General features: G+C 69.2%; 38 protein-coding genes (1 of these 38 cut by a window edge). 18 read left to right on the top strand and 20 right to left on the bottom strand.

The features are described from left to right. The 7 genes from DXK32_RS09875 to DXK32_RS09845 all read right to left on the bottom strand — a co-directional run. On the bottom strand, nt 1–885 hold an 885-nt coding region (locus DXK32_RS09875), incomplete at its 3' end, for a Sua5/YciO/YrdC/YwlC family protein (RefSeq protein WP_162801127.1). Then, nucleotides 882–1,493 carry a LysE family translocator gene (locus tag DXK32_RS09870; RefSeq protein WP_114858347.1) on the bottom strand — a complete coding sequence of 204 codons (612 nt, stop codon included), beginning with the start codon at nt 1,491–1,493 and terminating at the stop codon, nt 882–884. The genes DXK32_RS09875 and DXK32_RS09870, both read right to left, overlap by 4 nt. Further along, a complete protein-coding gene (gene hypB, locus DXK32_RS09865; protein WP_114858346.1) occupies nt 1,490–2,458 on the bottom strand; it encodes a hydrogenase nickel incorporation protein HypB in 969 nt (322 codons plus the stop codon). The genes DXK32_RS09870 and hypB overlap by 4 nt, the downstream gene beginning before the upstream one ends. Then, on the bottom strand, nt 2,458–2,799 hold the full coding sequence (gene hypA, locus DXK32_RS09860; RefSeq protein WP_114858345.1) for a hydrogenase maturation nickel metallochaperone HypA: 342 nt from the start codon (nt 2,797–2,799) through the stop codon (nt 2,458–2,460). The genes hypB and hypA overlap by 1 nt, the downstream gene beginning before the upstream one ends. 3 nt (nt 2,800–2,802) lie before the next feature. Next, nucleotides 2,803–3,972, bottom strand: coding sequence for a nickel-dependent hydrogenase large subunit (locus tag DXK32_RS09855; protein ID WP_114858344.1), 1,170 nt, complete (start codon nt 3,970–3,972; stop codon nt 2,803–2,805). Further along, nucleotides 3,969–4,670: a [NiFe]-hydrogenase assembly chaperone HybE gene (gene hybE, locus DXK32_RS09850; protein ID WP_114858343.1), complete on the bottom strand. Its 702-nt coding sequence runs from the start codon at nt 4,668–4,670 to the stop codon at nt 3,969–3,971. The genes DXK32_RS09855 and hybE overlap by 4 nt, the downstream gene beginning before the upstream one ends. Then, nucleotides 4,667–4,939, bottom strand: coding sequence for a HypC/HybG/HupF family hydrogenase formation chaperone (locus DXK32_RS09845; protein ID WP_114858342.1), 273 nt, complete (start codon nt 4,937–4,939; stop codon nt 4,667–4,669). The genes hybE and DXK32_RS09845 overlap by 4 nt, the downstream gene beginning before the upstream one ends. A 249-nt stretch (nt 4,940–5,188) precedes the next feature. On the opposite strand from DXK32_RS09845, the gene DXK32_RS09835 reads away from it, so the two are divergent. The 3 genes from DXK32_RS09835 to DXK32_RS09825 all read left to right on the top strand — a co-directional run bounded on the left by DXK32_RS09835 (nt 5,189) and on the right by DXK32_RS09825 (nt 8,175). Then, the gene (locus DXK32_RS09835; RefSeq protein WP_114858341.1) at nt 5,189–5,791 is read left to right on the top strand and encodes a HupE/UreJ family protein; all 603 of its coding nucleotides are present in this window, start codon (nt 5,189–5,191) and stop codon (nt 5,789–5,791) included. A gap of 192 nt (nt 5,792–5,983) precedes the next feature. Further along, nucleotides 5,984–6,985 carry an MBL fold metallo-hydrolase gene (locus tag DXK32_RS09830; RefSeq protein ID WP_114858340.1) on the top strand — a complete coding sequence of 334 codons (1,002 nt, stop codon included), beginning with the start codon at nt 5,984–5,986 and terminating at the stop codon, nt 6,983–6,985. Between the two features lie 179 nt (nt 6,986–7,164). Continuing rightward, entirely contained in the window at nt 7,165–8,175 is a 1,011-nt protein-coding gene (locus tag DXK32_RS09825; protein ID WP_114858339.1) for an MBL fold metallo-hydrolase, read from the top strand. A gap of 25 nt (nt 8,176–8,200) precedes the next feature. On the opposite strand, the gene DXK32_RS09820 is transcribed toward DXK32_RS09825, so the two are convergent. From DXK32_RS09820 to DXK32_RS09795, 6 genes are all read right to left on the bottom strand, one after another. Then, nucleotides 8,201–8,704, bottom strand: coding sequence for a HyaD/HybD family hydrogenase maturation endopeptidase (locus DXK32_RS09820; protein WP_247877079.1), 504 nt, complete (start codon nt 8,702–8,704; stop codon nt 8,201–8,203). 153 nt (nt 8,705–8,857) lie between these two features. After that, entirely contained in the window at nt 8,858–10,561 is a 1,704-nt protein-coding gene (locus DXK32_RS09815) for a nickel-dependent hydrogenase large subunit (protein ID WP_114858338.1), read from the bottom strand. Nucleotides 10,562–10,579: 18 nt separating this feature from the next. After that, nucleotides 10,580–11,749 carry a Ni/Fe-hydrogenase cytochrome b subunit gene (gene hybB / locus DXK32_RS09810; RefSeq protein ID WP_114858337.1) on the bottom strand — a complete coding sequence of 390 codons (1,170 nt, stop codon included), beginning with the start codon at nt 11,747–11,749 and terminating at the stop codon, nt 10,580–10,582. A 12-nt stretch (nt 11,750–11,761) separates the two neighbouring features. Beyond that, a complete protein-coding gene (gene hybA / locus DXK32_RS09805; RefSeq protein ID WP_205215687.1) occupies nt 11,762–12,820 on the bottom strand; it encodes a hydrogenase 2 operon protein HybA in 1,059 nt (352 codons plus the stop codon). A gap of 4 nt (nt 12,821–12,824) precedes the next feature. Continuing rightward, nucleotides 12,825–13,988 (bottom strand): hydrogenase small subunit, encoded by a 1,164-nt coding sequence (locus DXK32_RS09800; RefSeq protein WP_205215686.1) that lies wholly within the window; start codon nt 13,986–13,988, stop codon nt 12,825–12,827. 320 nt (nt 13,989–14,308) lie between these two features. Continuing rightward, nucleotides 14,309–16,000, bottom strand: coding sequence for a methyl-accepting chemotaxis protein (locus DXK32_RS09795; RefSeq protein WP_114858352.1), 1,692 nt, complete (start codon nt 15,998–16,000; stop codon nt 14,309–14,311). Nucleotides 16,001–16,235: 235 nt separating this feature from the next. On the opposite strand from DXK32_RS09795, the gene DXK32_RS09790 reads away from it, so the two are divergent. The 4 genes from DXK32_RS09790 (at nt 16,236) to DXK32_RS09775 (ending at nt 20,050) form a co-directional block, all read left to right on the top strand. Beyond that, on the top strand, nt 16,236–16,505 hold the full coding sequence (locus DXK32_RS09790; protein WP_114858336.1) for a hypothetical protein: 270 nt from the start codon (nt 16,236–16,238) through the stop codon (nt 16,503–16,505). Between the two features lie 93 nt (nt 16,506–16,598). Next, nucleotides 16,599–18,308: an adenine deaminase gene (ade, locus tag DXK32_RS09785; RefSeq protein ID WP_114858335.1), complete on the top strand. Its 1,710-nt coding sequence runs from the start codon at nt 16,599–16,601 to the stop codon at nt 18,306–18,308. 155 nt (nt 18,309–18,463) lie between these two features. Next, nucleotides 18,464–19,177, top strand: coding sequence for a hypothetical protein (locus DXK32_RS09780; RefSeq protein WP_114858334.1), 714 nt, complete (start codon nt 18,464–18,466; stop codon nt 19,175–19,177). Nucleotides 19,178–19,234: 57 nt separating this feature from the next. Further along, nucleotides 19,235–20,050: an FkbM family methyltransferase gene (locus DXK32_RS09775; RefSeq protein ID WP_114858333.1), complete on the top strand. Its 816-nt coding sequence runs from the start codon at nt 19,235–19,237 to the stop codon at nt 20,048–20,050. Nucleotides 20,051–20,054: 4 nt separating this feature from the next. On the opposite strand, the gene DXK32_RS09770 is transcribed toward DXK32_RS09775, so the two are convergent. Further along, the gene (locus tag DXK32_RS09770) at nt 20,055–20,912 is read right to left on the bottom strand and encodes a DMT family transporter (protein ID WP_114858332.1); all 858 of its coding nucleotides are present in this window, start codon (nt 20,910–20,912) and stop codon (nt 20,055–20,057) included. 138 nt (nt 20,913–21,050) lie between these two features. On the opposite strand from DXK32_RS09770, the gene yddG reads away from it, so the two are divergent. Both yddG and DXK32_RS09760 read left to right on the top strand, forming a co-directional pair. Continuing rightward, nucleotides 21,051–21,986, top strand: coding sequence for an aromatic amino acid exporter YddG (gene yddG, locus DXK32_RS09765; protein ID WP_114858331.1), 936 nt, complete (start codon nt 21,051–21,053; stop codon nt 21,984–21,986). Nucleotides 21,987–22,090: 104 nt separating this feature from the next. Continuing rightward, nucleotides 22,091–22,642 (top strand): histidine phosphatase family protein, encoded by a 552-nt coding sequence (locus DXK32_RS09760; protein ID WP_247877078.1) that lies wholly within the window; start codon nt 22,091–22,093, stop codon nt 22,640–22,642. Nucleotides 22,643–22,760: 118 nt separating this feature from the next. Here the strand turns inward: DXK32_RS09760 and DXK32_RS09755 are convergent, their stop codons facing one another. Then, nucleotides 22,761–23,030, bottom strand: coding sequence for a ribbon-helix-helix domain-containing protein (locus DXK32_RS09755; protein ID WP_114858329.1), 270 nt, complete (start codon nt 23,028–23,030; stop codon nt 22,761–22,763). Between the two features lie 121 nt (nt 23,031–23,151). After that, nucleotides 23,152–24,558 carry a tetratricopeptide repeat protein gene (locus DXK32_RS09750; RefSeq protein ID WP_114858328.1) on the bottom strand — a complete coding sequence of 469 codons (1,407 nt, stop codon included), beginning with the start codon at nt 24,556–24,558 and terminating at the stop codon, nt 23,152–23,154. A 114-nt stretch (nt 24,559–24,672) separates the two neighbouring features. On the opposite strand from DXK32_RS09750, the gene DXK32_RS09745 reads away from it, so the two are divergent. Beyond that, nucleotides 24,673–25,947, top strand: a complete 1,275-nt coding sequence (locus tag DXK32_RS09745; RefSeq protein WP_114858327.1) for an ABC transporter substrate-binding protein — start codon at nt 24,673–24,675, stop codon at nt 25,945–25,947. A 198-nt stretch (nt 25,948–26,145) separates the two neighbouring features. Here DXK32_RS09745 and DXK32_RS09740 read toward each other — a convergent pair whose 3' ends face one another. Further along, nucleotides 26,146–27,951: a glycosyltransferase gene (locus DXK32_RS09740; RefSeq protein WP_114858326.1), complete on the bottom strand. Its 1,806-nt coding sequence runs from the start codon at nt 27,949–27,951 to the stop codon at nt 26,146–26,148. Nucleotides 27,952–28,025: 74 nt separating this feature from the next. Between DXK32_RS09740 and DXK32_RS09735 the strand changes: the two genes are divergently transcribed. The 8 genes from DXK32_RS09735 to DXK32_RS09700 all read left to right on the top strand — a co-directional run bounded on the left by DXK32_RS09735 (nt 28,026) and on the right by DXK32_RS09700 (nt 36,377). Then, nucleotides 28,026–29,000, top strand: a complete 975-nt coding sequence (locus tag DXK32_RS09735) for a L,D-transpeptidase (RefSeq protein WP_114858325.1) — start codon at nt 28,026–28,028, stop codon at nt 28,998–29,000. 99 nt (nt 29,001–29,099) lie between these two features. Further along, nucleotides 29,100–29,969 carry a branched-chain amino acid ABC transporter permease gene (locus DXK32_RS09730; RefSeq protein ID WP_040134463.1) on the top strand — a complete coding sequence of 290 codons (870 nt, stop codon included), beginning with the start codon at nt 29,100–29,102 and terminating at the stop codon, nt 29,967–29,969. Beyond that, nucleotides 29,966–30,955, top strand: coding sequence for a branched-chain amino acid ABC transporter permease (locus DXK32_RS09725; protein ID WP_114858324.1), 990 nt, complete (start codon nt 29,966–29,968; stop codon nt 30,953–30,955). The genes DXK32_RS09730 and DXK32_RS09725 overlap by 4 nt, the downstream gene beginning before the upstream one ends. Beyond that, complete coding sequence (locus DXK32_RS09720) at nt 30,955–31,680, top strand: ABC transporter ATP-binding protein (protein ID WP_114858323.1); 726 nt, start codon at nt 30,955–30,957, stop codon at nt 31,678–31,680. Before DXK32_RS09725 ends, DXK32_RS09720 begins: the two co-directional genes overlap by 1 nt. 151 nt (nt 31,681–31,831) lie before the next feature. Next, a complete protein-coding gene (locus tag DXK32_RS09715; protein WP_114858322.1) occupies nt 31,832–33,544 on the top strand; it encodes a methyl-accepting chemotaxis protein in 1,713 nt (570 codons plus the stop codon). Nucleotides 33,545–33,674: 130 nt separating this feature from the next. After that, nucleotides 33,675–34,796 carry an LPS export ABC transporter permease LptF gene (gene lptF / locus DXK32_RS09710; protein WP_114858350.1) on the top strand — a complete coding sequence of 374 codons (1,122 nt, stop codon included), beginning with the start codon at nt 33,675–33,677 and terminating at the stop codon, nt 34,794–34,796. A gap of 16 nt (nt 34,797–34,812) precedes the next feature. Next, a complete protein-coding gene (locus tag DXK32_RS09705; RefSeq protein ID WP_114858351.1) occupies nt 34,813–35,811 on the top strand; it encodes a glycosyltransferase family 9 protein in 999 nt (332 codons plus the stop codon). A 92-nt stretch (nt 35,812–35,903) separates the two neighbouring features. Further along, complete coding sequence (locus DXK32_RS09700; RefSeq protein WP_114858321.1) at nt 35,904–36,377, top strand: flagellar biosynthesis regulator FlaF; 474 nt, start codon at nt 35,904–35,906, stop codon at nt 36,375–36,377. Between the two features lie 106 nt (nt 36,378–36,483). Here the strand turns inward: DXK32_RS09700 and DXK32_RS09695 are convergent, their stop codons facing one another. The 3 genes from DXK32_RS09695 to DXK32_RS09685 all read right to left on the bottom strand — a co-directional run. Then, nucleotides 36,484–38,550 (bottom strand): hypothetical protein, encoded by a 2,067-nt coding sequence (locus DXK32_RS09695; protein ID WP_114858320.1) that lies wholly within the window; start codon nt 38,548–38,550, stop codon nt 36,484–36,486. Next, complete coding sequence (gene flgK, locus DXK32_RS09690; protein ID WP_114858319.1) at nt 38,547–39,953, bottom strand: flagellar hook-associated protein FlgK; 1,407 nt, start codon at nt 39,951–39,953, stop codon at nt 38,547–38,549. Before flgK ends, DXK32_RS09695 begins: the two co-directional genes overlap by 4 nt. Before the next feature lie 78 nt (nt 39,954–40,031). Continuing rightward, nucleotides 40,032–42,648: the 3' portion of a flagellar hook-basal body complex protein gene (locus tag DXK32_RS09685; RefSeq protein ID WP_114858318.1), read on the bottom strand. The gene runs 803 nt beyond the window's last position; 2,617 of the gene's 3,420 nt are visible here — the last part of the coding sequence; the start codon falls outside the window, past its right edge — the gene reads right to left on this strand; it ends in the stop codon at nt 40,032–40,034.

The following is a 42,648-nucleotide window of genomic DNA, read 5'->3' as shown; positions in this document are numbered from 1 at the left end:
AGATTCGAGTCCCCCTCCTGCGAAGCGGTGGAGGGAAGGGGCCCGCGAAGCGGGAAGGGTGGGGGCTTCACGCCGCCGCAACAGCACCACCGGCCGCGCCACACCCTCCAGCAATGCCCGCTCCGCCGCTTCCACCTCCACGAACCGCTCCGCGGAGGCAACGTTGGCGACCATCAGGGCGAAGGGTTTGCCGTTGCGCTGCTTGCGGGCGCGCAGCCGCTCCACCGCCGCCGCGTCGAACGCGTCGCAGGCGAGGTGGAAGCCGCCCAGCCCCTTGATGGCGACGATCCGGCCGCCGCGCAGCGCGGCCAGCACCTCCGCGATGGAATGGGACAGGCGGGGGCCGCAGGCCGGGCAGGCAGTCGGCTGGGCGTGGAAGCGGCGGTCGGCGGGGTCGGCGTATTCGGCGGCGCAGTCCGGGCAGAGGGGAAACCCCGCCATGGCGGTCTGCGGCCGGTCGTAGGGCAGGGCGCGCGTGATGGTGAAGCGCGGCCCGCAGTGGGTGCAGTTCAGGAAGGGATAACGGTAGCGCCGGTCCGCCGGGTCGAACAGCTCGGCCAGACAGGCCGGGCAGACGGCGGCGTCGGGAGCGATCCCGGTGCTGACCGCGCCGCGCTGCGAGGCCAGGATGGCGAAGCCCGTCTCATCGGGTTGAGCGGGAATCGCGTCCGTTTCGATCGCGTCGATCCGCGCCAGCGGCGGGGCGTCCTCCGCGAGCGCCGCCAAAAAGCGCTCCAGAGCATCGCCTTGCACCTCGGCCAACACCCCGGCCCCGTCGTTCAGCACCCAGCCGGTCAGGGCGAGGCGGTGCGCCAACCCATGCAGGAAGGGCCGGAAGCCGACCCCCTGCACCTGCCCGCGGACCCGGAGGCGAAGCCGTTTCACCGCGTGGCGACCGCCACGCCCGCGCCGATCATTAACGTACCGGCACCCTGGTTCAGCCTCTTCATGGCACGCTCGCTGCGGAACAGATGGCGGGCGCGCGACGCTGCCAGCGCGTAGGTCAACAAAACGGCGCTCAACACGCTCACCACGATGCCGGCCATCAGAACGGCGTCGGTGGCGGAGACGCGGGTCAGATCCACGAAGGCCGGGAGAAAGGCCATGTAGAACAGGATGGTCTTCGGGTTCGAGAGGGTCAGGGCCAGACCGCTCGCGAAGCCCCGCAACTGTGCGCCCTCGGCCTCCGGCGGGTCTCCACCGAGGGTGACGGGCGCGCGCCACGTGCGGATGCCCAGCCAGACCAGGTAACCGGCGGCGACGAAGCGCAGCAGGGTGAACAGCTCCTCTAAGGCGTGGGCGACGGCGGCCAGCCCGCCGAGGGCGAGCGCCAGCAGCACAAGGTCGCCCACCACTATTCCGGCGAGGAAGCCCAGATTGCGCCGCCATCCTACGGCGAGGGAACGGGCGACCACGGCGAAGATGCCGGGTCCGGGGGTGGCCATGAAGTACAGGCAGGCGCCGGCCATCAGGAGGAAATCGGCGGGGCTCATGCGCCGCGTCCCGCCACCGCCTTCGCAAGCCCCGCCGCGATCCAGCCGTACCAGTCCTCGAGCCCCTGGCCGGTGGTGGCGGACACCTCGATCACGCGCAGGTCGGGCTTGAGTTGCCGGGCGTAGGCGATCATGCGCGCCACGTCGAAGGTCAGATGCGGCAGCAGGTCGATCTTGTTGACCAGGAGCAGATCGGCGCCGGCGAACATCGCCGGGTATTTCAGGGGCTTGTCCTCCCCCTCCGTCACCGAGAGCACGACGACCTTGTGGGCCTCGCCGAGGTCGAAGCCCGCCGGGCAGACGAGGTTGCCGACATTCTCGATGAACAGGACGCTGCCCGTCTCCACCGGCAGGCGGCCCACCGCCTGGGTGACCATCTGGGCGTCGAGATGGCAGCCCCGGCCGGTGTTGACCTGGATGGCCGGCGTGCCGGTGGCGCGGATGCGGTCGGCGTCGAAGGAGGTCTGCTGGTCGCCCTCGATCACCGCCATCGGGAAGCGGCCCTTCAGGTCGGTCAGCGTGCGGGTCAGCAGGGTCGTCTTGCCCGAACCGGGGCTGGACATCAGATTCAGCACGAACACGCCCTTCGCCGCGAACAGCTGGCGGTTCACCGCGGCGAAGCTGTCGTTCTTGGCGAGGATGTCCTGTTCGATGGCGATCAGACGGGTCTGCGACATGCCCGGCACCTCCGTCCCCGCCGGACCGCGGCCGAGGTCGATGGTCCCGTGGTCATGCCCATGATCATGGGCATGATCGTGCTCATGTCCATGGTCGTCGCCGTGGGTGTGCCGGTAGACCTTGCCGTCCGGGCCGACATGCTCGTGGCTGTGGTCGTGATGATGATGGTGGTCATGATCATGATCGTGAGGATGGTCATGGTCATGGTGGTGATGATGATGATGGCCGTGCGCGTGGCCGGCCTCGATTTTCGTTTCGCCTTCGGCGCAGCCGCAGACCGTGCACATCACTCCACCTCCAATTCCTTGACGCGCATTTCCTCGCCGCCGGTCACCATGAGCTGGTGGCCGTCGCATTCGGGGCAGGGGGCCGACCGCTCGGGCAGCGGGACCGGCTTCTCACAGGACAGGCAGAAGGCCTGACCGGGCGGGCGCTCGATGTCCAGCACGGCGCCCTCCGCGATGGTGCCGCGGCTGACCGCGTCGAACCCGAAGGCGATGGCCTGCGGTTCGACGTGGGACAGGGCGCCGATGACCAGACGCACCGTTTTCACCCTTGCGAATCCCTGGGCCGCCGCCTGATCGCGGATCACGTCGATGATGCCCTGGCTGAGCGCCAGCTCGTGCATGGGTCAGTCCTCGTCCTGAATCGTGATCGCCGGGGCCACGCAGGGGTCGAGCGCCCCCACCAGCAGGGCAGCGCGCCCGGCCAGAGAGTCGTCCGCCACGGCGCCGGCCAAGCCCCGGGCCAGCGGCCCGTCCGCGGCGAAGTTCCATTCGGTCGGCGCGACGATGCGGCAATCGGCGATGCGGCCGTCCTCAAGCCGCAGCCAGTGGGCGAGGCGCCCGCGGGCGGTCTCGACGGCGCCGCTTCCCGCGCCGCAGCGCGCGTTGCCGGTGTCCGGAGCCGGTTCGGCGTCCTCCAGGCGGTTGGCCCACCCCGTCAGACGTTCCGCCAGCCCCGCCAGTTCCACGAGCCGCGCGGCGGCATGGGCGGCGAGACCGGAGCCGTGCCGCGCCAGCAGCGCGGCGACCAGCGGGTGCGTGCTCTGGCGGGCCAGCGGCCCGGTGTGGGCCGCGGCGCCATCCTGCCGGGGACGCTCGGAAAAGGCCGCGTCGGCGGACAGCCGTTCACCGAACCAGCGGGCCGGATGCGGCTCCAGCGCCGGTACGCCGCAGGCGCCGAAACCGGCCATGCCCGGCTCCAGCAGGCGCCGCATCAGCCGCGCCGCCGGGGTTGCGCCGGTGCCGGCCCATCGCACCAACTCCGCGTCGTCGGTCGGAACCGGGGCGGCGAAGACGGCGCGCTCCACTCCCTCGCGCAGAGCCGCGGTGGCGGCGGTCAGGGCGGCGCGGTCGGGCTTCAGCGAACCGCCGCCGAGGCGCAGCCCGTCGCGGGCCGGGTAGAGCGCGGGATGGATCGCCGCCGCAGCAGCGCGCAGGCCCGCCAACTCCCTGGGCTGCGGTGCCTCGTCCAGCCGGGCCGGCCAGTCCATCAGGACCTGCCACGCGTGGTTCGTCGCGGTTTCCGCCTCGGCCAGCAGGGCGCGGGCGGTGGTGTGCGCGCCCGCGTCGAGAGCGAGCGCATCCTCCAGAGCGTCCAGCGCGGCCAGCGACTGGGCGGTGCCGCACAGGCTGAACAGCAGCGGCACGAGGCGCATCGCCTCGTCGGGCGTGCGCCCGCACAGGGCGCGGGCGGCGGCGGGGCGGCGGACCTGCACCGACACGGCGCGCACCCGTCCGGCGGCGGTCTCCAGCCGCACCGACACGCTGCCCTCCAGCCCGGCGCCCGTCCCGCTCATCGCCGTCCACCTCCGAACAGGGAGCGGCGGGACAGGGCGGGCTTCGCGGCGTCCGCGTCGCTTGCCGGCGGAGGCTCGGCCCGTGGCGCCGGCTGCGGGGTCCGCATCAGATGATCGAGCGCCAGGACGGCGGCGCCGCGGGCGTCCTGCTGGTCGGTGAACACGTTCATGGCCGAGGCGAGCGGGATCACCGCCAGCGTTCCCAGAACGCCCACGCGCGCCGCGGTGAAGCGGTAGGCACCGGAGGGCAGGCCAACCTCCAGCTTGTCGCCGTCGCGCCGGTCCTCCCACAGGGCGGGATCGCGCGGGATCAGCACGGCGTTCAGGAACCAGGGGGCGATGACGCAGCCGATCCAGCCCGGCCCATGGGGACGGAAGCCCAGCGCCTCCACCGACAGCGCGGCGTTGCAGATGGGAACGCCGGCCATGTCGCGCTCCGCGATCAGGCGGTAGCTGGCGGTCAGGGCGGCGACGCGCAAGCTCATGGGATCGGCGCCCGGCGGGACCGCGGCGGTGAAGCCATGCTGCGGACCGCCGCAACCCGGGCAGCGCCAATAGTCCGGCAGCCCGCCGAAAGGCGTTCCAGGCGGCACCTCCCGCCCCGGATCGCCCGCCGCGGGGTCATAGACCGTGCCGCAGGACCCGCAGGCGGGACGCGCGTCGGCGGCGAAGCCCGCCTCGGGGCCGGCGGCGGTCATGCGGTTGCCTTTTCGATCAGGTCGGCGAACAGGTGGTCCACGTTCTCCCCCTGCGCCGCCAGCAGGATGGCGTCGAGCGCGCGGTTCAGCGGCTCCACCTCGTCGGCCTCCAGCGGGCGGACGGCGCGGTCGAGATGGACCAGGACCCAGCCGCCTTCCGGCACCTCCTCGATCAGCATGACGTTGACGCGCCGTTCCTCGCCCCGGCCGGCGCAGCGCGCGGTGAAGCCGTCGGTCTCCAGGACCCGCATCGGAATGCCCAGACACATGCGCGCGCCCTCACCCGGAGAACCCGGTCGTCGCGAGGCGGCCGGCGTGAAACGATCAGTGCAACTGCGTCATCTTGACCGGGGGGTGAAACCGCACATTGATATGCGTCAAACATGCGGTCCGGCGTAGTTTCATTGCGCTCCGCCATTTCCAATCGGAGCGGTTCTGCTACAGTGGCGACCGCTTCGCGCGCGATGGGGTAGGGGTCGGTCGTGCGCCGCTCAACGATACAGCAGGGGTTTTCACGGATGAAACGTTTCGCTCTCGCGTCGGCCACCGCGGCGGCAGTTCTGGCCGCTCTGCCCAACACGGCGCTCGCCCACACCTTCGGCGCCCACGACGCCGGGTTCGTCCATGGGTTCATGCACCCGGTCGGTGGCTGGGATCATCTGCTGGCGATGGTCGCCGTCGGCCTGTGGGCCGCGCAGCGTGGCGGCAAGGCCCTGTGGGCGCTGCCGGCGGCCTTCGTCGGCGCGATGATCGGCGGCGGCCTGCTGGGCATGGCCGGCATCGACCTGCCGCAGGTGGAGCTTGGCATCGTCCTGTCCGTGATCGCTCTGGGCGCGCTGATCGCCTTCCAGTCCCGCCTGCCGCTGCTCGCCTCTGCCGGTATGGTCGCCCTGTTCGCCGTTTTCCATGGCCATGCTCACGGCGCGGAGATGCCGGAGGCGGCGGAGCCGCTGCTCTACGGTCTGGGCTTCGCCCTGGCCACCGCGCTGCTGCACGGTGCCGGCATCGGCGCGGCCCTGTCGCTGCGCCGCTTCATCGAAGGTGGCAAGGGCGCGCTGGCGCTGCGCGGTACGGGTGCCGTGTTCGGCTTGGCCGGCGTGGCGCTGCTGGCGCTGGGCTGATCGCCTGCAACGACGGTGGAGACGGGCGGCAAGACGCCCAATGGGAAGGCCCGGCGAACCGCTTCGCCGGGCCTTTTCATTGTCCCGAAAACGTCATCGGTGCGCCCATCCTTTCCGGTGGGCACCCTTCGCATGTTCCTGTATCTGATCGGCACCCTTGACCGAATCCCAATCGGGAGTTGTGCTTTGCCGATGACGCCGACCGTTCCCTCCCTGCGCGACGCCCTGCTCGCCCTGGCCGTCGCCCTTCCCGTCGGCGCCGTCCTGGCCCCCGCGGCGCCGGCGCTGGCGGAGGTGCCGGGGCAGCAGCGGACCCAGGCGCCGGGCTTCCACCGCATGGCCATCGGCGATTTCGAGATCACCGCGCTGTTCGACGGCTTCATCGACCGCGACCGCAAGTATTTCATCGGCGCCAAATCCGAGGACATCATCGGCCTGCTCGACCGCATGTTCCTGGCGGAGCGGCCGGAGATCCAGACGGCGGTGAACGCCTATCTGGTGCACACCGGCACGAATCTGGTCCTGGTGGACGCCGGGGCGGCCAAGTCGCTGGGGCCGACGCTCGGCTTCATCGCCGACAACATCCGCGCCGCCGGCTACCGCCCGGAGCAGGTCGACACGATCCTGATGACCCATCTGCATCCGGACCACGCCAACGGCCTGCTGCGCCCGGACGGTTCCATCCTGTTCCCCAACGCCGAGGTCCGGGTCGCCAAGGCCGAGGTCGATTTCTGGCTGGGCGGGGAGGCGGTGGCCAAGGCCCCGGCGCCGCTCAAGCCCTTCTTCGCCATGGCCCGTGCCGCGGTGGCGCCCTACGAGGCGGCGGGCAGGCTGAAGCCCTACCAGCCCGGTGACAGCCTCCTGCCCGGCGTGGAGTCGGTGGCGGCCTATGGCCACACGCCGGGACACAGCGGTTACCTGTTCCGCTCGAAGGAGCAGAGCATTCTGCTGTGGGGCGACACCGTGCACAGCCACGCCCTTCAGTTCGCCCGGCCGGAGATCGCCATCGAGTTCGACGTGGACAAGGACGAGACCGTCGCCTCACGCAGAAGGCTGCTGGCCGAGGCGGCGGCGCAGAAGCTGTGGGTCGGTGGCGCCCATCTGCCGTTCCCCGGCATTGGCCATGTCCGCACCGAAGGGGACGGCTACGCCTGGGTTCCCGTGGAGTTCGGCCCGATCCGCAGCGACCGCTGAGCGGCCCGATTCGGCGTCAAGGCTCGGCGGCACCCCCCGCCAGGCCGCTTGCGGGCGTGTGCCAGTCGGGAAATTCCAGAACTATTCCAATCGGTTGGCGCATTCCTCCCGGGACGCTTCCCCGGCGCGTCCGGGACGGCCATGCTGGGTGCCGACCGTCCTGAAGGGGAACCACGCCGATGACACCGCCGACCTTCGCCTCCCTGCGCAACGCTCTGCTCGCCTTGGCCATCGCTTTTCCTGCCGGTGCCGTCCTGGCCCCCGCGGCGCCGGCGCCGGCGCTGGCGGAGGTGCCGGGCCAGCAGCGGACCCAGGCGCCGGGCTTCTACCGCATGGCCATCGGCGACTTCGAAGTCACCGCGCTCTATGACGGCTTCATCGACCTCGACCGCAAGATTCTCAGCGGCGCCAGCGCCGACGACATCCAGAGCCTGCTCGCCCGCATGTTCCTGGCCGATACGCCGGGCGTCCAGACGGCGGTGAACGCCTATCTGGTGCACACCGGCGCGAACCTCGTCCTGGTGGACACCGGAACGGCCAAGGCCTTCGGTCCGGCGCTGGGCTTCATCGCCGACAACATCCGCGCCGCCGGCTACAACCCGGAACAGATCGACACGGTTCTGCTGACCCACCTGCATCCGGACCACGCCAACGGCCTGCTGCGCCCGGACGGCGCCATGCTGTTCCCCAACGCCACGGTCCATGTCGCCAAGGCCGACGCCGACTTCTGGTTGAGCGAGGAGGTGGCGGCCAAGGCCCCGGCGGACAGCCAGCCCTTCTTCGCCATGGCCCGCGCGGCGGTGGCGCCCTACGCGGCGGCCGGCAAGCTGAAGCCCTACCAGCCCGGCGACAGCCTCGTGCCGGGCGTTGAGTCGGTGGCGGCCTACGGCCACACGCCGGGGCACAGCGGTTACCTGTTCACGTCGGGGGAGCGCAGCATTCTGATGTGGGGCGACATCGTGCACAGCCACTCCGTGCAGTTCGCCCGTCCGGAGGTCGTCATCGAGTTCGACGCCGACAAGGCGCAGGCCGTCGCGTCCCGCAAGAAGATCTTCGCCGACGCCGCGGCGCAGAAGCTGTGGGTGGCCGGCGCCCATCTGCCCTTCCCCGGCATCGGACACGTCCGCACCGAAGGCAAGGGCTACGCATGGGTCCCGGTGGAGTTCGGCCCGATCCGCGCCGACCGCTGACGTGAGGTGAACAGCGCCGCCACGCTCAGTTTCGGGGCGTGGCGGTCACGCCGAGACGGGCCAGCTCCTCGACGATCATCGTCACCATGCGCGGGATCACCGCCTCGATCTCCGGCGACATCATCAGGCCGGTGCCGAGCGCCATCGGGACGCAGCCGACCACGGTCACGGTCTCCGGCGCCTCGTCCTGAAGGCGCAGCGAGGCCAGCAGGTCGCTGAGGCCGAGCTGGTGGGGCGACAGCTTGCCCTTGAAATAGGCCGGAACCTCGTCGCCGCGCAGCACGGTCAGGGTGGCCGGTGGCGCGCCGGTCTTCACCGCGTCAACGGCAATCAGGTGGCTGTGGCTGGCGATCAGGTCCAGCATGTCCATGCCGCAGGTGCCGCCGTCCACCACGCTGACATGGTCGGGCACGCTCCAGGCGGCGTCGAACGCCTCCATGGCGCGCACGCCCACCCCTTCGTCCATCAGGAGGATGTTGCCGAGGCCGAGGATGAGGATGGACATGGGCGTGGACATGGGCGTGGACATGGGACGCGCGCTCCGTTCGCAGATTTTGAAACAGCAGGATGAAACGGGACCGGCGCCGGGCGCCGTGAACTGGATCAATCGCCCGGCCTGGGGGACGCGAAAAGCCCCTCCTCCACGGGGAAGAGGGGCTTTCGGCCGGTCAGAAGGCTTGGATCAAACGACCTTCACCTGATAGTGCGACTTGGTTTCCGTGTCGGTCAGGTGCACGGCGCAGGCCAGGCACGGGTCGAAGCTGTGCAGGGTGCGGATGATCTCCAGCGGCTGGTCGGCCACCGCCACCGGGTTGTCGATCAGCGCCGCCTCGTAGGCCGAGATGTTCCCGTCCTCGTCGCGCGGGCCGGCGTTCCAGGTGGTCGGCACGACCGCCTGGTAGTTCTTGATCTTGCCGTTCTCGATCACGACCCAGTGCGAGAGCATGCCGCGCGGCGCCTCGTGGAAGCCGAAGCCGCGGATCTCGCCCTTCGGGAACACCGGCTTGTTGAAGGTCTTGGTGTCGCCCTTCGCGATGTTCTCCATCAGCAGTTTCCACTGGTTCTGCAACTCCTCGTGCAGGACCACGCAGCGCACCGCGCGGGCGGCGTGGCGGCCGATGGTGGAGTGCAGCGCGTCGACGCCGACCTTGCTGCCGAGATGGCCCGACACCGCGTCGAGCACCGCGTTGACCCAGAACTGCGTGCGCTGGTGGCCCGACGCGTACATGCCCAGCACGTTGGCCAGCGGGCCGACCTGGGCGCGCTTGTCGTAGAAGGTCGGCGACTTGATCCAGCTGTACTTGCCGTCGTCCTGCCAGTCGGTGAAGTTCGGGATGGTCTCGCCGTCATAGGGGTGCAGGGGGCCCTTGCCGCCCTGGTACCAGCTGTGCTTCACGCTCTCCTTCACGCCCTTCTCGAAGTAGGGGTCGTGGAAGTCCTTGATCGGGGTGAACTTGGTGAGGTCGCCGCCGTCGATGTAGCCGGCCGGCAGGGCGAAGCTGGTGCCCTTGGTGTCCAGCGGCATGTCCGGGATGGACAGATAGTTCACCACGCCGCGGCCATACTGCGTCCAGTCGGCGTAGAAGGCCCCGATGGCCGCCACGTCGGGGATGTAGACCTGGGTGATGAAGTCGCCCACCTCGTCGATCAGCTGCTTGATGTACATCAGCTTTTCGAGCGTCAGGGTGGACTGGCTGTCCATGTTGATCGGGTTGGTGACGCCGCCGACCGCCATGTTCTGGATGTGCGGGGTCTTGGAGCCGAGGATCGCCACCACCTTGTTCATGCGCCGCTGGTAGTCGAGCGCCTGGAGATAGTGGGACGCCGCCATCAGGTTGGCTTCCGGCGTCAGCTTCATCGCCGGATGGCCCCAGTAGCCCGAGCCGAAGATGCCGAGCTGGCCGGAGTTGATGAAGGCCTGCAGCTTCTTCTGGGCCGTGGCGAATTCCTGCGTGCTGTTCTTCGGCCAGCCGGAGATCGACTGGGCGAGCTTGGCGGTCGCCGCCGGATCGGCCTTCAGCGCCGAGACGATGTCCACGAAGTCGAGCGCGGACAGGTGGTAGAAGTGGACGATGTGATCGTGGACGTTGTGGGCGCCCTGGATCATGTTGCGGATGTACTGGGCGTTGAGCGGCACCTCCAGCTTCAGCGCGTTCTCCACCGCGCGGACGGAGGTGATGGCGTGCACCGTGGTGCAGACGCCGCAGATGCGCTGGGCGAAGACCCAGGCGTCGCGCGGGTCCTTGCCCTGAAGGATCAGCTCGATGCCGCGCCACATCTGGCCCGACGCCCAGGCGTTGGTGACCTTGCCGCCGTCCACTTCACAATCGACCCGCAGGTGACCCTCGATGCGGGTGACCGGATCTACAACAACTCGCTGAGCCATAATGAAACTCTCCTAAACTCAGCCGTGCTCGGGATGGACGGCGTGCATGACGGGCAGCTTCTTCACGAAGAGGAGATACAGCGCGATCTCCAGCGCGAAGACGCCGACGGTGACCATGATTTCCTTGACCGAGGGGAAGTAGTGCCAAGGACCGACCGCCGGCGTGAAGCCGATGAGATAGACGTTCAGGCGGTAGAGGATGCCCGCCGCCAGCAGGAGCGAGGCCGACAGGAACAGCGCCCGCGACCGGTTGCGGTTGGCCTTGGGGATCAGCAGCACGAGGCCGGAGATCATCAGCGCCATCTCCGCCACGAACCAGCCGGATTGCGGCCCGCCGAAGATCTGGCCGATCTGGCCGCGCACGATCAGGTCGACGAAGCGCAGCACGACGAACAGCGAGGCGACGACCAGCATCAGCCCGGCCAGCTTCGACAGCACCGGCGTCTCCATCGGGCGGCGGAAGTTCAGCGAGGCCATCACCGATTCCCAGACCACGATGGCGAAGCCCATCAGGATCGCGGTCAGCAGGAAGAAGACCGGCAGCATCTGCGACTGCCAGAGCGGCGACAGCTTGTGCCCGACGATGACCATCATGGTGCCGAGCGACGACTGGTGCATCGTCGGCAGCAGCACGCCGAGCGCGATGAAGACCCACAGCACCCGGTTCAGCTTGGCGCGCAGCCCCTCGATGCCGAAGCGTTCCAGGAAGGCCGGGGCGAACTCCACCACCAGCACCAGCGTGTAGGTCGCCACGCACAGGCCGACCTCCAGCATCACGGAGTTGGGCTGCGCGTACCAGGGCAGCATCATGTGGTAGAAGTTCCAGTAACGGCCGAGGTCGACCAGCACCGCCAGACCGGCGAGGCCGTAGCCGAACAGGCTGGCCAGCACCGCCGGGCGGACCAGCGGGTGGTACTCGCCGCGGTTCAGGATGTAGCAGAGCAGCGCGATGACGTAGCCGGCGCAGCCGAAGGCCGAGCCGATCACCACGTCGATGGCCACCCAGATGCCCCAGGGGTAGCCGTCGTTCAGGTTCGACGCGGCGGCCAGCCCCTGCGTGTAGCGCTGGAACAGGATGACGCCGGCGACGGCGACCAGCGCGGCGCAGATCAGGAAGGGAAGGGTGAGGACCCGGCCGCCGAGCGCCTGATGCTCGTGTCCATGATGCTCATGAGCTTGCGAAGACATGGCGTGGCCCCCTCACTCGTCGGTGTGGTTCTTGGTGTTGCGGTGCGCCAGATAGGCGAGACCGGCGAACACCGTGGCGGGGGCGATCATGCCCGCGTAGAGCGTGTGCTGGATGCCTTCCGACAGGGTCGGATAGCCGTTCTCCGGCACGTTGGTGGGCAGATTCAGCTTGTCGAACGGCACGGCGGACACCGCGAGGCACTGGGTGCCGCCCAGCTCCTTCTCGCCGTAGATGTGCGTCTGGTAGGCCGCCTCGACGAGCTTCTCATGGCCGGAGCGCGGGCCGCCGACCTTGCCGGCGATGTCGCCGCGCGGGTAGTGGGTGTGTTCGCCCACCTTCAGCGCGGTGCGGCGCCTGGCCTCCGCCTTGAGGTCCTCCGTGCGGCCGAACAGGGTCGCCCCGGTGGGGCAGACGTCGGCGCAGCCCGGAAGCTCGTTCTTGGCGAGCTGCTGCTTGCAGAGCTGGCACTTTTTGATCTCGCCGAAGGCGTCGTTGTAATCGTACTTCGGCACGCCGAACGGGCAGGACAGCACGCAGTAACGGCAGCCGATGCAGGCGCTCGGGTCGTGGTTGACGATGCCTGTCTTGGCGTCCTTGGTCATCGCCGACACCGGGCAGACCGACACGCAGGACGGATCGGCGCAGTGCAGGCACTGCCGCTTGATGAAGGCGAAGCCGTTCTCCGCCGCGTCCTTGGTGGCGCCGGTGCCGTGGCTGTAGGCCTTGATGACGTTCAGCGTCTTCGCCGACAGCTCCACCGGGCTGTCGTAGATCGGTTTGTCGCCGCCGCCGGCGTTCCAGCCCTGTTGGGCCGGGCCGACGTCGGGCGGCATGTGGTTGACCTCCTTGCAGGCGGTCACGCAGGCCTTGCAGCCGATGCACAGCGTGCTGTCGTAGAGCAGGCCGACGGCGTCGGGCGGCAGCGGCTTGGGCGGGCGGACCAGCGCGTTGGCCTCCGGCGGGGCGGCGACCACGGTGGTGCAGGCCGCGGCGGCGGCGGCCGCGCTGCCCTTGACCGCGTTGCGCAGGAAGCCGCGCCGCGAGACCGATGTCTTGTTCTTTGACATCATGACCTCACTCGGCGGCGGTGGAGGAGGATTCGGCCTTCGCGTCCTGCTTGCCGAGCCGGCTGGAGATGACGGCGCCGGCGCCGACCGCCGCGCCGGCGATGCCGGCGACCACCGCCGCCGCCCCGGCCGACATGCCCTCGCCCTTCTCGACGGCGACCGCCGGGTAGGTGTTGGGCGGCGCCACCGACTTCAGCGAGGCCAGCTCATGGATGCCCTTGGTGAAGCCGACGCCCTTCTCGGTGCAGCCGAAGCAGGGATGGCCGGTGCCCACCGGCCAGGTGCCCTGGCCGACGTCGTTGAAGCCGATGGACGGACAGTTCGCGTAGGTCTCCGGCCCCTTGCAGCCGAGCTTGTAGAGGCAGTAGCCCTGGCGGTGGCCGTAGTCGCCGAACTCCATGGCGAAGCGCCCGGCGTCGAAATGCGGGCGGCGCTCGCAGTTCTCGTGGATCAACCGGCCGAAGGCGAACTTCGGGCGCATCTTGTCGTCCAGCTCCGGCAGCTTGCCGAAGGCGACGAAATGCAGGACCAGCGACAGGAAATTGTAGGGGTTCGGCGGGCAGCCGGGGACCGAGACGACCGGCTTGTCCTTGATGATCTCGTTCAGGCCGACGGCGCCCGTCGGGTTGACGCCGGTCGACGGCCAGCCGCCCCAGGAGGAGCAGGACCCCATGGAGATGACCGCGGCGGCACCCTTGGCGCACTCCAGCACGGCGTCCTTGTAAGTCTTGCCGGCGACCTTGCAGTAGACGCCCCCGTCCTTCGTCGGGATGGAGCCATCGGTGACCATCAGGTACTTGCCCCAATTGTCCTTCATCGCCTGCTGTTTCCAGTTCTCGGCCTGGTGGCCGGAGCCGGTCATCAGCGTCTCGTTGTAATCGAGCGAGATGGTGTCGAGGATCAGCGTCTCGAGCGACGGGTGGTGGGTGCGCAGCAGCGATTCGGTGCAGCCGGTGCAGGCCTGTCCCGACAGCCAGATCACCGTCGGGCGCGGTGCGGCCACGGCGGCGTTGGCGATCTTCACGCCGAAGGCGGGGGACAGGCCCAGCGTGGCGGCCACGCCCGTGCAGTAGGCGAGGAATTCCCGGCGGGACAGGCCGGCCAGCGCACCCTCATACTCGTCGAGATCGCCGATGTGCTCGGCGTCGAGATCCACATGTCCGTCGGGCATGATTTCCCCCAAAGACCCTTTTGCATTGATCCGCTGGCCGCCCGGTTGCCGGACGCCGGATGCGCAGCACGCCACGGCGCGTCCTGGGGAACCCGATGCGGGAAACCCACGGCGCGGCGTAATCCCTATCGATTGTAGGGGTATTTGGGCGCGAAACGCTCGCCGGCATTGCACCAGTTTCGATGCTGGCGCGGCATTGATCTACATCAAATGGGGTATGAGGCGGGTAAGCTTCGAACGCCTTGGGCGCATCAGCGGAAAGGATGCGTCGGGAAAAGCCTCCTCCCCGGCATGAAATCCGGAGAGGAGGGGGGAGGGGATCAGACCGCCTTCATCTGGCGGGTGAAGTCGTCCACGTCGCTCTGCAGGGTGCGCGCGTGAACCGACAGGCCCTTGGCGGCGCTCAGCAGGCCGCCGGCGGCCTCGCCGGTGTGGTCGGCCGACTGCGACACGCCGGAGATGGTCGAGGAGACCTCCTGCGTGCCGATCGCGGCCTCCTGCACGTTGCGGGCGATTTCCTGGGTGGCGGAGCCCTGCTGCTCCACCGCGGCGGCGACGTTGGTGCTGATGTCGCTGATCCGCTCGATGGTGCCGACGATGCCGCTGATCGCGCCGACCGCCTGCTGGGTCTCGCTCTGGATGGCGACGATCTGGGCGGAGATCTCCTCGGTGGCGCGGGCGGTCTGGTTGGCGAGGCTCTTCACCTCCTGCGCCACCACGGCGAAACCCTTGCCGGCTTCGCCGGCGCGGGCCGCCTCGATGGTCGCGTTCAGCGCCAGCAGGTTGGTCTGGCTGGCGATCTCGGTGATGAGGTTGACCACCGCGCCGATCTTTTCCGCGGCCTGGGCGAGGCCCTGGATCGTGCTGTTGGTGCGCTGGGCCTCGCGCTCCGCCTCGCTGGCGATGCGGGCGGCTTCGCCCAGGCGCTGGCTGATCGAGCCGATGGAGGTGGACAGCTCCTCGGTCGCCGCCGCCACGGTCTGGACGTTGCCGGTGGCCTGCTCCGCCGCCGCCGCGACGGTCGAGCTGCGGCGCGAGGCGTCGGCGGCGGAATGGGTCAGCGATTCGGCGCTGCTGCGGATGCTGTCGGCCTCCCCGTTCAGGGTGCGGCACAGACCCTCGATCTTCTGGGTGAAGCCGTGGGTCAGGGACTCCAGGCGCTCCTGGCGCTGGCGGCGCACGTCGATCTCGCGGCGCTCCTGCTCGGCCAGATCGGTGGCGCGGCGCAGGCCGTCGCGGAAGACCAGCACGGCCTCCGCCATGTCGCCGACCTCGTCGCCCTGGCCGGTGCCGGGCACCTCGGCCGCGGTGTTGCCGGCGGCGATGGTCTTCATCGCCGCGGTCATGCGGGCGATGGGGCGTGCGATCATGTCACGGGCGACCAGCACGGCCAGCAGGATGCCGAACAGCACGCCGCCGACTCCGATGGCGAGCATCAGGGTGGTCCAATGCTGGCGCGCCGAAACCAACTCGTCGTGCAGACGGTCGATCATGCCGTCCTGATCGGCGCTGAGCGTCTGGATCGCGGCGTTGAGCGCCTGCCGGTTGCTGCGGTTGGCGTCGTTGTCGCCGTAGGCCCGGGCGTCCGCCGGGCTCTTCTCACGGGCGAGGCGGACCGTTTCGGTGCGGAAGCGGATGAAATCCTCGGCCTTCGTCACCACCGGGGCCAGCGCCGCCTGCCCCTCCGCCGGGGTGAGGCGCTTCAGGGTGCCCAGCCGCTCGCCGAGCGTGTTCAGGCTGTCCAGCAGGGGCTTCCCGAACTTGTCCACCTCGGCCCGGTCGCGGGCCATGTAGACGCCGCGCGAGTCCATGACGACGGCCAGGACGAGGCCGTTGAGCTGCTCGCCCAGCACCTGACGGTCGGACGCGCGTTCGATGGCCTCGGACTTGCCGGCCAGATCCTGCATGGCGGCCAGCCCCATCAGGCCGGTCACCGCGGCCACCGCCGCCTGCAGCCCCACGAGAAGATAGACTTTCGGTCCGATCTTTAGATTCTTAAGTGCTTTCAACATGCTGGACGTCCCCATTGCGGCGGTCTTGTGCCGCCTCTGCGTCTGACGATAATGAGGCACCCATTGGTTTCCGAAGCGTTAAATCGTTCCATGACACGTTGCCGCGCCGCCTTTTGGCCAGAACTGGACGAAACGCATATTGTTTTTGGAGCAAACGAATTTTTTCAGGAATAGCCAAAGTCACGGCGTGTTTGTTGTCATGAGGGTGCAACGCGTCGGACCGGGCGGGTGGATCATGAAACCCATCGCAGCCATCATCGGAACGCTCACGCAATCGTTCATTGCCGTTCTTCTTCTGGCGCTGACGGCTTGTGGAGACCCTTGTGGAGACCATGGCTCGCCCGAGGCGGGCAACTACAGCGTCGGCTATGGTGGAAGCGGCCCCGTCTACACGCTGGGCGCCGGCCTTCCGGCTTACCGGCTGGAGCCGCGCACCTACTGGAACTATCCGGACTTCCGTGGCACCGCACCGGTGATCGAACTGGCGGGTCGTCCGGGCAACTGACCGCGCAATCGACGTTATGGAATATCCGATTGAAGGGCGCCGTCCGGCCATTTACCTAAAGAAGACTTGGAATGGGCAGGACGGGGCGGAGCGATGGCGGTCACACGGGACGATCTGAAGACGCGCATCGGCCAGGCCCTGGGCGAGACGAAGGCCGATCTGGTCATCAAGAACACCCGTTTCCTCAACGTCGTCACCGGCGAGACCGCCGCGGGCGACATCGCCATTTGCGGCGACCGGATCGTCGGCACCTATGACGCCTACGACGGGGCGGAGGAGATCGACGGCTCCGGACTGACGGTCGTGCCGGGCTTCATCGACACCCACGTCCATTGCGAATCCACCTGCGTCACGCCGATGGAGTTCGACCGTTGCGTCCTGCCGCGCGGCACCACCACGGCCATCTGCGACCCGCACGAGATCTGCAACGTGTTGGGCGAGAAGGGGCTCCGCTACTTCCTCGACTGCGCCGAGGGGACGGCGCTGGACCTGCGGGTGCAGCTCTCCTCCTGCGTTCCGGCGACCGAGCTGGAGACCTCCGGCGCGCGGCTGGAGGCGGCGGACCTGTTGCGCCACAAGGACCACCCGAAGGTGCTGGGGCTGGCGGAGTTCATGAACTTCCCCGGCGTCTTCCACAAGGTGGACGGGGTTCTCGACAAGCTGGCCGCCTTCGACGGGCGCCACATCGACGGCCACGCCCCGCTGCTCAGCGGGCGGGAGCTGAACGCCTACCTGTCCTGCGGCATCCGCAACTGCCACGAGACGACCAGCGCGCCCGAGGCGATGGAGAAGCTGCGCAAGGGCATGCAGGTGCTGATCCGCGACGGGTCGGTGTCGAAGGACGTGCACGCGCTGGCTCCGGTGATCCAGCCGGAAACCTCGCCCTTCCTCGGCTTCTGCACCGACGACCGCAACCCCCTCGACATCGCCGAGGAGGGGCACATGGACCATCTGATCCGCAGCGCGATCCGGCTCGGCGCCCCGCTGGCCCATGTCTACCGCGCCGCCACATGGTCGGCGGCGCGCGGCTTCGGCCTGTTCGACCGCGGGCTGATCGCGCCGGGGCAGCGCGCCGACCTCGTCCTGCTGGACGATCTGGAGGACTGCGCGGTCAACCGGGTGATCCGCAACGGGCGGGTGGTGACGCCGGAGACCTTCGCCGGGCGGCCGGCGGTCAGCCCGGTGGGGCTGCGCTCCGTCAAGCTCCACCCGGTGACGGCGGAGGATTTCGCGGTTCCGGCCCGTGGCTCGGTCCAGTCGGTGATCGGCGTTCTGCCCGGCAAGATCATCACCGCCCATCTGCGGCTGGAGGTGCCGGCGAAGAACGGAAAGCTGGTGGCCGATCCCGACCGCGACATCCTGAAGATCTGCGTCTTCGCCCGTCACGGCACCAACCAGAATGTCGGACGCGGCTTCGCCAGCGGCTTCCATTTCCGGGAGGGCGCGCTGGCCTCCTCGGTCGGGCACGACAGCCACAACATCTGCGTGGTCGGCGCGTCGGACGAGGACATGGCCATCGCCGTCAACCGCCTGATCGAGCTTCAGGGCGGCTTCGTCGCGGTGCGCAACGGTCAGGTGGTCGGCGAACTGGCCCTGCCGCTGGCCGGGCTGATGAGCCTGGAGCCCTTCGAGACGGTGGAGCGCCATCTGCGCAGCCTGCGCGCCTCGGTGAAGGGGATGGGCTGCCCGCTGGCCGAGCCCTTCCTGCAATTGGCCTTTCTGCCGCTGCCGGTGATCCCGCATCTGAAGATCACCGACCGCGGGCTGGTGGACGTCGACACCTTCGCGCTGGTGGAAGCGTGACCCCGGCAATTCCTGCCGGACGGGGTGCGGATCTTGCCGGCCCCTTCGGTGGGGTTCCCGGCTCAACCCTTTGAAAATCATGGAAAGCCTTTTGGCCCGCCGCCTGCAAGGGGCCGACCGACAAACGCGAAGAATGCCGGTTGGAGGGGCGTGCCATGGTTGGAATGAGCGACATCAGCGGCTTGGCGCAGAGCATCCAGACGTCCATCGACGCGGCGATGAAGCGCGTCCAGGAGCAGGCCAAGCAGGCGACCGACGCCAAGCCCAGCGGTGAGGTCAAGGAATATGAGCAGACCGTCCGCAAGTCCGCCCTGAACGCAGCACCCTTCGCCACCAACGTCGGCACGCTGATCAAGGACACCAGCCGCCTCAACGTGCTCAGCACGCTGGCCGCCAACGATCCGGCGGACTTCTACAAATTCAATCTGGCGACGCCGGGCGAGGTCGCGCTCGGCCGCGTCGGCGACACCGGTGTGCGCGTCCAGCTGATGGACAAGCAAGGCAAGATCCTCGCCGACAGCAACAGCGAGGCCGGCTCCACCTACGACGCCTACAAGAAGTTCGAGGCGGGCACGCTCTCGCTCGACCGCGGCGACTACACGCTGCGCGTCTCCCGCGACAAGGGCATGGCGGCCAAGGAGGAGAAGAATTACGGCCTTCAGCTCCGCATGGGCGACTACAGCAAGGACTACGACACCATCGCCAAGCAGCCGGTCAAGGGTGACAACCCGCTCCAGCAGACGCCGCAGCTCCAGCGCCTGACCTCCCTGCTGACCGGCGGCACCACGACCAGTTCCGGCGCGCTGGGCATCCTCACCGGAGGAAGCGGCTACAGCGGGCGCGGGTCCTTGCTGAACGGGCTTTTCTGAGGCGCGCCGGGCGGGCGCCGGCTACACTGCCGGTCCGCCGCCGGAGAGCACGCCACCATGACGCCTGAAGAACTGTTCCGCGCCGTTGCCGCTTACGTGGCGGAGCATCAGGGAAAATCCGGCCAGCAGGACTTCTTCCGGGCGATCCACCGGCAGGCCCTGAAGGGCATGGGTCTGGTCAACGACGCCGACATCCAGACTTCGGGCGAGGCCGGCGTCCTCCGCTACATCCAGGGGGAATTGAGCCGGCGCGGCGTCGCGGACGCCGACGCGGTGATCGTCGACGTCGGGGCCAACGTCGGGGTCTACACGGCGGCCGCGCTCGACCGCTTTCCCGCCGCGACCGTCTGGTCCTTCGAACCGTCGCCGACGGCCTTCCGTGCGCTGCGGGAGACGGCCGCGCGGTATCCCGGCCGGTGCCGCCCCGTCAACCTCGGCCTGTCCGACCGGGCGGGCGCGGCGACCCTGCACGGCGACCGGCCCGGCTCGACCCTGGCCTCCCTCCACGATCGCGCGATCCGGGAATTTCGGGAGGGCGGGAGCGGCGAACCCGTCCGTCTGGCGACTCTGGACGGATTCTGCGCGGAGAATGGCATCGACCGCATCCATTTCCTCAAGATCGATGTGGAAGGCCACGAGATCGCCGTGCTGGACGGCGCGCGGGGGCTGCTCGACCAGCGCGCCATCGATTTCATCCAGTTCGAATTCGGCGGCTGCAACCTCGATTCCCGGACCTTCCTGCGCGATTTCTGGAACCGGTTGGACGGCTTCGCCATCTGCAAGATCGTCCGGGACGGGCTGTACCGGCTGTCCGGCTATTCCGAGTTCGACGAAATCTTCGCGTATCAGAACTTCCTGGCCATCCGCCAATAGTGCCTCAGGCCGCAAGGCGCAGCGACGCGGCGCCGAGCACGATGACGACGCCGGAGGCCAGCCGCACCGGGCCGACCCGTTCCTTGAGCACCAGAGCGGCCAGCGCCATGGCGAACAGGATCGAGGTCTCGCGCAGCGCCGCCACCACGGCGACCGGAGCGATGGTCATCGCCCAGAGGGCGAGCCCGTAGGAGGCGATGCTGGCCGCTCCGCCGGCCAGCGCCACCATCCAGCGCCGGCGGGCGTGGCTCAGGAAGCCGCGGGCGTTGCTCAGCAGCGCCCCGCCCACCATGGGCACGCTCAACAGCAGGAAGCCCCACAGCGTGTAGCCGGCCGCCGAACTGGACAGCCGCACGCCGATGCCGTCCACCACCGTGTAGGCGGCGATCACCAGGGCGTTGGCGAGCGCGCAGGCGGTGCCTCGCCACGATCCCGCCGGGCCCGCCGGGCCCGAGCGCCGCCCCAGCAGGGTCAGCCCGAGGATTCCGCCGCAGACCAGCAGCGTTCCCAGCCAAGCGCCGGCGGACAACCCCTCGCCCAGCAGCACACCGCTGCACAGCGCCACGAGCAGCGGCGGCGTGCCACGCATCAGCGGGTAGGCGTGGCTCATCGCCCCGTTGCGATAGGCGGCGGTGAGCAGCCGGTAATAGGCGACGTGCAGCACCGCCGTCACGCCAAGATAAGGCGCGCTGGCGAGCGACGGCGCCGGAACGACGGGTAGCATCAGCAGGGCGATGAAGGCGGACCCGGCGACGACCAGGACCGCGTCGGACGCGCTGCCGCCGCCGGCCTTCAGCGCGGTGTTCCAGCCGGCATGGAGGAGGGCGCCGGCGAGGACGGCGAGAAGGGCTTCGGTGGGCAAGAGGGGAACCGTGCTCAGGGGAATGGACGATGCGGACGGAGGGACGGCCCGCGGCCGGATGGACGGCAGGATACACGCACAGGTTCGGTGCCGGACAGGTCAATTGCCCAACACCCGTCTTTGCGCTAAGCGTTCGCCATGTCGACCGATAGCGTCCCGAACCTCACGACCGCCGCGGTGTCCGCCCCGGCCGCCGTCCGCCGCGCCACCGCCATCGGTGGGCTGGCCATCCTGATGTGGTCCACGCTGGCGCTGCTGACGGCGCTGTCGGGGACAATTCCACCGTTCCAGCTCGTGGCGATGTCCTTCGGCGTCGCCTTCATCGTCGGGACGGCGGCGGGGGCCGCGCGGGGCAAGGACGTGATCGGGGTGCTGCGCCAGCCCTGGCGGGTCTGGCTGCTCGGCGTCACCGGGCTGTTCGGCTACCACTTCTTCTATTTCCTGGCCTTCCGCCTCGCCCCCGGCGCCGCGGTCGAGGTCAATCTGCTGAACTATCTCTGGCCGCTGCTGATCGTCCTGTTCTCCGCCCTGCTGCCGGGGGAGCGGCTGAAGCGCGGCCATGTGCTGGGCGCGCTGTGCGGGCTGGCCGGGACGGTGCTGATCGTGACCGGCGGCGCGCGCGGCCTGTCGCTCGACGCCGGGGACACGCCGGGCTACCTGTCGGCGATGGCCGCGGCGGTGCTCTGGGCCTCCTATTCGGTGCTGTCGCGCCGCTTCGGCGACGTCCCGACCGAGGCGGTCGGCGGCTTCTGTCTCGCCACGGCGGTGCTGGCCGGGCTGTCGCACCTGCTGTTCGAGACGACGGTCGCGCCGTCCGGCGGCGAGTGGCTGGCGGTGCTCGCCATGGGGATCGGGCCGGTCGGCGCGGCCTTCTTCGTGTGGGATCACGGGGTGAAGCGCGGCGACATCCGGGCTCTGGGCGTGCTGTCCTACGCCACGCCGCTGGCCTCCACGCTGCTGCTGATCCTGTTCGGGCAGGCGGCGGGAGGCTGGACCGTCTGGGCGGCCTGCGCCCTGATCATGGGCGGCGCCGTGCTGGCCAGCCGCGACGTCCTGCGCGGCGACCGGCCGTGAGTCGGGCTTGGCCTTCGGCCTGAGCGATCAATATCGCTCTCGTCCCGTCACCAATCGCCGTGGTTCCGATGCCGAGGGTTGTCCGCCGCAGGTCGCTTGCCGCCATGGTGGCGGCCATCCTGATTGCCTGCACCGCGTCGGTGGGCTTGGCAACGCCCCTGGGCACGGTTGATCCGAAAGGGCTGATCGTCCTCATGAGGCACGCCGAGGCGCCCGGTGTCGGGGACCCGGCGAACTTTCAGCTCGGCGACTGCGCGACCCAGCGCAACCTGGACGCAAACGGTCGGGAGCAGGCCCGGCGGGCCGGTGATCGGCTGCGGACGATGAACGGCCCACCGGCCGCGGTCTATTCGAGCCAGTGGTGCCGCTGCCTGGAAACCGCCCGGCTTTTGGGGGTCGGGCCGGTGCAGGAGCTTCCGCTGCTCAACTCCTTCTTCGACCGGCGCGAGGGGCAAGCGGACCAGATCGCATCGCTGCGCCGGTTTCTCGCCGGGCTGCCGGCCGATGGCGCGCCGGTCGTTCTGGTCACCCACCAAGTGGTCGTGACCGCCTTGACCGGCGTGTTCCCGGCGTCCGGCGAGGCGGTGCTTCTCCGCGCCAACGGAACGGGCGAACCGGCCATCGAAGGGCGCATCGCGGTTGACGGCCCCACGTAGGGGATGGGCCGTCCATGCGGTGGAAGCCATCGGCAACGGCGAGGCCATGGCCATGGTGCCGACGCACGGTCAGCCCCATGGTCAGGTTCTCAACATGCGCCGGGGCGCACGGCGACCGTCACTCGGCCGCTATGGCCAGCCCGTAGCGAACCTCTTCCTGCCTGGGTGTGGCCGCCATGAAGTATTCCAGCACGTAAATCCGCACGGCGCTGGACAGGTTGCTGGCGTCCACGGCCTCCACCCGCTCGGCGAGGCGGTTGCACAGCTCGCTCAAGGGGACGCTTTCCCTCTGCGCGATCTCTTCCAGCCCTTCCCAGAAGGCGGCCTCCAGCCGCAGACTGGTGCGCTTTCCAGCGACATAGACGTTCCTGAGTTTCTTTGATGACATGGCATGCCCGCCGCGCGACACGTTGCACTCTTATGTGTGAAGCGTCGCGGAGTCCGCGCCGAAAAACATGTGATGAACTTCACATGAAATGCAGGGTGTCACGCCGCAGAACCACAAAATTCTAGCCGGCGCTGGAGAACAGCGGGCGGCGCAGGCGGCCGCTGGCGATCTCGGCGCGCAGCGCGTCGGCGTCCATGGCCCGGATGCGTTCCAGCTCCGCCTTGTTGGCGTCGATGAAGGGGTTCCGGTCGGTGGAGTTCTCGGGCCGCGCGTGTTCCAGATGGTAGAGCGGACCGGGGACCCGTTCGACTCGCAGGCCCAGACGGCGCAGCCGAACCACGATCTCGTCGTCCTCGTAGCCCCAGGAGACGAAGCGCTCGTTGTAGCCGCCCGCCGCCAGCAGCGCCGCCCGGTCGAAGAAGGCGCCGCCGCCCGGCGAATCGCGGTGCATCAGCGGGAAGCGCGGGCAGACCGCGTTCAGCGGAGCCGCCGAGAGCGTGTGGCCGAAGCGGTGGACCTCCCGCCCCAGAATCCAGAAGAACAGCCCGTTGTAGGGAAAGGCCATGGCCGCCCCGCCGCGCACCGCGTCGCGGGCCAGCGCGTACTGAACGGGATCGACCACGACGTCGGTGTCGTGCAGGGCGAGGATGGGGGTGTCCGCCGCCTCGGCCATGCGGTTGAGCAGATGGGCCTTGTGGGTGAGGGGCGTGTCGTTGCCGGTCAGATGCAGGTGCCGGCAGCGGCCGGCCAGCTCCGGCCCCAGCGCGTCGGCGACGTCGCTCGGCCCCGCCTTGTCCTCGCCGATCAGGACGGTGGTGTCGGCGTGCTTGAGGAGGAAGGAGACGATCCAGCGCAGGTTGCGCTTGCGGTCTTCGCTGTCGGCGCGGAAGGGGACCAGGACGGTGACGTCGCGCAGGTCCAGCCGCCCGTCTGGACCGGTCCCGTCGAGGATGGCGCGGCGGGCGCGGTAGGCCGCGGCCTGTGCCGCCAGCCGCTCCCGCGACCCCTCGTCCCGAGGGTCGATGGCGAGCGCCATCTCGTAGAAGGACACGGCGGCGCCGGGGCGGCCGAGATCGGCCTCGATGTCGCCCTTCTGCCGCCAGCCGGGGACGAAATGCGGGTGGCGGGCCAGCAGCGGGTCCAGCACGTCCAGCGCCTCGCCGATGCGGCCGATGGCCTGCAACGCCTCGCTCAGATGGTATTCGGCGTCGGGAAAGTCGGGGCGCAGCGCCAGCGCGCGGCGGTAGGCGGCGATCGCCTCCTCCGTCCGCCAGGCGACGTGGAGCAGGGCGCCGAGGTTGAAATGCGCGTCGGGGTCCCCGCCGTCCCGTTCCACCGAACGCGCGATCATCGCCATGCCGCGCTCCCGGTCGCCGCCCAGCGCGGCGAGCAGCCCCAGCCGGTGCAGCGCCTCCGGATTGTCGGGGACGGCGTCCAGGATCCGCCCGTACAGCTCCATCGCCTCGGCCTGCCGCCCGGCCTTCAGATGGTCGAGCGCGATGCCGAGCGCCTCCTCGATGGTCGCCATGCGGTGGGGTCCGTTTCGTCCGTGTGTCGCCTTCCGGTGGATTCCACTTTGACACAAAGGCGATTGCGGGGAAATCATCCGCTCCGGGACCACGCCTCAGGGAAACACCCGATAATGAACGATCATCGCATCAGCAAGAATGGGTCCACGGGAGGACTCACCCGCCGCCAGTTCGGCACCGCCGCGGCCTCGGTCGCCCTCTCGGCCGGTGCGCTGGCCGCCTTCGGCCGGGCGCCGGCCTTCGCGCAGGGCGCCGCGCTGAAGGTGGGCGTGCTGCTGCCCCGCTCCGGCTTGCTCGCCCAGGCGGGTCAGGCCTGCCAGCGCGGCGCCGAAATCGCGCCGGCCATCCTCGGCGAACTCGGCTACAAGGTCGAGATCCTGTCCGCCGACACCGAGTCGAACGTGGACGTCGCCCGCTCGCGCGCCGAGAAGCTGATCAACGACGGCGCCAACGTCATCGTCGGCGCCTTCGACAGCGGCCAGACCGCCGCCGCCGCCCAGGTCTGCGAACAGCGCGGCGTGCCCCTGGTGATGAACATCGCCGCCGCCGACCGCCTGACCGAGCAGGGCTACAAGACCGTCTTCCGCAACTTCCCGACCTCGACCATGCTGGTCAGCAACGGGCTGGCGCTGATGAAGGACCTGTTCGAGGTCAGCGGGGTCACCCCGAAGACGGCGGTGTTCCTGCACGCCAACGACACCTTCGGCATGGCCAACAAGCAGGCGATGGACGCCCTGTTCCCGAAGCTGGACATGCCCTTCGGCATTGTCGATAGCATCTCCTACGACCCGAAGGCCCAGGACCTCGCGGTCGAGGTGGCCAAGGCCAAGGCGACCGGCGCCGAACTCGCCATCGTCACCACCCGCGCCAACGACGCCATCATGCTGGTCCGCGAGATGGTCAAGCAGCGCTGGGAGCCCAAGGGCATCGTCTCCCCCGGCTCGCCCGGCCTGTATGACGAGCAGTTCTACAAGGTGCTGGGCAAGTACGCCGACTACGCCATCACCAACCTGCCCTGGTACGACCCCAAGGCGGAGCTGACCAAGCGCGTCGAGGCGGCCTTCAAGAAGCAGTATCCCAACGACCGCTTCGAGGGCTACGCCTTCAACGTCGCCTTCACGCTGGAGGCGATCCTGGTCGCCGCCGACGCCTTCAAGCGCGCCGGCACCGCGGAGCCGGCCACCCTGCTGGAGGCGCTGCGCCAGACCAACCTGAAGGACAAGATGATGGTCGGCCCGGCCATCACCTTCGACGAGAAGGGGCAGAACACCCAGCTCGTCTCCGCCTGCCTGCAGAACCGCAACCTGCGCCCGACCGTGGTCCTGCCCAAGGGCTCGGCGGAGATGGACCCGGTGTTCCCGATGCCGGGCTGGGGCAAGCGCTCCTGAGCAATTCCATCCTCAAATCCCCTCTCCCCCCTGGGGAGAGGGTTAGGGTGAGGGGGTTGCGCTTGTGCCGGACGTACCGTCGCGCGCAACCCCCTCACCGCCCGCTCCCCTCTGGGGAGAGGGCTGTTAGGACCCACTGCTGTTGTTAAGATCGAAAGGCGGGAACGCGGCCGGCCGGGGCCGCGTCCCCTTTTTCCTTTACGCCGTCTGGGCTTCCAGCGCGTAGGCGAGCAGGCGCTCCACCGAGGCGCGGCGGTCGCCGGACGCGGCGAAGCGGGCGCGGGCCTCGGCCGACTGCCGGTCGCGGAAGGCCGGATCGCTCGCCAACGCGGCGGCGCGCTCCAGATAGGCCGCGTCGTCGGCCACCGTGAAGGCCGGCCCGGCCACGGACGCCACGTCGCCCGCCGCGACGGTCACCACCGGAACCCCGTCGGCCAGCGCGAAGGCCGCGCTGCCGCCGCCGCCCTGTCGGCGCGGATTCAGATAGGCGGTGGCGAGGCGGTGCAGCGCCCGCACGTCATCCACGTCACCCAGCGTGTGGACCCGGTCCGCGTTGCGCAGGGCGGCGATCCGCTGCGGCAGCGTCTCCACGCCGCCGGCGATGGCGATGCGGGCCTCCGGCAGGCGGTCGAGGAGCGAATCGGCCAGCGCCAGGAAGTCCGGTCCGGCCTCCTGGTCCAGACGGTTGCCGACCACGAGGAAGAGCGCCCCCCCCTCCCGCCCGGCGTCGGGAAGGCCGAAGTCGGCGCGGCTGCGCTCCGGTCCCGTGGGCGGCAGGGTCCAGCCGAAGGAGAAGGGACGGAAGCGCTCCGCCATGTCCGCCGGCCAGCCCTGGCTGGTGTCGGCCTCGCCGTAGCCCAGCACCAGCCGGGCCATCGACAGCGGCAGGCCGGAGGAGGTCGGGAGGCAGATGACCGGGCGCGCGCCGGAGAACAGGTCGGCCACGACGTTGGACCCGCCGAAGCCGACGATGACGTCGGGGTCGAAGCCGTCCACGTAGTCGACGATGGCGTTCACCTTCTCCTCGTCGAAGCGCTTCTGCGGGAAGGACATCATGCGGACCCGCGCGCCGAAGGCGGCGATGACCTGCTCCCCGTCATACTCCTCGGTGATGTTGTAGGAGTATTCGGGGACGAAGCCGTTCTCGCCGGTGATGGCCATGGCGTTCGGGTTGATGATGATGACCTCGCGCCCGAACTCGTCCTGCAGGCGGCGGGCGAAGTCGAAGGCGTCCGCGGTGGGCTGGTGTCCGGCGCCGAGCATCTGGTTGGTGATCAGGGCGATCCGCTTCACCGCGTCGCGCGGCGTGGCGCGCTTCATGCGGCGGCGCAGGTGGTAGCGCAGCGCCGTCTCGTCCACCATCAGGCGGTAGTAGTCGGTGAGATTCCCGGTGTGGAACGCGCCGGTGTCGCCGGACCGCGCCGCCCCCTGGAAGAGCTGCATCGCCATGCCCCAGAAGGCGTAGTGGATCGACGGCACGGTGAAGCGCATCGGGTCTTCCAGGACGGCGTCGGTCAGCGCCGCGTAATGGTCGACATCGCCGTCGAGCAGGAACAGCAGCGAATGGCGGCGCATCACGTCGCCCATGGCGTAGGCCGCGTCGACCTCGGCGGCCGCGGCGCGGCGGGTCTCGTCGTCGTAGCGGCGGATCAGCCCGGCCAGCGCGCTGACGTTGCCCCAGCCTTCGCCCTCGTTGGTCAGCAGGGTCAGGGCGCGGGCGAAGCTCAGCGCCGCATCGCGGGTCTGGCCGGTGGCGTGCAGGGCGTGGCCCAGGTTGGCGTGCAGCAGGGGCGAGGTGGGGTCGCCGGCCACCGCCTGTCCGATCAGGTCCACCGCCTCCGCCGGGCGAGCGCCTTGCAGAGCCACGACGCCGAGCAGATGCAACGCGTCCGGATGGCCGGGCGATGCCGCCAGCACCTCCCGGTACAGGCGTTCCGCCTCCGTGGTGCGGCCGGCGCGGTGGTGTTCGGTCGCAACGGCCAGCGTCTGTTCGATGGTGTCCATGGTCGGCGTTCCTGCTGCTTGGTCCCTGACGGCATGTTTACGCGCTTTTAGGGCGGATGCGCTGAACTTTTCCCATGCAGCGCACCGCGACATTCTTGTGGCATCTCGTCCCGACGGCAACCCTGGCGATTGCCCTCGCGCTTGTTTCGCCCGACATCCTCCGCGCCCAGGACCGCGCCACCACCACCGAAACCATCTCGGCGCGGCAAATCGTCATCAGCCTGACCGAGCGCCGGCTTCACCTGCTGGAGGAAGGGCGCCCGCCGCGCTCCTTCCCGGTCGCCATCGGGCGGCCCGGCGTGGCGATTCCGCTGGGCGACAGCCGGGTCCTGCGCAAGCGGCGCAACCCGACCTGGCACCCCACCGCCAACCAGCGCCGGGAGAATCCGGCGTTGCCGGCGTCGGTGCCGCCGGGGCCGTCCAACCCGTTGGGCAAGTTCGCGCTCGACCTCGGCTGGACGGCCATCGCCATCCACGGCACCAACGAGCCGGATTCGGTGGGCCGCCGGGCCAGCGGCGGCTGCTTCCGCATGCTGCCCGCCGACATCGCCGCCCTGTTCGAGATGGTGCCGGTCGGAACCCCCGTCCGAGTCGTCTCCGGGCCGGCCGCCCTCCCGTCGCCACAACCCGCCGTCGCGGTCACCGCGGCGGTTTCCTCGCTACCGATTCCGGCGTCACCGATTCCGGCGCCACCGCCAAAGGTTGCGTCTCAAAAGGCCGCCTCGTTGCCGCTTCCCATCCTGCCCGATCCGCGCTGCGCCACGGCCGGCGCGCCGCTGCGCCGGATGATCTGCACGGTGCCGGACCTCGCCGCGCTGGACGGGCGGGCGCGGGCGCTGCATCAGCGCCACCTCGCCGCCCTGCCGGCGGAGCGCCGCGACGCCGCGGCCTACGCGCTGCTCCAGGAGGAGCGCCGCTTCGACGACCGCATCACCGCCCGCTGCTGGGTCCGCCGCGGCATGGAGGAGGACCCCGCGGTCGCCGCCGCCGCGGAGGCCTGCCTGCGCGACGCCCTGAGCGTGCGGCTGGAGGAGGCAAAGCGCCGCTGAGCGCCGCGCGATCCGCACAGGAACCTTGTCACGACTACGAAGGACTGCTACGCCGCTCAGGCTTGGCCATCCGGGGCTCTTCCCAAGGGCGAATGATGCATGCCGTTTGACTATTACCTGAACATCGCCGCGTCGGGCCTGCTGACCGGGCTGGTCTACGGGCTGGCGGCGCTCGGCCTGTCGGTCATCTTCGGCGTCGTGCGCGTGGTCAATTTCGCGCATGGCGAGATGATGGTCGCCGGCATGTACGGCGCCGTGCTGCTGGCCAGCCTGCTCGGGCTCGACCCGATCCTGGCGGCGCCCATCGTGGCGGCGGTGCTGTTCGCCTTCGGCTGGCTGCTCCAGCGCGGGCTGGTCAACCGCTTCGTCGAACGGCCCGAGCACATGCAGTTCATCCTGCTGCTGGGCATCGCGACGATCATCCTGAACGCCATGCTGATGCTGTTCGGGCCGGATTCCCGCAACGTCATGGTGCCCTACAGCTTCGACACGGTGGAGATCGGGCCGCTGCTGCTCGACGCGGTGCGGCTGCGCGCCGGAGCCGGGGCGATCGTGGTGACGGTGGCGCTGTTCGCCTTCTTCCGCTTCAGCCGCACCGGCAAGGCCATCCGCGCCTGCGCCGACAACCCGCTGGGCGCCCGCGTCGTCGGGCTGAACATCGACGGGCTCTACGCGCTGACCTTCGGCATCGGCGCCGCGGTGGTGGGCATCGCCGGGGCGCTGATGACGCTGCTGGTCGATTCCCGGCCGCAACTCGCCCCGGAATACACGCTGCTGAGCTTCATCATCGTCATCGTCGGCGGGCTGGGCAGCCTGCCGGGCGCTCTGCTGGGCGGCATGCTGATCGGCTTTTCGGAGGCGATGGCCGGCTTCCTGCTGGACCCCTCGCTCAAATCCCTCTTCAGCTATGGTGTGCTGATCGTGGTGTTGCTGCTGCGCCCGCAGGGCCTGCTGGGGAAACGCTCGTGACGGGGCGCGGGATCGTCCTTCTGGCGCTGTGCGGCGCGCTGCTGCTGGGCGCGCCGATGGTCGCCGACCGCTACGTCCTGTCGGTGCTGACCACGGTGCTGTGGTTCGCCTATGTCGGGCAGGCGTGGAACGTGATGATGGGCTTCTCCGGCCTGCTGTCGCTGGGCCACGCGCTCTATGTCGGGCTGGGGGCCTACGCCAGCGCGGCTCTGTTCGTGCATTTCGGGATCGGTCCCTGGGCCGGGATGTGGGTGGCCATGCTGGCGGCGACGGCGGCGGGTTGCTTCATCGGCTTCCTGGGCTTCCGCTTCGGGGTGCGCGGCGTGCATTTCGCCCTGCTGACCATCGCCTTCGCCGAGGTCGCGCGCATCGGCTTCGACCATCTGCAGTGGTTCGGCGGCTCGGGCGGCTTCTTCATCCCGGTGGCCGGCGACGCCGGCAACGACCTGCTGAACCTGCGCGGCTCGCCGGAGCTGTTCTACTACGTGATCCTGGCGCTGGTTCTGGCGGCGCTGGCCCTGTCGCGGGTCCTGCTGCACAGCCGCCTCGGCTACCAGTGGCTGGCCGTGCGCGAGGAGCCGGAGGCGGCGGAGGCGGTCGGCGTCGACCTGTTCCGCGCCCGCATCGCGGCGGTCGCCGTGTCCTCCGCCCTGACGGCGCTGGGCGGGGTGTTCCAGGCCTTCTACTTCAACAACCTGTTTCCCGAGCAGGTCTTCTCCATGGGCCGCTCCATCGAGATCATCCTGCCGGCCATCGTCGGCGGCATCGGCACGCTGATCGGGCCGATCCTCGGGGCCTTCATCCTGACCCCGCTGGGCGAGCTGCTGACCTTCCTGATCGAGGCGACCGGCTTCGACCTGCCGGGCCTGAAGCAGCTGTTCTACGGGGTGGCGCTGGTGGTGATCGTCGTCTACCGCCCGGACGGGGTGTGGCCGTGGCTGGCCGACCGGCTGGGCCTCGTCCGCCGCCCCGGGGAGGACGCGTGATGGCCGGGCTTCTGGAGGTCGAGGGCCTGTCCAAGCGGTTCCGCGGGCTGAAGGCCGTTTCCAACGTCGGCTTCTCCGTGCCGGAAGGGCGGATCGTCGCGCTGATCGGCCCGAACGGCGCCGGCAAGACGACCACCTTCAACCTGATCGCCGGGGTCTTCCCGCCCGACGAGGGGCGGGTGCATCTGAAGGGCGCGCCGATCACCGGGCTGAAGCCCAACCGCATCTGCGCGGCGGGCATCGGCCGGACCTTCCAGATCGTCAAGCCCTTCGGGCAGCTGTCGGTCGAGGAGAACGTGATCGTCGGCGCGCTGGCCCGCGAACGGTCCGTGACGGCGGCGCGCGACCACGCCCGGCGGGTGCTCGACCGGCTGGGGCTCGCCGATCAGGCCAACCGCCCGGCGCGCAGCCTGACCCTGCCGGACCGCAAGCGGCTGGAGGTCGCCCGCGCGCTCGCCACCCGCCCGATCCTGCTGCTGCTGGACGAGGTTCTGGCCGGCCTGCGCCCGACCGAGGTCGACCGCATGGTCGAGGTGCTGCGCGACCTGAACCGGCACGAGGGCATGACGATCCTGATGATCGAGCATGTGATGCGCGCGGTGATGGCCCTGTCCGATCAGGTGGTCGTGCTGGACCACGGGGAGAAGATCGCCGACGGCCTGCCTGCTGAGGTTGTGGCGAACCCCAAGGTGATCGAATCCTACCTGGGCGCCGAGGATATCTGACCGGCCCTTCGCAACAGGCGGTCTCGGCGCTGGAAACACTCCTTTAATGTTTGTTGGCCCATCATTCGTTCCCAGATAAGGGCAGCGACCGACACAGCAACGTCCGGTCGAGAAAACAAGCGCCCGACAAGGGGCTGCACGGGAGGAACGAATGAAGGCACTCGGCAATCTGCGGATTGGCCAGCGGCTGTCCATCGGCTTCGCGGCGGTGATCGCGGTGCTGGTGGTGACGGTCGGCACCGGCCTCTTGCTGACCGACAACGGGAAGACGCTGAGCCGTCTGGTGGCCGATGTCCGCATGCCGACGGCGCTGGCCGGGCAGGGCATCGTCGCGGCGGTCACCGCCACCAACGCCGCCATGCAGGGCTATCTGCTGACCAACCGCGAGGATTTGAAGCAGGAGCGCAACGTCGCCTGGGACCGCATCGACGCCCTGCGCCAGGAGATGGACGGGCTGTCGGCCCGCTGGTCCGATCCGCAGGTCCAGGCCACCTGGGACGCGGTGAAGCCGCTGCTCGACCATCTGCGCCGCGACCAGGACATGGCGGAATCGCTGGGCACCATCGGCGACCAGATGGGCGCGCTGAACTCCCTGAACGACGACGCGATCCCGCGCGCCAACCAAGTGATGAGCCTGCTGGTCGGCGACACCCGGTCCAACGACGCCAGCGCCCTGATCCCACGCCAGCGCGCCCTGCTGCAGGCCGACACGGCGGGGATGATCGATGGCGCCGACCGTCTGGTGATGATCCAGGCGGTTCTGCTGACCCTGGGGCTGCTGATCGCGGCGGCGGCGATCCTGCTGACCTCGCGCTCCATCGTGCGGCCGCTCGGCGCCATGACGGAGGCGATGCGGCGGCTGGCCGACGGCGACTCCGCCACGCCCGTGCCGGCCACCGGGCGGGGCGACGAGATCGGGCAGATGGCCAAGGCCGTGCTGGTCTTCAAGGACAACATGATCGCCGCGCGGCAGGCCGCGGAGCGCGAGCACGCGGAGCAGGACGTGCGCGCCCGCCGCGCCCGCGCCATCGAGGAGCTGACCGGCCGCTTCGACCGCGAGGCGGCGGCCGTGCTCGGCTCGGTCTCCGCCGCCGCGGTGCAGATGAAGGCGACGGCCAGCCAACTCGCCGCCACGGCGGAGCAGACCACCCGCCAGTCGGTGACCGTGGCCGGCGCGTCGGAACAGGCCAGCGCGAACGTCCAGACCGTCGCCACCGCGACGGAGGAGCTGGCCGCCTCGGTCCAGGAGATCGGCCGGCAGGTCGCCAGCAGCACGGCCATCGCCGACGAGGCGGTGCACAAGGCCGAGCGGGCCGACCAGGCGATGCGCAGCCTCGCCACCGCCTCGGCGGAGATCGTCGCGGTGATCGACCTGATCACCCAGGTGGCCTCGCAGACCCGGCTGCTGGCGCTGAACGCCACCATCGAGGCGGCGCGGGCCGGCGAGATGGGCAAGGGCTTCGCCGTCGTGGCGGCGGAGGTCAAGGCGCTGGCCGACCAGACCACCCGCGCCACCGACGAGATCGCCGCGAAGATCGTCTCCGTCCGCAGCGAGACCGATGGAGCGGTGGCCTCGATCGGCGACGTGATGGGCACCATCGGGCGAATCAGCGAGGTCGCCTCGACCATCGCCGCGGCGGTGGAGCAGCAGCAGGCGGCGACGCGGGAGATCGCCCGCAACATCCAGCAGGCGGCGGTTGGCACGCAGGACGTGACCTCCAACATCGCCGACGTGAACCGGGCGGCCAGCGAGACCGGCAGCGCCGCCCGCAACGTGCTGGAGGCCGCGGGATCACTGTCCGATCAGGCGGACGGGCTGCGCAGCAAGGTGGAGGTGTTCCTGTCGGCGGTGCGCACGGCCTGACGCGGCGGGGCCTGACGGCGCAAGGGTTCGGCGCAAAAGTTCGGCGTGCCGGGTCCTCGGCCCGATCAACACTTGACCCGGACGCCCGAGCCCGTCAGCTTCTCGCCGGGCTTTCCCGTGACGCATGCACATGAACCGACTGCAACGCTATCTCTTCCGCAATCTTCTGATCGCCCTCCTGTATTCCACGGCCGGCCTGACCTTGACGATCTGGCTGAGCCAGTCTCTGCGGCTGATCGAGATGGTGGTGGAGGCCGGGGCGCCGATGCGGGTGTTCCTGTGGCTGCTCATCCTGACGGTGCCGACCTTCCTCGGCATCGTGCTGCCGCTGGCCCTGGTCGGGGCGGTGCTGTTCACCTACAACCGTCTGGCGACCGACAGCGAGCTGGTGGTGATGCGCGCCGCCGGCGTCGGCCCCTTCGCCCTGGCGGCGCCGGCGATGCTGCTGGCCTTCGGCGTCACGGTGGTCGTCTATGTGCTGAACCTCTGGCTGACGCCCGCCGCCCACCAGGAGCTGGTGCGCATGGAATACGCCGTGCGCAGCGACTATTCGCAGCTGTTCCTGCGCGAGGGCGTGTTCAACGAGGTGGGCGACCGCTTCAGCGTCTTCGTGCGCGAGCGCGACAGCGACGCCAACCTGCACAGCGTGATCATCCATGACGGGCGCGTTCCGGAGAAGCCGGTGACGATCATGGGCGAGCGGGCGGTGATGCTGACCGGGTCGGAGGGCGCGCGCTTCGTCGTCTACAACGGCAACCGGCAGGAGCTGGACCGCAAGACCGACCGGCTGTCCCAGCTCTTCTTCGAACGCTACGCGGTGGACCTGAAGGTGCTGAGCAGCGCCAGCGCCGAGCGCTATCCGGACGCCCGCGAGCGGTCCACCGACGAGTTGCTGCACCCGCCGGCCCAGATGGCGGCGGACCCGAAGATGATGCGGGACCTGCTGGCGGAACTGCACCACCGCCTGTCCACGCCCCTGCTGGCGCTGGCCTACACCATGGTGGCGCTGGCCTGCCTGCTGTCGGGTGAGTTCAACCGGCGCGGCCAGTCGGTGCGCGTGACCACCGCGGTGCTGGTGGTGATGGCGATCCAGTCCGCCGTCCTTGGCCTGTCCAGCCTTGCCGCCAAGGTGACCGTGCTGGTGCCGCTGATGTATGTGCTGCCGGTGGCGGCCCTGGTGCCGGCGGCCTGGATCCTGTCGCGCAACCTGCGGCGGCGTGTGCCGCCCGGTGGCGAAGCGGCGGCGGGCTGAGGGGGCGGACCGGGTCTTGCGCATCCTGTTCATCACGTCCAACCGGCTGGGCGACGCGGTCCTCTCCACCGGGCTGCTGGCCCATCTGAGCGAACGGCATCCGGATGCCGCGCTGACCATCGCCTGCGGCCCGCTGCCGGCGCCGCTGTTCCGTTCCGTTCCGCGGCTGGAGCGTCTGATCCCCATGCCGAAGCGGGCCTGGGCGCGGCATTGGGTCGACCTCTGGCGCGCCTGCGTCGGCACGCGCTGGGATCTGGTGGTGGATCTGCGCAACTCCGCGGTCGGTCGTCTGGTTCTGGCGCGGCGCCGGTTCTTCCACGCCCGCGCCCCGCATCTCCACAAGGTGGAGGAGATCGGGCGGGTGCTCGGCCTGTCCCCGCCGCCGTCGCCCCGCCTGTGGATCGACGCGGCGGCCGAGGCCGAGGCCGACCGGCTGCTGCCCGGCGGCGCGGAGCCGTTCCTGGCGATCGGCCCGACCGCGAACTGGACCGGCAAGGAATGGCCGGCGGACCGCTTCGCCGAACTGGCGGCGCGGCTGACCGGTCCCGGCGGCCGGCTGTCCGGCCGGCGTGTCGCCGTGCTGGCCGCCGGGCCGGAGCGCGAGCGCGCCCGGCCGGTTCTGGAGGCACTGGGCGAGCGGGCCATCGACCTGACCGGGCGCACCGATCCCATGGCCGCGGCGGCCTGCGTGCGCCGGGCGGCGCTCTACATCGGCAACGATTCCGGGTTGATGCACATCGCCGCCGCCGCCGGCACGCCGACCGTCGGGCTGTTCGGGCCGGGCTTCCCGGAAATCTACGGCCCGTGGGGCGTGGCGGCGCGCACCGTGATCAGCCGGGTTCCGCGGTCCGAGCTTCTCGCTCGCCAGAAGGCCGATCCGCGGGCCACCGGACTGATGGACGGCATTTCCGTGGATGCGGTCGAACAGGCGGCCGGAGAACTGCTTGGTCCGGCGACGCCGGAACGGTGCGAAGTCGTGACAAATCCTTGCAAATCACCGGAGACAGGTCCGTAAAGTTGACAAGGATTGAAGGATCGCTGACAATCCTTTTGGTCCGGACCTGATTCAGCATTGCTCTGTCCGGCGGCCTGTCCCGAGGGTTTGGAATGAAGCCGACACCGACATACGCGAACAAGCCGACCTCCGACAATCCGCGCGATGTCGAGGCCTGGGCTTTGGCGGAGGCGTCACGGCGCCTGATCGATGCCGGGCGCAGCCCCGTGAACGAAGAGACGCTTCGCGGCGCCCTGCAATTGAACCAGCGCCTTTGGACGATTTTCCAGGCCGCGATGACCGAGGAGGATTGCGGTCACCCGCCGGAGGTGCGGACCAACATCGCCGCCCTGTCGCTGCTGGTCGACCGCGAGACGGTCGCCCGCCTGATCGATCTCGACGTGTCGAAGCTGGAAACCCTCATCAGCATCAACCGGTCGGTGGCCAGCGGCCTGACCGCCCGCCCCGACACGGTCGCCCCAGGGCAGCCGGCTCCGGCTCCGCAGGCGGCCCGTCCTCCGATGGCCCCCCCGGTTGCCGCGCCGGACAGCCAGCCGCCGCGCCAGTCGCTGCGGATCTCGATCTGATATCCACGCGCGTCCCATAAGAAAACCGGCGTCCCAAGGGACGCCGGTTTTTTTTGTTCGGCAACGGTTCCCTCTCCGCTGCGCCGGGGAGGGAACCGTTGCGCCTTCAGCTGATGTAGTTGAGCAGCGACAGCTTCTGGCGCTGGCCGGCGACCGTGTAGGCGGCCTCCAGGGCGTTCATGGAGGTGCGCAGGCGGGCCGCCACCTCGGTCTCGTCGATGCCTTCGATGCCGGCGATGCGCTCCACCACCGTGGCCGACGCGGTGGTGTGGGCGGTCTTCTTCTCCTCCAGCGTCGCGAGGTCGGAGGCCACCTTGGAGTGGACCGAGCGCACCTCGTCCTTGGCCTGGGCCATCAGCTCCCGCGACTTGGTGATGTATTCCTCGTACTTGCCGGGGTTGGACGCGGCGACGTGGGCCATGCGGAAGGCGGCGACCAGCTTCTGGAAGGCGCGGTCGTCGCTGGTAACGCCGTAGGTCAGCGTCTGGCCGTCGTCGATGGTGACCGCCGCCTTGTCCCACGCCTTGCTGTTCTTCCGGTTCGACATGTATTCCGAATCGTAGAAGGGCAGGTCCGGCGGGTCCACATAGGGCAGGTCGGTCAGGGCGTCGGCCTGCGACGGCAGGGTCGCGACCGAGATGGTGTTGTCGATCTGACCGTTGACCGCCCGCACCGAGGTGGAGAACTGCTGCACGCGTGACGGATGGTTGGGGTCCATCGTGCTGTTGCTGGTCAACTGGATGGTCGATCCGTTGCCGGCGGGGTCGATGGTCACCGGCGGCACCGGGCTGGTCTTGGTGAACTCGGCGCGCAGCATATCGGCCACCTTCGACACGTCGGTGACGCCGTTGTTGTAGTCTTTCTCCGTGACCGTGTAGCGGACCGTGTATTGCTGGTAGGGCGGCAGGTCCTCCGGCTCGTCCGGGTGTTCCGAATAGTATTTCCGGTTGAAGGGGTCGTCCGGGTCGCCGACGGTGACGTTGATCTCGTAGGTGTCGCCGATGTCCACGCCGTCGCCGGTCAGCGCGAAGCTGTCGATCTGCTTCAGCCCGGTGCCGGCGGGTGCCGGCAGTGTCGCCGCCTGGGTGGTGGTCGGCGCCGTCATCGAGTTGTCGATGCTCATCGAGTTCTGGACGCGCGCCTGCACGTCGAACGTCCGGCTCTGGTCCTCGCTGATCAGCGAGATGATGCCGTTGGCGGCGGAGGCGATGATCGGCAGCTTCGGGTTGGCCGACTGGATCAGGCTGTTGAGCGTGCTGGCGACGAAGGTGACGGTCTTCGGATCGCCCGGCTGGACCTGATAGCCGAAGGGCTTGCCGTCGATCGACACCTCGAAGTAGTCGTCGGTGTTGACCATCGACCCGTTCAGCGTCACGCGGGTGGACTGCGGCTGGGCCAGCAGGTCGCCGACCGGTTCGGTGCCGTAGCGCGAGCCGGCGAACAGGTAGCGGTCGCCGAACTGCTCGTTCAGGAGCTGCTGGATGTCGCGGAGCGCGCCCTCGACCCGGTCGCGCATGTCGTTGGCCTGCGGCCAGCTCACGTTGAAGGTGCTGCTCGACGCCGCGGTGAGCTGGTCGAAGCTGAGATTCAGCACCGCGCCTCCGCCGGGGCCGCCGTCGATCTTGAAGTTGTAGCCGCCGCCGTCGCTGGGGGGCACGGTCTTCAGATTGATGGTGCGGGTGGTCTTGCCGCCCAGCCCGTCGGTCACCGTCACGTCGAACGAGCCGTTGACCCCGTCCTTCGAGGGGGTGGAGGTCACGGTGTAGCGGGCGTTCTGGGTGAAGGTGGACTTGTCGCCGTTGACCGTCAGCTTCAGCGCGTCGGGGTTGCTGTTGAAGGCGGAGGTGACGGTGGCCGGCCCCGGCTGGAACGGCATCAGGTTGCTGCTCTGCCAGTCCGTGGCGAGCTTCTCCAGGCTGTTCAGCACCGTGTCGGTCGCCTTCACGCGCGGCGACGCGGTGTTGATGTTCTGGACGTAGGCCTCGCGCTGGACCAGCTCGGCCCGCAGGGCCAGCAGCTTCTGCGTTTCGGCGCCATAGGCGTTCAGGTCGGTGGACTTCTTGCCGGTGGTCAATTGCTCCGAGAGCGTGTCCACCTTGTTCTGGCCGTTGGTCAGGTTGCGAACCAGGCCAAGATACTTGGCGTAGCTGCTGACTTGGGTGATGGAGCTCATCGGACGATCGCCTCCAGCGCGTCAAACATCGTGTTGGCCACTTGCATGACCCGTGCCGACGCGGCGTAGGAGGTCTGGAGCTGTTGCAGATTCGCGATTTCCTCGTCGATGTTGACGCCGGTCGTCGCGTGGTAGCGCTCCTCCAGGATCTGGCGGGAGTCCTTGTCCAGGGAGGACTTGTCCATCGCGGTCTTGGCCGCGGACATCCAGCCGCCGGTGATGTTGCTGGTGATGGAGCTGAAGGACGCGCCCTCCAGCTTCAGCCCGTCGGACTGGAAGCTGCGGCCGGTGGCGCTGAGCGCCGTCACCACGTCCTTGACGGCCGCGCTCTTCAGTTTCTTCGTGTTGTTCAGCAGGTTCTCGTTCACGTGGATGGTGAAGCGGTCGTTGCCCATGAAGAACTGCGTGCCTTCCTCGCCCGGCACCGTCTTCGCCTGGTCGTAGGCGTCGCGGAAGCTGGTGGGCTCGCCGGGCTTGGTCGAACCGGTGAACATCTGCGCGTAGGCGTCGAGCTGCGAGCGCAGCTTGCGGATCACCTCGGTGGTCGGGTCGGCGCTGGCCGCCTGCGGCGGATTGGCGGTGGAGCCGTCGGCGCGCAGGTTCATCAGCGCGGCGACCTTGCCCTCCTTCAGGTGCTGGTTGACGTTGGTGACTTGATTGCCCACCGTCAGGTTGATATTGCCGCCCTCGTAGGAAAGATTTGCCGCCTGGCTGTCGACCAGCGCCAGCCCCGTGGGGGTGAAGACGGCGATGCGGCCGTCCGGGCGGGCCATCGTGCGCACGCCGACATAGGTGCTCAACTCGCGGATCAGCCCGTCGCGCTTGTCGGCCACCTCGTTGCCGGCGGAGCCGTAGCCCTGCAGCGACACGATGTTGTTGTTGATGCTCTCGATTTCCTTCAGCAACCGGTTCACCTCGCCGACCGACTGGCTGAGGTCGCCCTGGATTTCCCGGTCCATGTCCTCCACGCCCTGGGACACGCGGTTGATCTCGCGCGCGAAGGTGTCGGCGGCCTGGATGAGCTGGTACTGCGCGACCTCGCTTTCCGGAGAGGTCTCCACCGCCTTCCAGGCGGTCTGGAAGGCCTCGGCGTATTGGTTCAGCTGCGGCTTGCCGCTGGTCGTGCGCAGCAGGTCGCCGAGCTGCTGCATGTAGGAGGATTTGGTGGACGAGGAGCCCTCGCGCGCGGTCAGGTCCTGCACCTGGCTGAGCAGGGCGGAATCGACCTCGCGGCGGTACTGGGAGGTGAGGACGAACCCGTTGGAATCCAGCACGTTCGACACGGTGTGCCGGGTGCGGGTGGGATCGTCGGCGCGGGCGACGTTGTCCGAGACCAGCTTCACCTGGGCCTGGACCGCACGGAGGCTGGCCGTCGCGCTGCCGAGGGCGCCGAAGAGGGACATGGTCGTTGGACCTTTCGTCTGCGGGATAGGCCGGGCTGGGCGCGGATCGGGCGCCCGCCCGCGTGGTCAGGAGCGCGCTTAGCGCTTCAGGCCGAGGACTTCCTGGAGCATCTCGTCGGAGGTCGTGACGATCTTGGTGTTGGCGGAGTAGGTGCGCTGGGTGACGATCAGCTTGGTGAACTCGTCCGCGATGTCCACGTTGGAGGATTCCACGCTGTTCGCGACCACCGCGCCGGCCCCGTTGGTGTCGGGATCGTTGAAGTTCGGCCGGCCGCCGTCGTCCGTCTCGATGTAGACGCCGCCCGCCTCGCGCTGCAGGGCGTTGGGGTTGTTGAAGGTGACCACCGGGATGCGCCCTATGACGCGGCTGCGGCCGTTGTCGTAGTTCACGATCACGTCGCCGTTGTCGCCGTAGACCACCTCCTTGTACTGGCCGCGCGAGGCGCCGTCCTGCACCAGTTCGCGCACGTTGATCTCGTTGCCGGCGAACTGGGTGACGCCGCCCGACTTGCCGATCTGGCCGAGGTTCAGGGTGATCTGCTGCGGGCCGAAGCCGTAATCCACCGTGAAGGTCACGTTGGCGTCCGCCCCCACCGCCTGATTGGCGGAGGTCACCGCCGTCCCGGTGCCGACCTTCGCCGTGCTGACGCTGGTGATGGTGCCGACATTGCCGGGATCGGTGCCGAAGTTCAGCAGGACGTGCGCGGGCGTGGTGCCGGCCTGGGCGGCGGTTTCCAGGGTGAACTGGTCGGCCGCCGTGCCGCTTGCCGACTTGGCGACCAGCTTCAGCACGCTGCCCTCCGCGCTGGCGGTCACCGGCAGGGCTGTTTCCTTGTTCACCAGATTGGCGAGGCTGGCCGCGATGGTCTCCATCGAGGTCTCCTCGCCCGTCGTCTTGTAGGTGATGGGCTGGCCGTTGATCAGGACCGAGTATTCGGCGCCCTTGTCGCCAGGCGTGCCGGTCAGCGTCACCGATTCCGATTGCCGCACCCCCGCCACGTTGGAGGTGGTGGTGGAGGCGGTCAGCGTGCCGGAGCTGCCGGTGGCGTTCTGGATGCTGGCCTTAGCCTCGAACTTGCCGGTGGTCGAGGTGTTGTGGGTAAGGGTCAGCCGGCCGCCGGTCGAGGTGGCGACGACGTTCAGGTTGGCGGCGTTGACGCGGTTCGCCAGTTCCTGAAGGACGCCGTTGATGTCCTGGAAGTTGCCGTAGTTCGACTTGTCCACCTTCACCGAGATCGGCATGCCATCGACCGAGACCGTGTAGACGTCGCCGACATCGATCTGCGTCTGCGGGTAGGAGAATTCCTGGCGCTGGCCGCGCGAGTCCGTCGGCGCGCTGATCGTCGGGCCGTTCACCTGGTTGTTGGAGGCCGAGCCCGAGCTGTACTCCTGGTCGATCTTGAAGGACGTGCCGGGGTTGCGGGCGGTGACCTGAAGCTGCGAATTGACCACCGATGCGATGACCGGCGCCTGGGGCCGGGCCGAGTTGATCTGGGCGGCCAGCGCGTTGGCGATGCCGCCGTAGGTTCCCATGGTCAGGATGTTGTCGGCGGTGACCGAGACCGCATAGGGAACGCCGTCCACCCGGACGGTGTAGCTGTCGCCGACCCGCACATTGTCGGTGCCGGTGATGTCCAGCTTGCTGCCGCTGACGCCCAGGGCCGCGCCGGGGGTTCCCGTCAGGACCAGGGCGCCCGAGGCGGGGTTGCGCATGGCGGTCACCGCCAGCCCCTGGCTGTTGATCTGCGTCACCAGATCATCCACCACGCCGTTCATGTCCTTCAGCGTGTTGATGTTCGAGTAGGTGACCGTGGTCTTGAACTCGACGCCGAGCACGTTGACGACGTACTGGTCCGGCACCTTCAGCGCCGCCGTCGACGGGAAGGTGACATGGGTGATCTCGGGCAGGGCGGCGGTGGCGGCCTGCGTGATGGTCGGCGTCGCCGCCTGATAGTCCACGGGGGTGGAGGCGCTGATGTTGTTGTCGCGGCTGTCGGCGTTGGTCACGCCGTAGGTGGCCGTAAAGGTCGGCGTCGCGGCGGTGCCGTCCAGCACGAGCTGGTTGGCCGTACCCGCCGGAACCGTGGCCGTGCCGATCAGGGCGTTGACGTTCAGCGACGGCACGGCGGTGTTGATCTGGTTGGCCAGATTGGCGACCACGCCGTTGATGTCCACCAGCGTGCCGATGTTGGCCGAGGTGACGCGCGTCTTGAATTCCTTGCCCGCCACGGTGATGCGGAACTCGTCGCCCACGTCGATGGCGGCGGTGGAGAAGGTGAAGGTGCTGCGCTGGTCGCCGCTGACCGAACCGGTCAGGTTGGTCGAAGGACCGCTGACCGTGCTGAGCTGTGGCTTGGTGTTGGCGAAGGAGCCGCTGACCTCGACCGGCGTGCCGTCCAGCTTCTTCACCAGCACCTTGCGCGGGTCGCTGCTGTCGATCTCGGCGGTGTAGGGAGCCGGCACCATCGCGTTGACCGCGCTGGCCAGCGCGTTCGCCACGTCCGTGAAGTTCGAGAAGTTCGCGATGTTCGCGGCGGTCACCGCGACCGTGACGGGCGGGCTGCCGTTGATGTTCAGGGTGTAGGTGTCGCCGACCCGGATGTTGTCCTGCGACGTGCCGTCCGGATAGTAGTTGGTGCGGCCGCTGACTGTGACCGACGAGGACGGGAAGGACGTCGTGCCGTTGACCAGCACC

It is taken from the genome of Azospirillum brasilense, from assembly GCF_003349955.1.
In the GTDB taxonomy this organism is placed as follows: domain Bacteria; phylum Pseudomonadota; class Alphaproteobacteria; order Azospirillales; family Azospirillaceae; genus Azospirillum; species Azospirillum brasilense_B.
The sequence above is the reverse complement of the archived record's forward strand: the minus strand, read 5'-3'. Positions and strand labels throughout refer to the sequence as shown.

Excerpts from the sequence above, each read along its gene's own strand:
- DXK32_RS09775 (WP_114858333.1), top strand. The coding sequence starts at position 19,235 with ATGACGCCTGAAGAACTGTTCCGCGCCGTTGCCGCTTACGTGGCGGAG.
- DXK32_RS09715 (WP_114858322.1), top strand. The coding sequence starts at position 31,832 with ATGAAGGCACTCGGCAATCTGCGGATTGGCCAGCGGCTGTCCATCGGC.
- hybB (WP_114858337.1), bottom strand. The coding sequence starts at position 11,749 with ATGTCTTCGCAAGCTCATGAGCATCATGGACACGAGCATCAGGCGCTC.
- DXK32_RS09755 (WP_114858329.1), bottom strand. The coding sequence starts at position 23,030 with ATGTCATCAAAGAAACTCAGGAACGTCTATGTCGCTGGAAAGCGCACC.
- DXK32_RS09780 (WP_114858334.1), top strand. The coding sequence starts at position 18,464 with ATGGTTGGAATGAGCGACATCAGCGGCTTGGCGCAGAGCATCCAGACG.
- DXK32_RS09795 (WP_114858352.1), bottom strand. The coding sequence starts at position 16,000 with ATGTTGAAAGCACTTAAGAATCTAAAGATCGGACCGAAAGTCTATCTT.
- DXK32_RS09745 (WP_114858327.1), top strand. The coding sequence starts at position 24,673 with ATGAACGATCATCGCATCAGCAAGAATGGGTCCACGGGAGGACTCACC.
- ade (WP_114858335.1), top strand. The coding sequence starts at position 16,599 with ATGGCGGTCACACGGGACGATCTGAAGACGCGCATCGGCCAGGCCCTG.
- DXK32_RS09740 (WP_114858326.1), bottom strand. The coding sequence starts at position 27,951 with ATGGACACCATCGAACAGACGCTGGCCGTTGCGACCGAACACCACCGC.
- DXK32_RS09695 (WP_114858320.1), bottom strand. The coding sequence starts at position 38,550 with ATGAGCTCCATCACCCAAGTCAGCAGCTACGCCAAGTATCTTGGCCTG.
- DXK32_RS09750 (WP_114858328.1), bottom strand. The coding sequence starts at position 24,558 with ATGGCGACCATCGAGGAGGCGCTCGGCATCGCGCTCGACCATCTGAAG.
- DXK32_RS09800 (WP_205215686.1), bottom strand. The coding sequence starts at position 13,988 with ATGCCCGACGGACATGTGGATCTCGACGCCGAGCACATCGGCGATCTC.
- DXK32_RS09825 (WP_114858339.1), top strand. The coding sequence starts at position 7,165 with ATGACACCGCCGACCTTCGCCTCCCTGCGCAACGCTCTGCTCGCCTTG.
- DXK32_RS09820 (WP_247877079.1), bottom strand. The coding sequence starts at position 8,704 with ATGTCCACGCCCATGTCCACGCCCATGTCCATCCTCATCCTCGGCCTC.
- hypB (WP_114858346.1), bottom strand. The coding sequence starts at position 2,458 with ATGTGCACGGTCTGCGGCTGCGCCGAAGGCGAAACGAAAATCGAGGCC.
- hybE (WP_114858343.1), bottom strand. The coding sequence starts at position 4,670 with ATGACCGCCGCCGGCCCCGAGGCGGGCTTCGCCGCCGACGCGCGTCCC.
- DXK32_RS09815 (WP_114858338.1), bottom strand. The coding sequence starts at position 10,561 with ATGGCTCAGCGAGTTGTTGTAGATCCGGTCACCCGCATCGAGGGTCAC.
- lptF (WP_114858350.1), top strand. The coding sequence starts at position 33,675 with ATGAACCGACTGCAACGCTATCTCTTCCGCAATCTTCTGATCGCCCTC.
- DXK32_RS09720 (WP_114858323.1), top strand. The coding sequence starts at position 30,955 with ATGGCCGGGCTTCTGGAGGTCGAGGGCCTGTCCAAGCGGTTCCGCGGG.
- DXK32_RS09730 (WP_040134463.1), top strand. The coding sequence starts at position 29,100 with ATGCCGTTTGACTATTACCTGAACATCGCCGCGTCGGGCCTGCTGACC.
- DXK32_RS09830 (WP_114858340.1), top strand. The coding sequence starts at position 5,984 with ATGACGCCGACCGTTCCCTCCCTGCGCGACGCCCTGCTCGCCCTGGCC.
- DXK32_RS09760 (WP_247877078.1), top strand. The coding sequence starts at position 22,091 with ATGGTGGCGGCCATCCTGATTGCCTGCACCGCGTCGGTGGGCTTGGCA.
- hybA (WP_205215687.1), bottom strand. The coding sequence starts at position 12,820 with ATGATGTCAAAGAACAAGACATCGGTCTCGCGGCGCGGCTTCCTGCGC.
- DXK32_RS09700 (WP_114858321.1), top strand. The coding sequence starts at position 35,904 with ATGAAGCCGACACCGACATACGCGAACAAGCCGACCTCCGACAATCCG.
- DXK32_RS09870 (WP_114858347.1), bottom strand. The coding sequence starts at position 1,493 with ATGAGCCCCGCCGATTTCCTCCTGATGGCCGGCGCCTGCCTGTACTTC.
- hypA (WP_114858345.1), bottom strand. The coding sequence starts at position 2,799 with ATGCACGAGCTGGCGCTCAGCCAGGGCATCATCGACGTGATCCGCGAT.
- DXK32_RS09790 (WP_114858336.1), top strand. The coding sequence starts at position 16,236 with ATGAAACCCATCGCAGCCATCATCGGAACGCTCACGCAATCGTTCATT.
- DXK32_RS09735 (WP_114858325.1), top strand. The coding sequence starts at position 28,026 with ATGCAGCGCACCGCGACATTCTTGTGGCATCTCGTCCCGACGGCAACC.
- DXK32_RS09855 (WP_114858344.1), bottom strand. The coding sequence starts at position 3,972 with ATGAGCGGGACGGGCGCCGGGCTGGAGGGCAGCGTGTCGGTGCGGCTG.
- DXK32_RS09845 (WP_114858342.1), bottom strand. The coding sequence starts at position 4,939 with ATGTGTCTGGGCATTCCGATGCGGGTCCTGGAGACCGACGGCTTCACC.
- DXK32_RS09835 (WP_114858341.1), top strand. The coding sequence starts at position 5,189 with ATGAAACGTTTCGCTCTCGCGTCGGCCACCGCGGCGGCAGTTCTGGCC.
- flgK (WP_114858319.1), bottom strand. The coding sequence starts at position 39,953 with ATGTCCCTCTTCGGCGCCCTCGGCAGCGCGACGGCCAGCCTCCGTGCG.
- yddG (WP_114858331.1), top strand. The coding sequence starts at position 21,051 with ATGTCGACCGATAGCGTCCCGAACCTCACGACCGCCGCGGTGTCCGCC.